The organism is Exiguobacterium sp. FD-YE-25-4 (assembly GCF_057004685.1).
The window spans coordinates 1478575-1535600 of record NZ_CM168041.1 but is presented as its reverse complement, the minus strand read 5'-3'; the positions used below and the strand labels follow the sequence as shown (position 1 = coordinate 1535600).

Annotated in this window: 63 protein-coding genes (1 of these 63 running past the window's edge); 27 read left to right on the top strand and 36 right to left on the bottom strand. The window is 51.8% G+C overall.

What is annotated here, in order from left to right; translation table 11 throughout:
* Window positions 1–591 carry the 5' portion of a tyrosine-type recombinase/integrase gene (locus tag AC13H5_RS07945; RefSeq protein ID WP_483545577.1) on the bottom strand. The gene continues 420 nt to the left of window position 1, outside the view, so only the first 591 of its 1011 coding nucleotides appear in the window; it begins with the start codon at window positions 589–591; the stop codon falls past the left edge of the window.
* A 15-nt stretch (window positions 592–606) separates the two neighbouring features.
* On the bottom strand, window positions 607–1662 hold the full coding sequence (locus AC13H5_RS07940) for a GGDEF domain-containing protein (RefSeq protein ID WP_128122467.1): 1056 nt from the start codon (window positions 1660–1662) through the stop codon (window positions 607–609).
* Window positions 1663–2014: 352 nt separating this feature from the next.
* On the opposite strand from AC13H5_RS07940, the gene AC13H5_RS07935 reads away from it, so the two are divergent.
* The 3 genes from AC13H5_RS07935 (at window position 2015) to parC (ending at window position 6924) form a co-directional block, all read left to right on the top strand.
* On the top strand, window positions 2015–2419 hold the full coding sequence (locus tag AC13H5_RS07935) for a CoA-binding protein (protein WP_483545576.1): 405 nt from the start codon (window positions 2015–2017) through the stop codon (window positions 2417–2419).
* 129 nt (window positions 2420–2548) lie between these two features.
* A complete protein-coding gene (parE, locus tag AC13H5_RS07930; protein ID WP_031200243.1) occupies window positions 2549–4516 on the top strand; it encodes a DNA topoisomerase IV subunit B in 1968 nt (655 codons plus the stop codon).
* Between the two features lie 2 nt (window positions 4517–4518).
* Window positions 4519–6924, top strand: a complete 2406-nt coding sequence (gene parC, locus AC13H5_RS07925; protein ID WP_138859420.1) for a DNA topoisomerase IV subunit A — start codon at window positions 4519–4521, stop codon at window positions 6922–6924.
* A gap of 65 nt (window positions 6925–6989) precedes the next feature.
* Here the strand turns inward: parC and AC13H5_RS07920 are convergent, their stop codons facing one another.
* Window positions 6990–7496: a DinB family protein gene (locus tag AC13H5_RS07920; RefSeq protein ID WP_483545575.1), complete on the bottom strand. Its 507-nt coding sequence runs from the start codon at window positions 7494–7496 to the stop codon at window positions 6990–6992.
* Window positions 7497–7662: 166 nt separating this feature from the next.
* Between AC13H5_RS07920 and AC13H5_RS07915 the strand changes: the two genes are divergently transcribed.
* Genes AC13H5_RS07915 through AC13H5_RS07905 form a run of 3 tightly spaced genes read left to right on the top strand, consistent with a single transcriptional unit; the run spans window position 7663 to window position 9472 of the window.
* The gene (locus AC13H5_RS07915) at window positions 7663–8274 is read left to right on the top strand and encodes an NUDIX hydrolase (protein WP_214707760.1); all 612 of its coding nucleotides are present in this window, start codon (window positions 7663–7665) and stop codon (window positions 8272–8274) included.
* A 14-nt stretch (window positions 8275–8288) separates the two neighbouring features.
* Window positions 8289–9005, top strand: coding sequence for an MBL fold metallo-hydrolase (locus AC13H5_RS07910; RefSeq protein ID WP_483545574.1), 717 nt, complete (start codon window positions 8289–8291; stop codon window positions 9003–9005).
* Between the two features lie 17 nt (window positions 9006–9022).
* Entirely contained in the window at window positions 9023–9472 is a 450-nt protein-coding gene (locus AC13H5_RS07905) for a GNAT family N-acetyltransferase (RefSeq protein ID WP_214823539.1), read from the top strand.
* Window positions 9473–9628: 156 nt separating this feature from the next.
* Here AC13H5_RS07905 and AC13H5_RS07900 read toward each other — a convergent pair whose 3' ends face one another.
* A complete protein-coding gene (locus tag AC13H5_RS07900; protein WP_483545573.1) occupies window positions 9629–10171 on the bottom strand; it encodes a GNAT family N-acetyltransferase in 543 nt (180 codons plus the stop codon).
* An 80-nt stretch (window positions 10172–10251) separates the two neighbouring features.
* Window positions 10252–10647, bottom strand: coding sequence for a hypothetical protein (locus AC13H5_RS07895; protein ID WP_483545572.1), 396 nt, complete (start codon window positions 10645–10647; stop codon window positions 10252–10254).
* A gap of 596 nt (window positions 10648–11243) precedes the next feature.
* Here AC13H5_RS07895 and AC13H5_RS07890 point away from each other — a divergent pair.
* The 6 genes from AC13H5_RS07890 to AC13H5_RS07865 all read left to right on the top strand — a co-directional run bounded on the left by AC13H5_RS07890 (window position 11244) and on the right by AC13H5_RS07865 (window position 16100).
* Window positions 11244–12092: a transporter substrate-binding domain-containing protein gene (locus AC13H5_RS07890; protein ID WP_029595448.1), complete on the top strand. Its 849-nt coding sequence runs from the start codon at window positions 11244–11246 to the stop codon at window positions 12090–12092.
* 6 nt (window positions 12093–12098) lie between these two features.
* A complete protein-coding gene (locus AC13H5_RS07885; RefSeq protein ID WP_483545571.1) occupies window positions 12099–12794 on the top strand; it encodes an amino acid ABC transporter permease in 696 nt (231 codons plus the stop codon).
* A gap of 110 nt (window positions 12795–12904) precedes the next feature.
* Window positions 12905–13078, top strand: coding sequence for a hypothetical protein (locus tag AC13H5_RS07880; protein WP_483545570.1), 174 nt, complete (start codon window positions 12905–12907; stop codon window positions 13076–13078).
* 109 nt (window positions 13079–13187) lie between these two features.
* Window positions 13188–14096 carry an AAA family ATPase gene (locus AC13H5_RS07875; protein WP_034777620.1) on the top strand — a complete coding sequence of 303 codons (909 nt, stop codon included), beginning with the start codon at window positions 13188–13190 and terminating at the stop codon, window positions 14094–14096.
* A gap of 1 nt (window position 14097) precedes the next feature.
* Window positions 14098–15126: a DUF58 domain-containing protein gene (locus AC13H5_RS07870; RefSeq protein ID WP_034777619.1), complete on the top strand. Its 1029-nt coding sequence runs from the start codon at window positions 14098–14100 to the stop codon at window positions 15124–15126.
* Window positions 15123–16100: a hypothetical protein gene (locus AC13H5_RS07865; protein ID WP_214753302.1), complete on the top strand. Its 978-nt coding sequence runs from the start codon at window positions 15123–15125 to the stop codon at window positions 16098–16100. The genes AC13H5_RS07870 and AC13H5_RS07865 overlap by 4 nt, the downstream gene beginning before the upstream one ends.
* 47 nt (window positions 16101–16147) lie before the next feature.
* Here AC13H5_RS07865 and cls read toward each other — a convergent pair whose 3' ends face one another.
* Together cls and AC13H5_RS07855 are read right to left on the bottom strand one after the other, a co-directional pair.
* Window positions 16148–17614 (bottom strand): cardiolipin synthase, encoded by a 1467-nt coding sequence (gene cls / locus AC13H5_RS07860; protein WP_483545569.1) that lies wholly within the window; start codon window positions 17612–17614, stop codon window positions 16148–16150.
* Window positions 17615–17736: 122 nt separating this feature from the next.
* Window positions 17737–18519 carry a LysM peptidoglycan-binding and 3D domain-containing protein gene (locus AC13H5_RS07855; RefSeq protein WP_034777617.1) on the bottom strand — a complete coding sequence of 261 codons (783 nt, stop codon included), beginning with the start codon at window positions 18517–18519 and terminating at the stop codon, window positions 17737–17739.
* A gap of 208 nt (window positions 18520–18727) precedes the next feature.
* Here AC13H5_RS07855 and AC13H5_RS07850 point away from each other — a divergent pair, with 208 nt between their 5' ends.
* Window positions 18728–18988 (top strand): DUF1294 domain-containing protein, encoded by a 261-nt coding sequence (locus AC13H5_RS07850; protein WP_232939616.1) that lies wholly within the window; start codon window positions 18728–18730, stop codon window positions 18986–18988.
* 140 nt (window positions 18989–19128) lie between these two features.
* Window positions 19129–19929: a helix-turn-helix transcriptional regulator gene (locus AC13H5_RS07845; RefSeq protein WP_483545568.1), complete on the top strand. Its 801-nt coding sequence runs from the start codon at window positions 19129–19131 to the stop codon at window positions 19927–19929.
* 32 nt (window positions 19930–19961) lie between these two features.
* Here AC13H5_RS07845 and AC13H5_RS07840 read toward each other — a convergent pair whose 3' ends face one another.
* Window positions 19962–20720 (bottom strand): glucose 1-dehydrogenase, encoded by a 759-nt coding sequence (locus AC13H5_RS07840; RefSeq protein ID WP_214823534.1) that lies wholly within the window; start codon window positions 20718–20720, stop codon window positions 19962–19964.
* 194 nt (window positions 20721–20914) lie between these two features.
* On the opposite strand from AC13H5_RS07840, the gene AC13H5_RS07835 reads away from it, so the two are divergent.
* Window positions 20915–21772, top strand: coding sequence for an alpha/beta fold hydrolase (locus AC13H5_RS07835; protein ID WP_483545567.1), 858 nt, complete (start codon window positions 20915–20917; stop codon window positions 21770–21772).
* Window positions 21772–22311, top strand: coding sequence for a hypothetical protein (locus AC13H5_RS07830; RefSeq protein WP_034777611.1), 540 nt, complete (start codon window positions 21772–21774; stop codon window positions 22309–22311). Before AC13H5_RS07835 ends, AC13H5_RS07830 begins: the two co-directional genes overlap by 1 nt.
* 33 nt (window positions 22312–22344) lie before the next feature.
* Here AC13H5_RS07830 and AC13H5_RS07825 read toward each other — a convergent pair whose 3' ends face one another.
* Complete coding sequence (locus AC13H5_RS07825; protein ID WP_034777609.1) at window positions 22345–22608, bottom strand: excalibur calcium-binding domain-containing protein; 264 nt, start codon at window positions 22606–22608, stop codon at window positions 22345–22347.
* A gap of 111 nt (window positions 22609–22719) precedes the next feature.
* Between AC13H5_RS07825 and AC13H5_RS07820 the strand changes: the two genes are divergently transcribed.
* Window positions 22720–22935, top strand: coding sequence for a hypothetical protein (locus tag AC13H5_RS07820; protein ID WP_034777606.1), 216 nt, complete (start codon window positions 22720–22722; stop codon window positions 22933–22935).
* 89 nt (window positions 22936–23024) lie between these two features.
* A complete protein-coding gene (locus AC13H5_RS07815; protein ID WP_034777605.1) occupies window positions 23025–23891 on the top strand; it encodes an AraC family transcriptional regulator in 867 nt (288 codons plus the stop codon).
* Window positions 23892–23941: 50 nt separating this feature from the next.
* On the opposite strand, the gene bglA is transcribed toward AC13H5_RS07815, so the two are convergent.
* Both bglA and AC13H5_RS07805 read right to left on the bottom strand, forming a co-directional pair.
* Window positions 23942–25396 carry a 6-phospho-beta-glucosidase BglA gene (gene bglA / locus AC13H5_RS07810; RefSeq protein WP_034777604.1) on the bottom strand — a complete coding sequence of 485 codons (1455 nt, stop codon included), beginning with the start codon at window positions 25394–25396 and terminating at the stop codon, window positions 23942–23944.
* A gap of 12 nt (window positions 25397–25408) precedes the next feature.
* A complete protein-coding gene (locus tag AC13H5_RS07805) occupies window positions 25409–27301 on the bottom strand; it encodes a beta-glucoside-specific PTS transporter subunit IIABC (RefSeq protein WP_483546551.1) in 1893 nt (630 codons plus the stop codon).
* 159 nt (window positions 27302–27460) lie between these two features.
* Here AC13H5_RS07805 and AC13H5_RS07800 point away from each other — a divergent pair, with 159 nt between their 5' ends.
* Window positions 27461–28171: a GntR family transcriptional regulator gene (locus AC13H5_RS07800; protein ID WP_232939592.1), complete on the top strand. Its 711-nt coding sequence runs from the start codon at window positions 27461–27463 to the stop codon at window positions 28169–28171.
* A 92-nt stretch (window positions 28172–28263) separates the two neighbouring features.
* On the opposite strand, the gene AC13H5_RS07795 is transcribed toward AC13H5_RS07800, so the two are convergent.
* From AC13H5_RS07795 to AC13H5_RS07735, 13 genes are all read right to left on the bottom strand, one after another.
* The gene (locus AC13H5_RS07795) at window positions 28264–28968 is read right to left on the bottom strand and encodes a hypothetical protein (protein WP_483545566.1); all 705 of its coding nucleotides are present in this window, start codon (window positions 28966–28968) and stop codon (window positions 28264–28266) included.
* 87 nt (window positions 28969–29055) lie between these two features.
* Entirely contained in the window at window positions 29056–29547 is a 492-nt protein-coding gene (locus AC13H5_RS07790) for a DUF3916 domain-containing protein (RefSeq protein WP_483545565.1), read from the bottom strand.
* Complete coding sequence (locus AC13H5_RS07785; protein WP_483545564.1) at window positions 29544–30032, bottom strand: DinB family protein; 489 nt, start codon at window positions 30030–30032, stop codon at window positions 29544–29546. Before AC13H5_RS07785 ends, AC13H5_RS07790 begins: the two co-directional genes overlap by 4 nt.
* A 55-nt stretch (window positions 30033–30087) precedes the next feature.
* A complete protein-coding gene (locus AC13H5_RS07780; RefSeq protein ID WP_138859441.1) occupies window positions 30088–30585 on the bottom strand; it encodes a hypothetical protein in 498 nt (165 codons plus the stop codon).
* Window positions 30582–30935, bottom strand: a complete 354-nt coding sequence (locus AC13H5_RS07775; RefSeq protein WP_483545563.1) for a DUF2332 family protein — start codon at window positions 30933–30935, stop codon at window positions 30582–30584. The genes AC13H5_RS07780 and AC13H5_RS07775 overlap by 4 nt, the downstream gene beginning before the upstream one ends.
* Window positions 30936–31045: 110 nt before the next feature.
* Window positions 31046–31828 (bottom strand): SDR family NAD(P)-dependent oxidoreductase, encoded by a 783-nt coding sequence (locus tag AC13H5_RS07770; protein ID WP_483545562.1) that lies wholly within the window; start codon window positions 31826–31828, stop codon window positions 31046–31048.
* A 40-nt stretch (window positions 31829–31868) separates the two neighbouring features.
* Window positions 31869–32882, bottom strand: coding sequence for an NADP-dependent oxidoreductase (locus tag AC13H5_RS07765; RefSeq protein ID WP_483545561.1), 1014 nt, complete (start codon window positions 32880–32882; stop codon window positions 31869–31871).
* Window positions 32883–32915: 33 nt separating this feature from the next.
* A complete protein-coding gene (locus AC13H5_RS07760) occupies window positions 32916–33764 on the bottom strand; it encodes an alpha/beta fold hydrolase (RefSeq protein WP_483545560.1) in 849 nt (282 codons plus the stop codon).
* A gap of 70 nt (window positions 33765–33834) precedes the next feature.
* Window positions 33835–34410 (bottom strand): TetR/AcrR family transcriptional regulator, encoded by a 576-nt coding sequence (locus AC13H5_RS07755; RefSeq protein WP_483545559.1) that lies wholly within the window; start codon window positions 34408–34410, stop codon window positions 33835–33837.
* Between the two features lie 227 nt (window positions 34411–34637).
* Entirely contained in the window at window positions 34638–35900 is a 1263-nt protein-coding gene (locus tag AC13H5_RS07750; protein ID WP_029595471.1) for an NCS2 family permease, read from the bottom strand.
* A gap of 618 nt (window positions 35901–36518) precedes the next feature.
* Window positions 36519–38027, bottom strand: coding sequence for a PH domain-containing protein (locus tag AC13H5_RS07745; RefSeq protein ID WP_483545558.1), 1509 nt, complete (start codon window positions 38025–38027; stop codon window positions 36519–36521).
* Window positions 38024–38533, bottom strand: coding sequence for a PH domain-containing protein (locus AC13H5_RS07740; protein WP_214712776.1), 510 nt, complete (start codon window positions 38531–38533; stop codon window positions 38024–38026). Before AC13H5_RS07740 ends, AC13H5_RS07745 begins: the two co-directional genes overlap by 4 nt.
* 73 nt (window positions 38534–38606) lie before the next feature.
* Entirely contained in the window at window positions 38607–39278 is a 672-nt protein-coding gene (locus AC13H5_RS07735) for a WGR domain-containing protein (RefSeq protein ID WP_483545557.1), read from the bottom strand.
* Between the two features lie 188 nt (window positions 39279–39466).
* Here AC13H5_RS07735 and AC13H5_RS07730 point away from each other — a divergent pair, with 188 nt between their 5' ends.
* The 3 genes from AC13H5_RS07730 to AC13H5_RS07720 are packed head-to-tail and all read left to right on the top strand — an operon-like array spanning window position 39467 to window position 42146.
* Window positions 39467–40168, top strand: coding sequence for a hypothetical protein (locus tag AC13H5_RS07730; RefSeq protein ID WP_483545556.1), 702 nt, complete (start codon window positions 39467–39469; stop codon window positions 40166–40168).
* Window positions 40168–41094: an AAA family ATPase gene (locus AC13H5_RS07725; protein WP_128124184.1), complete on the top strand. Its 927-nt coding sequence runs from the start codon at window positions 40168–40170 to the stop codon at window positions 41092–41094. The genes AC13H5_RS07730 and AC13H5_RS07725 overlap by 1 nt, the downstream gene beginning before the upstream one ends.
* A 5-nt stretch (window positions 41095–41099) precedes the next feature.
* A complete protein-coding gene (locus AC13H5_RS07720; RefSeq protein WP_483545555.1) occupies window positions 41100–42146 on the top strand; it encodes a DUF58 domain-containing protein in 1047 nt (348 codons plus the stop codon).
* Window positions 42147–42188: 42 nt separating this feature from the next.
* Here the strand turns inward: AC13H5_RS07720 and AC13H5_RS07715 are convergent, their stop codons facing one another.
* Entirely contained in the window at window positions 42189–43280 is a 1092-nt protein-coding gene (locus AC13H5_RS07715) for an FUSC family protein (protein WP_483545554.1), read from the bottom strand.
* A 174-nt stretch (window positions 43281–43454) separates the two neighbouring features.
* On the opposite strand from AC13H5_RS07715, the gene AC13H5_RS07710 reads away from it, so the two are divergent.
* On the top strand, window positions 43455–44075 hold the full coding sequence (locus AC13H5_RS07710; RefSeq protein WP_483545553.1) for an NAD(P)-dependent oxidoreductase: 621 nt from the start codon (window positions 43455–43457) through the stop codon (window positions 44073–44075).
* 17 nt (window positions 44076–44092) lie between these two features.
* Window positions 44093–47473 carry a dynamin family protein gene (locus AC13H5_RS07705; RefSeq protein WP_483545552.1) on the top strand — a complete coding sequence of 1127 codons (3381 nt, stop codon included), beginning with the start codon at window positions 44093–44095 and terminating at the stop codon, window positions 47471–47473.
* 160 nt (window positions 47474–47633) lie between these two features.
* On the opposite strand, the gene AC13H5_RS07700 is transcribed toward AC13H5_RS07705, so the two are convergent.
* Window positions 47634–48200 (bottom strand): histidine phosphatase family protein, encoded by a 567-nt coding sequence (locus AC13H5_RS07700; protein ID WP_483545551.1) that lies wholly within the window; start codon window positions 48198–48200, stop codon window positions 47634–47636.
* 215 nt (window positions 48201–48415) lie between these two features.
* Between AC13H5_RS07700 and AC13H5_RS07695 the strand changes: the two genes are divergently transcribed.
* On the top strand, window positions 48416–48961 hold the full coding sequence (locus tag AC13H5_RS07695) for a P-loop NTPase family protein (RefSeq protein ID WP_483545550.1): 546 nt from the start codon (window positions 48416–48418) through the stop codon (window positions 48959–48961).
* Here the strand turns inward: AC13H5_RS07695 and AC13H5_RS07690 are convergent.
* From AC13H5_RS07690 to AC13H5_RS07645, 10 genes are all read right to left on the bottom strand, one after another.
* Window positions 48955–49320, bottom strand: a complete 366-nt coding sequence (locus AC13H5_RS07690) for a hypothetical protein (protein WP_483545549.1) — start codon at window positions 49318–49320, stop codon at window positions 48955–48957. The two genes, AC13H5_RS07695 and AC13H5_RS07690, sit on opposite strands and share 7 nt — an antisense overlap.
* 61 nt (window positions 49321–49381) lie before the next feature.
* On the bottom strand, window positions 49382–50362 hold the full coding sequence (locus AC13H5_RS07685) for a Gfo/Idh/MocA family protein (protein WP_483545548.1): 981 nt from the start codon (window positions 50360–50362) through the stop codon (window positions 49382–49384).
* A 19-nt stretch (window positions 50363–50381) separates the two neighbouring features.
* Complete coding sequence (locus AC13H5_RS07680) at window positions 50382–50858, bottom strand: GNAT family N-acetyltransferase (protein WP_483545547.1); 477 nt, start codon at window positions 50856–50858, stop codon at window positions 50382–50384.
* A 6-nt stretch (window positions 50859–50864) separates the two neighbouring features.
* Entirely contained in the window at window positions 50865–51347 is a 483-nt protein-coding gene (locus AC13H5_RS07675) for an SRPBCC family protein (protein WP_483545546.1), read from the bottom strand.
* Window positions 51348–51390: 43 nt separating this feature from the next.
* A complete protein-coding gene (locus AC13H5_RS07670) occupies window positions 51391–51900 on the bottom strand; it encodes an N-acetyltransferase family protein (RefSeq protein WP_483545545.1) in 510 nt (169 codons plus the stop codon).
* Between the two features lie 25 nt (window positions 51901–51925).
* On the bottom strand, window positions 51926–52687 hold the full coding sequence (locus AC13H5_RS07665) for a hypothetical protein (RefSeq protein WP_483545544.1): 762 nt from the start codon (window positions 52685–52687) through the stop codon (window positions 51926–51928).
* A 145-nt stretch (window positions 52688–52832) separates the two neighbouring features.
* Window positions 52833–53543, bottom strand: a complete 711-nt coding sequence (locus AC13H5_RS07660; protein WP_483545543.1) for a DUF2750 domain-containing protein — start codon at window positions 53541–53543, stop codon at window positions 52833–52835.
* 221 nt (window positions 53544–53764) lie between these two features.
* Window positions 53765–54541 (bottom strand): hypothetical protein, encoded by a 777-nt coding sequence (locus AC13H5_RS07655; protein ID WP_483545542.1) that lies wholly within the window; start codon window positions 54539–54541, stop codon window positions 53765–53767.
* Window positions 54542–54612: 71 nt separating this feature from the next.
* Window positions 54613–55296, bottom strand: coding sequence for a hypothetical protein (locus AC13H5_RS07650; protein ID WP_034777572.1), 684 nt, complete (start codon window positions 55294–55296; stop codon window positions 54613–54615).
* A 92-nt stretch (window positions 55297–55388) separates the two neighbouring features.
* Entirely contained in the window at window positions 55389–55823 is a 435-nt protein-coding gene (locus AC13H5_RS07645; protein ID WP_483545541.1) for a hypothetical protein, read from the bottom strand.
* Window positions 55824–55994: 171 nt separating this feature from the next.
* Here AC13H5_RS07645 and AC13H5_RS07640 point away from each other — a divergent pair, with 171 nt between their 5' ends.
* Both AC13H5_RS07640 and AC13H5_RS07635 read left to right on the top strand, forming a co-directional pair.
* A complete protein-coding gene (locus tag AC13H5_RS07640) occupies window positions 55995–56441 on the top strand; it encodes a hypothetical protein (protein WP_483545540.1) in 447 nt (148 codons plus the stop codon).
* Between the two features lie 26 nt (window positions 56442–56467).
* Window positions 56468–56869, top strand: a complete 402-nt coding sequence (locus AC13H5_RS07635) for a group-specific protein (protein WP_483545539.1) — start codon at window positions 56468–56470, stop codon at window positions 56867–56869.
* Window positions 56870–57026: the final 157 nt, after the last annotated feature.

The window sequence follows — 57026 nt, the reverse complement described above, 5'->3', positions numbered from 1 at the left end:
AAGTTCAGAGACACGCATCCCGGTCAACCCGAGTAGTTGGATCATCAGGAAGTCCCGGTCCCGATTGCGTTCGTACCAGCTCGCTTCGCGGTCGGACATGCCGACGTTGCTGCGGACGAGCGTCGAGAAGTCGAGCCATTCCTGTTCGGTCAAATAGACCGGGTTGCGCTTAGCGCGCTTCGGTCGCTCGACGGCCTGGAACGGGTTGTGCGCCGTGATGCCCGTCTCGATCAGATGGTTGAACAACGACTGCATCGATGACAGTTTGCGGTTGATCACGCTCGGTGCGTTGTCGAGCTCGAGGGCGAGGTACGACGCGTACGCCTCGGCCCCGGCATGGTCGAACTCGACGAACGATTCGATTTCGACCGATGACGGGTCGACCTCAGATGCACTCGCGGTCTCGACCCAGCGGAAGAAATCCAAAAAATCATACAGATAGCGCTGTGCGGTCTGCTCCGAGTAGTGTTTGGCGGCCAAGTGGTTCAAGAACCGTTGGATGAAGCCCGGCATGCGTTCATAGCCGCTCAAGTTGAAACGTCTCGCGTCGACTTTCGTCGGTGATTGGCCGAGCTGGCGGAATATACTCAAAAAATCGCTCCTCGCTTAATGATGGATTGACGTGACGATGCGGTCTTTCCCGGCCTGTTTCCCGGCCCGGAGCCGGTCGTCCGCCTCTTTGACGAGCGTGTCGACAGGCTTGAACCCACGGTGTGTCGTGACACCGAATGTCATTGTCACGCTGAGCCGTCGTCCCTCATAAATCGTCTCGAGTGATTTGATTTGCTGTCTCAGGTGGTCGATTGCTTGCGCCGCCTCATCCTCTGACTGGTTCGTCAAGAACAAGAGGAACTCCTCGCCGCCCCAACGGACGGCAATGCCGTCGGTCCGCGTGAGCGCAGAGGCGACTTGTTTGAGCACGAGGTCGCCGCAGTCGTGACCATGCCGTTCATTGAACGACTTGAAATGGTCGATGTCGGCCAAGACGACCGCATACGGGCGTCCCGACAAGACCGCTTCACGGATCGCCTCTTCGATTAAACGGTATCCGGTCGTACGATTATAGAGACCGGTCAGACCGTCCCGCGAGGCGAGGGTATGTAGCCGTTCGTTCGTCTGTTCGAGTTCGGACGTCACCTCGACGACCGCCCCTTCGAAGATGAATGACAGCCCGGCGATCAAGGCGATGGTCGCGAGTAAACACGTCACCCCGATGACTTGCTCGAGGGTCGGGCCGAGCGGCGATGTCCCGTCCGTCACGTTCACATATAAATAGCCATAGATTCCCATGGCGAGCATCGTCGAGGCGATTCGGATGGCCCGGCTCACGTTCGGCATGAAGAACACGCCATAGGCGACCGTGAGGATGAAGTAGTGGACGTTCGCGCCCCAGCCGAGGACGATTGTCGAGATGATGGCGTTATAGACGACCTCGACGAAGAGACCGATGAAGAACGTCCGATAATATCGTTTATGTACAAAATAAAAAGACAATGTGTAATAAAGAACGCTGAGTACGTTCGACCAGGCAAGGACGGTTACGTCAAGTCGCCAAAACGTGATTAAGAACACGACATGGATGAGCCAAGCGAACACGTTCCCATAAAAAGTGATGCGGTAATTATATAGTGTACCGCGACGTTCCTCATAGGCTGTTCCCACGCGAACACCTCCTTTTTTCAGTATACCGAACCCATCCTCATTTGCCCATGCCTATCCAACAATCGATTAAAACCGACACGCACAAACGCCTTTAAATCGTACATATAATTGCGTGAAATAGATATTTCACGCAACGTTCGTTCACGCGTCATTTTCATCCGAGACACACATCGACCTGTGAACCAGAAAAATTATGTCATATATCATGGTTTACATAATAAGTTATGGTGAACCAATTGATTTGTTTTAAAAATTTGAAAGAGTTACAGTTGTATGATAAAAGAAAATAAAGCTTGAAACGGTGATTCAGGTAAAGGTACACTGAGAACGTAAACAAAAGGGGGATTTCAGGATGGACGATCAACGTTTGAAACAATGGCTCACCGAAGCGAAGACGATCGCTGTCGTCGGCGTGTCAGCGAACCCGAACAAGACCGCGAACCAAATCGCAGAGTATCTGCTGTTGCAAGGTTACACGGTCATCCCTGTCAATCCGACGCTCGAGACGTGGAACGGACGCAAAGTCTATCCGACGGTCGAGAGCATCCCGGGACGCGTCGATATCGTCGACGTCTTCCGACGCAATCAGTATTTGGCCGGCGTGGCCGAAGATGCGGTCCGACATGGGGATGTCGGTCTCGTCTTCAACCAGCTCGGGCTCACCAGCCCGGACGCCGAGTGGATCGCTCGCGATGCCGGACTCGACTACATCGAAAATCGATGCATCTATGTCGAGCACGCCCGCCTTCTCGGTTAAGACCTACCTCCTTGGTAGGTCTCCTTTTTTTCACGAGCCCCGCTCGCGGAGGGAGGCTTGCCAGAATCTAAAAACAGCTATACAATAGGATAGAAAAACGAACGTGTGTTCGAAATTGAGGTGACGAAGATGTCAACAGACTTATTTAATTACAATGAAGACGCCATCCAGGTGCTCGAAGGACTGACTGCTGTCCGGAAACGTCCGGGGATGTATATCGGTTCGACCGACCATCGCGGCTTGCACCATCTCGTCTATGAGATCGTCGATAACGCGATCGATGAGGCGCTCGCCGGATTCGGTGGCCAAATCGACGTGACCATCCATAAAGATGACGCCATTACGGTACGCGACCACGGGCGTGGTATGCCGACTGGGATGCACGCCTCCGGCAAACCGACGCCAGAGGTCATCTTCACGGTCCTCCACGCCGGCGGTAAGTTCGGCCAAGGCGGCTACAAGACGTCAGGCGGACTCCACGGGGTCGGCGCCTCGGTCGTGAATGCACTCTCGAGCAAGGTCCTCGTCACGATTTATCGCGACGGCAAAGTGTTCGAGCAGACGTTTGCCGACGGTGGGATTCCGCAGACGACGCTCCTCGAGACCGGGAAGACGCGTCAGACGGGGACGAGCGTCTACTTCAAACCGGACGCCTCGATCTTCTCGACGACGACATATAACTACGACACGCTCGCTGAACGGCTCCGTGAATCGGCATTCCTGTTAAAAGGATTGACAATCACGTTGACGGACGAGCGTTCGGATAAAGAAGAGACGTTCCATTACGAGGAAGGGATTGCCGAGTTCGTCCAATATTTGAACGACGACAAGGCGACGCTTCATCCGATCGTCTATTTCGAAGGGACGGAGAACGATATCGAGCTCGAGCTCGCCTTCCAGTTCACGGACGCCTATTCTGAGAACGTCCTCTCGTTCGTCAACAACGTCCGGACTCGTGACGGCGGCACGCACGAGGTCGGCGCCAAGACGGCGATGACCCGCATCGTGAATGAGTACGCCCGTAAGAACGGATTGTTGAAAGAAAAAGACAAGAACCTCGACGGCGGTGACGTCCGCGAAGGCTTGACGCTCATCGTCTCGGTACGGATCCCGGAAGAGTTCCTCCAGTTCGAGGGGCAGACGAAATCGAAACTCGGTTCGCCCGAGGCCCGTACGAGCGCTGATGGTGTCATGGCCAAACAACTGACGATTTTCCTCGAGGAGAACCCGCAGATGGCGACGATGCTCATCAAGAAGGCGATCCGCGCCGCCCAGGCCCGCGAAGCCGCCCGGAAAGCCCGGGAAGAGGCGCGCAACGGCAAGAAGAAGAAACGTTCGAGCATCTTGAACGGAAAACTGACGCCGGCGACGTCGAAAAACGCCGCCAAGAACGAACTGTTCCTCGTCGAGGGTGACTCGGCCGGCGGTTCGGCCAAACAGGGTCGTGACCGGACGTTCCAGGCCATCCTGCCGCTGCGCGGGAAGGTCATCAACTCGGAGAAGTCGAAACTCCAGGACATCATGAAGAATGAGGAAATCAATACGATCATCCACGCGATCGGGGCCGGGGTCGGCCACGACTTCGACCTTGAGGACTGCAATTTCGACAAAATCATCATCATGACCGATGCCGATACGGACGGGGCCCACATCCAAGTGCTCCTGTTGACGTTCTTCTTCCGTTATATGCGCCCGCTCGTCGAGGCCGGCAAAGTGTTCGTCGCCTTGCCGCCGCTTTATCGGATTTCGAAAGGGAAAGGCAAGTCGGAACAGTTCGAGTACGCTTGGGACGAAGAGGCGCTCGAGAAGCTCGTCAAAGTGTATAAGAAGGGCTATATCCTCCAGCGCTACAAAGGTCTCGGTGAGATGAACGCCGACCAGCTATGGGAGACGACGATGAACCCCGACACACGGACGCTCATCCGTGTCACGGTCGACGATGCTGCCGTCGCCGACAAGCGTGTCTCGGTGCTCATGGGAGACAATGTCGCCCATCGCCGGGAATGGATCGAGGAGAACGTCGCCTTCGGCCTCCAGGAAGATGATTCGATCATCGCCAATGAACACGTGACTAAAGCGATTGAGGAAGTGATGTAACGATGTCGACGATTCAACACATTTTAAACTTGTCGCTCGAACAGGTCGTCGGTGACCGCTTCGGGCGTTACTCGAAATATATCATCCAGGACCGGGCCCTCCCGGACGCGCGCGACGGGCTCAAACCCGTTCAGCGCCGCATCCTGTATGCGATGCACCATGAAGGCAACACGAACGAGAAACCGTACCGCAAATCAGCCAAGACGGTCGGTAACGTCATCGGTAACTATCACCCGCACGGTGACAGTTCCGTCTATGAGGCGATGGTACGCCTATCGCAGGACTGGAAGTTGCGTTACCCGCTCATCGACATGCACGGGAACAACGGCTCGATGGACGGCGACTCGGCCGCCGCGATGCGGTATACCGAGGCCCGTCTGTCGAAGATTGCCGGCGTCATGCTGACATCGATCTCGAAGAATACGGTCGACTATACGCCGAACTTCGACGATTCGACCGAAGAGCCGCTCGTCTTGCCGTCACTCCTCCCGAACCTGCTCATGAACGGGACGACGGGGATCTCTGCCGGTTATGCGACCGAGATCCCGCCGCACAACTTGACCGAGGTGCTCAACCTCGCCATCGCCCGCTTGAAAGGTGAGGTCGAGACGACGAATGACGCATTCCGTTATATGCAAGGACCTGACTTCCCGTCTGGCGGGATTGTCATGGGCAAAGACGGCATCTTGAAGGCGTTCGAGACCGGAAAAGGCAAGGTCATCATCCGTGCCAAATCGGTCATCGAGCCACTTAAGGGAGGCCGTGAACAGATCACCATCACCGAACTCCCGTATGAGGTGAACAAGGCGAACCTCGTCAAGAAGATGGAAGAGCTCCGTCTCGACCGCAAAGTCGAAGGTGTCGCCGAAGTCCGTGACGAGACCGACCGGACCGGCGTCCGCGTCGTCATCGAATTGAAGAAGGAAGCCGATGCGGAAGGTGTGCTCCATTTCTTCTTGAAGCATACCGATCTGCAGCTCGCCTACAACTACAACATGGTCGCCATCGTCAACCGGACACCGAAACAGATGGGTCTCTTGTCGATCATCGACGCGTACTTGAAGCACGTCGAAGAAGTCGTCACCCGTCGCACGACGTTCGAGCTCGATCAGGCGAAGAAACGCGCCGAGATTGTCGACGCGCTCGAACAGGCCATCTCGGTCCTAGACGAGACGCTCGAACTCATCCGTTCGGCCAAAGACAAGTCCGAGGCGAAACAGAAGCTCATGGAGCGGTTCTCGTTCACGGACCGTCAAGCCGAAGCGGTCGTCATGCTCCAACTGTATCGGTTGACGAACACGGATATCGTCGAGCTCCAAAAAGAGGCGAAGGCGCTCCAAAAAGAGATTGCTCGCCTCGCCAACATCTTGAACGTCGACGCGACGAAACGGAAGCTCATCTCGAAAGAGTTGACCGCACTCCGTGACGAGTTCGGCGACGCACGGCGCTCGGTCATCGAATCGGAAGTCGAAGAGTTGAAACTGAAGACAGAGGTCATGATCGCCGTCGAAGAGACGATGGTGTTCGTCAGCCGCGACGGGTACGTCAAACGTTCATCGATGCGCTCATATGGCGCCTCGAGCGACGAGATGCCGGAGATGAAGCAGAAAGACCGTCCCGTCCTCGTCACCCAGGCGATGACGACGGATCACTTGCTCGTCTGGACGAACAAAGGCAGTTACTTGCTCATCCCGGTCCATCAGATTCCAGAGTCGAAATGGAAAGACGCAGGCCAGCATGTCGCCAACCTTGTGCCAATCGAAGGCGAACAAGTCGTTTCGGCCGATGTCGTCTCGACGTTCGACACCGACGCGCATTGCCTGTTCGTCACGCGTGAAGGCATGGTCAAACGGACGCCGCTCCGTGACTATGACGCCCAACGCAAGTCGAAAGCGCTCATGGCGCTCAAGTTAAAAGGTGACGACGAGGTCGTCTTCGCGGGCATCAGTGACGGGCCAGGACAACTGTTCCTCGTCTCTGAGCGCGGCTATGGCCTCTGGTTCAAAGAAGACGATGTTCCGGTCGTCGGCCAACGTGCCGCCGGCGTCAAAGCGATGAACTTGAAAGATGGCGATGTGGTCGCCGATGCCTTTGCCTTCTTCACACCGCCGCTGTTCGTCCTCGTGACGCAACGTGGAGCGGTCAAGAAGATGAAGCTCGAGGATCAGTTCGACTGCACGAACCGCAACTTGCGCGGGACGATGCTCATCCGCGAAGTCAAATCGAAACCGCACCAGATTCGTCGTGTGCTCCCGGTGCATGACGATGAAACGCTCCACATCATCGGGAAAGAGAAAGCGAAGACTGTCAAGACGAAGCAATTGACGCTCTTGGACCGCTACGCCAACGGCTCATTCGTGTTTGATGAAGAGACGTTCGGTGAGATTGAGGACGTGTACCTCGATTGAGATCGAACTAAAGAAAACCCTGTACCAGAGACGATTGTCTTTGATACAGGGTTTTTCTTATGGATTCAAAGCTCCGCCTTTATCAGATAGCGCTCCAAATCGGCCTGTTGGCGCAAATGATGACGGCTATGCATCTCGATGAGGTCGTACCATTCCTGGGCGTTCAGCCAACCGAAACCGCCATGTCGGGCTTTGACGTCAGGGTTTGCCGCGCGGGCGAGCGGTTCAAGGCGGTTCAAGCGTGCAGATAACTCGTCGATTCGTCGTTCGAGCGTCTCGCGCTTGTCCGTGTTGTTCGGGGGTTGGTTCATCTCATCAGGTAAGCGGATTTTGACCGGTGGGAAACCACCCATCCGGAACAATCGTTCACCGAACTCGGTCTTCCCGAGCGGTTGTTCTTCAGTGGAAGCGAGACACCGGTCAATCTCGTCCGCATATTCCTCGGCCACCACGATGATATGGTCGTACATCTGTCCGATTGACCAGACGTCTGCTGCTGCCTGATAACGGAGCTGCCGCTCGGTATAGCCGTCCAAGTCTGCTTTGAACTGGGATAACAGTGAAATCGGCATGTCCAACCTCCTTCGATTTGATTCTCTATCCAGTATAACACGGGGGCATCAGCTGATTTTTTCAACTCCATGTCACATTAGTTTCTCTTAGGAGCGGGTATTTCTAAAAGGAACAACGATCCCTTTTGGCGAATGGGACAGGAGGACAAATCATGGGGGGATACGTATGTCACAGTGGCTCGATTGGGCCAAGCGGCTACAGGCGCTGTCACAGGCTGGCTTGACGTTTACGAAAGACGAGTTCGATCGAGAACGTTACCTCGAACTCCAACGAATCGCGACCGAGATGTTCGAGCAACAATCTAATCTTGCTTTGCATGAAATCACCGAATTGACCCACGTCGATGGTTATCCGACACCGAAGCTCGACGTCCGAGGCGTCGTCTTCAAGGATGACGCAGTGTTACTCGTCAAGGAAAGGTCAGACGGACTTTGGACGCTTCCGGGCGGCTTTTGTGAGATCGGACTGTCCCCGGCAGAGAACATCATCAAAGAGATCGAGGAAGAGGCCGGTTTCGACGTCGCACCGATTCGGCTGCTTGCTTTGTTCGACATGCATCATCACGACCATCCGCCGTTGTCGCAGCATTACTATAAACTGTTTATCGAATGCGAGTTGATTGGTGGAGAGGCGCAAATTAGTCATGAGACGAGCGAGGTTGCGTTCTTTACACGAGACACCTTACCACCTTTGTCACTTGCGCGGAACACGCGAGAGCAGCTCTATATGTGTTTTGAGGCCCGTTGGCAAGAAGATTGGACCACGTTATTCGATTAAGGGGAGGGGATTCCATGAAAGTCACACGTTTTGATCACGTCCATCAACTGACGTTTTTCGCACCCATCTTACCCATCAACGTCCAACTGATTGAACGTGAGCTCGGGCTTGTCTTGATCGATACAGGGCTCGCGCAGAACGCGGAATCGATTTTAGCGTATATCGAGACGTTTGAACGCCCGCTTCTCGCTATATTGTTGACGCATGCCCATGGGGATCATGTCGGCGGTGTCGATACGATTTTGAAAGCCCATCCTCATGCCGAGCTGTACGTCTCGAGGCGCGACGCCCGTCTCCTTGAAGGGGACCGGACGACTGACCCGGACGAGCGGGCTCTCAAACTGAAGGGTTCTCTCCCGAAAATCCACTCCTTGCCGGATAAATTGCTTGACCCAGGTGAGCGGCTGTTCGGCTTACGGGTCTATCCGGCAGCGGGTCATACCCCTGGTTCGATTGCTTTTTTCGATGAGAAAGAGCGGATTTTGTTTGCGGGAGATGCATTTCAGACGCGTGGGGGAGTCGCCGTGGCAGGGGACGTTCGTCCGTTGTTCCCGCTGCCGGGTATCGCAACATGGGATAAGCGTGCAGCGTTAGAGCAGGCGGAGAAGTTAATCGATCTCGCACCGCAACGTACATTCGTCGGTCATGGGCAACCAGTCGCCGGGACACATCGGCTCTATTTGGCACTGAAGCGGGCCAAACGCAAGCAAGCACGTCTATTTTTACGATAATCCGGGGGTGCTCACAGGTGGAATTACGCGAGATTCAGACGACAGATTATCAACTGGCCGAGCAAATGCTCGAGATTCAACGAAACGCTTATGCGGTCGAGGCCGAGCTGATCGGTTTCGATGAGATCCCAGCGCGTTATGAGACGGTCGAGGTGATCCAGAATCTGCCCGGTACGAGCTTTGGTTTGTATAACGACGGGCGGTTGATTGGCTTTATCACGATTGAAGCGGCTGAGAACACGGTCGAGGTCACGAAACTGTGCATCGACCCTAGATATTTCAGGGCGAGACTTGCGACGACGTTGCTCGAACACGTGCTCAGCTTGCACGAGGACAAACTCGTCTATGTGCACACCGGCAAACATAACGGACCGGCCAAGAAACTGTACACGAAGCTCGGGTTCGAACCGAGTGCCGAGTTTGAACCCGAACCGGGCGTCACATTGATCCGTTTTACGCGAACTTGAATCCCTTTCGTCAAATTTCACATTCCGTCTCACTACTTTAAGTATACTAAAGAATTGAGACGGAGTTTTATTTTTACTGATAATATATGTTATGTTAACTAATAGAAAAATAGAGAAAATTGATGGCAGATATGACATCTCTCCTCTCGAAAAAAATCAGAATATCTTGTACCAATACAACGTCATATCGATGTTCGGATTGGCGGTCTGTTTGAGCGTATCGACACCGCCGAGCGCGAACCCTTCTTTCGCATAAAATCGACATGCGATCACGTTATCGTTCTGCGCTTCGAGCGACAATCCAAGCAACGAGTGCTCGTTTGCCCACGTCTCTGCAACTTGCAACAGCAAATGGCCAATCCCGCTGTGTCGATAGCTATTACGGACCGCGATGTTCTCGATATACGCAAAACGGTTCCAGTCTTTCACCACACGGATCTGTCCGATACATGTCGTCTCGTCGAACGCCAAGAATACTTGTTTGTCCTCACTGTTGATGTATTCAGACCAGTCCAGCAAATCGTCTGGAAAGCTTGTCACACGGGCTTTCTCATATAACTGTTCCTCATACGTCCAAATCCCGTCACAAAAGCTCGGAATGATTTTCCCGATGACTGGAAACGGATTATTGGCTTCGTTCACGACGCTGATGGAATACTCATCTAACGCTTTGATCGAGATGTTCGGGGCTTCTTCCATTGCATCTTTCTCCCTTCATATGTAATGACCGCTCCATGCCAGAACCAAATGGTCTCACTAGACTAGCCATAAAGTGGCGGTCATGAAATCAAAGTCGGTGGTTCTGTCGACAACACTTCAATTACATCATTTGATGTCAGGAACACGTAATGCTGAATATTATAAATCGTTTCGTAAATGTTTGTTGATTCTTCAGCTAGCCATTTTAAATAGTTTGAATCAGTCACTTGAAAGAGTGTCCAGTCGCCAAAAAAATCAGGGTCATAATGTTTGTATAAATGTTCTAGCGTTCTAATAAGCGTTCCTTCGTCTGTATTTCGATACGACAGCACTAGTCCGTCAAACAAAAATGTATGTGTGTTTTCATGCGCATCGGTAAACACGAGTCTTAATCCGTCTTTATCATCAATTAGCGCCTGCAGATATAGTTTGGCCGGTATCTCTGGATTGACGGTCCATCTTTCCCATTTCTCCACGTGCATCCCCTTCTTCTGCTGTCATCATCTCATGCCTACATTACATACCCATCGAGAATAGGGTCATCAAATTCCAAAGTGACAATCCTAGTGGAATGAGCGACAGGATTGTCACCCATCTTTTCTTTGTAAAGAGTCCAATCATAAGCGTGATTAAGCCAATTGCTAAAACGATGATTATCGTCATAACTGTCATGGTTGGTCCATCTCCCGTAGCTAGATTATTGTAACTGATTTTAAGCTGGTTGCTCGTCGTTCATCAACCCCCTGTTACATAATTTGCTAGATTGCTATGAAACTCCTCTTTCTGTTTAATACATCATAGCGAACATCAACGATTCTTTGATTCGATTTTACTCATTGTTGGATAATGGTCCTTCCCATTCGCACAACTATTTTTTGTACAAGTCTACATCTGTTTCGTCGAATTCAACATTCTGTGTCACTAACCTGAATCCTTCATTCATCAACATGTTAGCGCTTTATGGATTTATGTTTCAAAAATAACTTTAACGCTGTTCATCCGCTCTTAGGAGTTGCCTGTAAGCGTATGTCATGCTATTTTTAGACAGATGATAACTTAAGGAGGAACTTGAATGAAACGTATGACAAAAGGTTTGGCAGCATCCCTATTATTGGCTGTCCCGCTCGCGGCGTGTGGTGATTCTAGCACCGATCAGGCCGAAACTTCGCGCTGGGACGAAATCAAAGAAGACGGTACGCTCACGGTCGGTACGGCCGGTACACTCTATCCCGCCTCGTTCCGTGAAGAAGATAGCGATACACTGACTGGGTTTGACGTCGAGCTCATGAAAGAGGTCGGGAAACGTCTTGACCTTGAGGTCCAATTCAAAGAGATGGCGTTCGACAACATGTTGACGAGCGTCCAAAACGGACAAGTTGACGTCGCAGCGAACGATATCTCGGTCACAGAGGACCGGAAAGAGAAGTTCGCCTTCTCCACACCGTACAAGTACACGTACGGGACGGCCATCGTTCGCAAGAGCGATTTGTCTGGCATCGAATCAATTGAGGATTTGAAAGGCAAAAAGGCCGCTGGTGAAGCGACGACCGTCTTTATGGACGTGGCACGTCAATACGGAGCCGAGGAAGTCATCTATGACAACGCGACGAACGACCAGTACCTTCGTGACGTCTCGACAGGACGGACCGACGTCATCTTGAACGACTACTATCTTCAGACACTCGCCCTCGCCTTCTTCCCGGACTTCGATATCACGATCCACCCGGATATCGCCTATAACCCACAGGAAGTCGCGTTCTTGATGGACAAAGAGAACGCAGAGCTCCAAGAGAACATCGACCGCGTCCTTGGCGAGATGCTTGAAGACGGTACGGTGAAAGAATTGTCGGAAACGTTCTATAACGGAGCCGATGTCTCGGTAGAACCGGACGTCGACGCGACGATCGTCGAATTGGACTAAGCGGTCATGTTCGAAGGTGTGAAATGGGAAGCAATCTTTGACGTCGACCTGGCTGTGCGTTCGTTCCCTTATTTGTTAGGCGGCTTGCCGAACACGCTTTGGATCTCATTCGTCAGCATGTTCTTCGGCTTGTTGCTGGGTCTCGTGTTTGCCCTTGGGAAACTGTCACCGTCGCGGATGCTTCGGTTCCCGTCGACGTTCTATATCTCGTTCATGCGGGGCGTACCGATCCTGATCATCTTGTTCATCTTATATTCAGGATTTCCATTCATCGGTATCGAGTTCGCGGCGCTGACGGCGGCGGTCATCGGGTTCAGTCTGAACTCGGCGGCCTATATCGCTGAGATTATCCGGTCGGCGATCCGTGCCGTCGATCCGGGACAGGTCGAGGCGGCCCGCTCGCTCGGGATGAACAAGTGGCTGACGCTCAAAGGGGTCATCTTGCCGCAGGCGACGCGAATCGCGCTCCCCCCGCTTTCGAACGTGTTCCTCGATTTGATTAAAGCGAGTTCGCTCGCCGCCATGATCACCGTCCCTGAAATTTTCAACAAGGCGAAGATCGTCGGGGGCCGGGAGTTCGACTATATGACCGTCTATCTGGTCGTCGCCCTCATCTACTGGGGCATCTGTACGTTCATGTCGTTCTTCCAAGATTGGCTCGAACGGCATTTTGAACGCTATTTGGATACACCGAAGCGATGACTGACTTGCCTCCTACAGGCAGGTCAGTTTTTTTGTCGGGCGGTTATCGCGAAAGTGACATGGTATAGTCAACTTATTCTATATTTCGCTTCAAAGGAGACACATCACCTATGTTCTCAAAGCTATTATTCGTCGCATCCGGCCTCATCACACTCACGTATATTTTGTTCGATGGACCGGCATGGGTCAGTGCCTTAAACCCATACACGAGTATGATTGTCCTTTATTACTTGGTTTTTAAGTTCCCGAGCCAGAAAAGAGCGAAGACGGCCTCTTCGGATTGACCACACGTGACGTACATATTTTGAAGCACTGGTCTTTAGCGTTCCATCTCGGACCGCGAGTGTGCTATGATTTTCTTAATTATCAGAAAATAGACGGGGGAATTTTATTATGGTGCAACAATGGACGACACATTTAAACGATCAAGTGATCGGGCAGTCAAAGGCGATCAAGCTGTCGACGATCGCCCTCCTCTCTGGGGGACACGTCCTGCTCGAGGACCGACCGGGGACAGGGAAGACGACGCTCGCACGTAGCCTGGCCACCTCGGTCTCGGCCGCATTCCAACGGGTACAGTGTACGCCGGACACGTTACCGAGTGACATTTTAGGGATGGAACTGTTCAATCCGACGACAGGCACGTTCGAACGGAGAACGGGCCCAATCTTCACGTCGATTTTACTCGTCGATGAGATCAACCGGACGACACCACGGACGCAGTCGGCACTGTTAGAGGCGATGCAGGAGCGGCAAGTGACGCTCGGCGAGGTGTCGCTTCGTTTACCAGACCCGTTCTTCGTCATCGCGACGCAAAACCCGTTCGACGGGCAAGGGACGTTCCCGCTGCCTCAGGCGCAGCTTGACCGCTTCTTATTCAAACTGTCACTCGCCCCGCTGTCACGAGAGTCGGAACGCCGGTTGCTGCGGAATGAGCATTTGAGTGCGGCTCCGTTCACGTTGCAACAGACCGAGCTTGTCGAGATGCAGCAAGCCGTCCGTGACGTCTTGTTTCACGAGGCGATGGAGGATTATCTGCTCGATTTCGTCGAGGCGCTCCGTCATCACCGAGACATCGAGGTCGGACCGAGCCCGCGGGCGACGCTCGCCTATACGATGGCAGCCCGGGCGCACGCCTATATGGACGGACGGGATTACGTCACGCCTGAAGACATTCGCGCGCTCGCCCTGCCCATCCTCGGCCACCGGATCGTGTTGACGGTGGAGGCGTCGCTCAAGACGAAGCCGTCCAAATTGATCAAGTCCGTTTTGGAGACCATCCCGGTCCCGTCAGAGGTGTGACATGCAACTCGTCAGCCCTCGCTACCTCGAGTCCGGGTATATGTGGCTCTTGTTCGTCGTCGGGGTGTTCACCGCCCTATACGGGAACGTCTTCCTCGCGAGTGTGATTATCGGGTTCAGCCTGTATGCGCTCATCATGCCGGAGTTATTATTCCGACTCGCTGAGTACGTCCACGTCGAAGTGACTGACGAACTGAAGCTGTTCCCGAACGATGAAGAGACGTATACGCTCAAATTGATTTCGACGGCGCCCGTGCCCCTTGGCGTCGTCCGATTGTCGGGTTATCTCCATCCGACCGTCGAGTCGGAGGCGCACGCCTTCTGGCGCCAAGAGAACTTTGTCGGTCGTGAGGCGGCCGTCGCCTACACGCTTCCACTCAAGGCAATCAAGCGTGGTCCGATCCGCATGGAGGCGATCGGCATGGAGATCCGGGACCCGCTCCGTATGTTCTCACTCTATAAAGAAGATCCGCTCGACCGTATCGGGTATGTGTTCCCTGAATTCCTGCCTTATCCGATCCCGAAACGTCCGCCGACGTTACCAGGCGAAGAGATGGTCCGTCATAGCGCCTACCGTGACCCGGAGACGTTCCAGTCGGTGGCGCCGTATCACGGACAGCCGATGCGGCAACTGTATTGGTCGGCCTACGCGAAGACAGGTGAACTGCTCGCCCGTACCGAGCAACCCGTCCAGGCGAACGAATATGTCGTCGTGCTCGACTTGTTGACGAAAGACGGGCGCGCTCTCACCCATCAGATGGAACGGTTGATCTCGCAGGCGGCGGCGCTATGCCGCGACTTCGAGAAAGAGAACGCGAGCTATGGGCTGATCGTCCCGACCCTGACGAAGGAAGGCATCACCTATGACCTCGCCCCGGGGAGCGGTGAGACGCATTTCCGCAAGGTCATGACGACGCTCGCCTGCCTGTCGGAACGGGATTTCCCACTCGCCCGGTCGTTGTTCGAACGGAAGGTCGCTAAATACGGCGGCAGCCAATCCATTTTACGACTGGGAGGTGACGGACGATGAGACTACTTTGGTGGGTGTTCGCCGCGTTCTATGTCGGTCACGTGTTTCCGCTCGTCTTTCTGCTGACGCTCCGCTTGCCGCGCAACTGGCAGCTCGGGGTGCAGACGGCCCTGAGCATCGCCGCGCTCTTGTTCTCGTATGAGATGAGCATCACGCTACTGTTGTTCACGTACGTCCACGCCTTTATCCGAACTCTCGATTGGACGGACCGTTATGCGATCGCAAGTGTGCTCTTCCTCATTGTCGATTGGTTGTTCCCGCCGGCGTCTCAGCCGCTGGCGATGATCGTCTTCCCGTTCTTGTTCTTGTTTTGGCAACGGAGCCTGTATTATCGCCGTGACTATAAACGAATGTTGTCCACGCTCGTCGTCGCCCTAGGGGTCGGCCTCGGTTTGGCGATAATCATCCGGACCATCAAAGAGCTGTTGTTCGGCAATCTCGTCGCCTGGATCCAGCCCATCCTGATTTGGATCGGCGGTTGGTTCGACGGAGTCAATCTCGATCCGACCGATCGCGTCAACCGTATCCTCGTCCCGGACAATCCGAACATCGATGCCGAGACGATTTCAAACGAGACGTTACTCGAATCGACGACGAATCAATCGCTATTCTTGGTCGTCACGTTTCTCGTCGTTCTCGTCAGCGTCATCGCTTTATTCATCTATGTGCAACGCCGAAAAGAAATCCATGAGGATGTGACGGTGCCGAAGCAACGCCATCAAGCGGCCGATTCGGTTCGCCGCTCGACACGGGCTCCTCGGCACGTCCGTCTGCTTGATGCCGGGAGACGTCTCGAACAAGCGCATCCCCGCCAGCGCGAAGAGACTGTTTCGGAATGGTTCGAACGAATCGGATTTACCGAAGGAAGTCGCTTTGCCACATGGCTGGAGGCGGCCGAGTACGGAGAGAAAGAAGCGCCGGCTCCGATCGTCGAGGCGTTCGAACGGCAAGTCAAACAGACGCTCAAACAATAAGACCAGCCAGATGACCGGACTTTCCGGGACACCTGACTGGTCTTTTTTTAAAGAATCGGGCTCAACAGGCGCGACACGCTCTCTTTGAAGCGAATCCATTTCGTTCGTGTCTCATAACGCTCAACCGTTAACCTGTCAGCACATGCGAGGTCTCGATTGAATGCATCGATGACAGACTGGGCCACGACCTCGTCATAGACGAGCGCCGAGATCTCGAAATTGAGTCGGAAACTGCGGGCGTCGATGTTCGTCGTGCCGATCGAGGCGACCTCGCCATCGATGACGAGCGTCTTCGCGTGCAAAAAGCCGCCTTCATACGTATATACCTCGGCCCCGTAGCGAACAAGCTCGGCCGCATTCGTATACGTCGCCCAGTAGACAAACATATGGTCCGGCTTGTTCGGGATCATCAGGCGGATTTTCGTCCCGGACATGAGCGCGTTGCGGCAGGCGTCGAGGAAGCTGGCGTCAGGGATGAAATAAGGGGTTTGGATGTAAATCGTCTCTTTCGCCTCGGTGATCATCTTGACGAGCATGTTTTTCAAGTGCTCGGTCGATGAGTTCGGGCCCGATGTGACGATTTGCACCGGTGATTGGGCCGTCTCAATGAGGACGGACGGCCAAATGAAATCCTCTTTCTCGGCCCGATGCTTCGTCGGTACAGCACGGTTCCAATCGAGGAGGAAACGCTCGAGCAGTTCTCGGACCGCCTCCCCTCTCATCCGTAGATGCACATCGCGCCAATAGCCGAACTGACGGTTCGTCCCGAGGTATTCATTCCCGACGTTGAAACCGCCGATATAGCCGATCTCCCCATCGATGATACATAGTTTCCGGTGATTCCGGTTGTTGACGCGGAAGTTGATACCGAGGCGTGACGGGAAGAACGATTTGACCTCGCCACCGTGCGCGAGGAGCTGTTTGAAATGGGAACGTCGCAATCCCCGTGAGCCGACGGCGTCATAGAGCAGACGGACCTTGACCCCTTCCTTGGCCCGTCGCGTCAAGGCCGAGATGAGCGCCTGACCGAGCGAGTCGTTTTGGATGATATAGTATTGGATGTTGATTTCCTTTGTTGCCACCTCGATGTCATGGAACAACGCCTCGAACTTCTGCTCGCCGTCATGGATGACTTGAATTGCATTATGATACGTCACGAGCGCATTCGTGGAGGATAAGTTCAAGCGGGCGAGGCGACGATACTTGGATAAGAGCGGATCACTGGCGAACAAGCCGCCATGGGCGTCGAGCTCAGTCAACTGGTTATGGACGTGTTCCGCGTATTCATGCCGTCGTTCCTCGTCGACTTGGTAGAAGTTATTCGATTTGATTAATCGTCCGAAGAAGATATAGATGAAGAATCCGAGCAGCGGCACGAAGAATAAAACAAGTAGCCAGGCCCACGTCGACCCGATATCGCGCCGTTCGAAGAAGATGATGGTGACCGCAAACGTCACGTTGAGGATGACCAATACGATACCGAGTATGCCTAGAATGAATTCTGTCGTGACCATCTCGATTTCCTCCTTTTGTCTCTTGTTTACCCATTCTTCGTAAGAATGAAATGCTCGTTTGCAGGTAAAGGGATAGACACACAAAAAAACACCGCGCCTGCGGTGTTTTTGGGGTAAATCGATTAGTTTAAGACTTTGATTGTGATTGATTTACGACCGAAGTTGAGCGCTTGCTCTCGTGTCGGCATCAAGATATCGATTTTGTTACCTTTGATGGCGCCACCAGTATCTCCAGCGATTGCTTCGCCGTAGCCTTCAACCCATACTTTAGAGCCGAGTGGGATGACTGAAGGGTCAACCGCGATGACTTTTTGGTTCGGGTTCGAGCGGACGTCGATTCCTGTTGCCGTGATTCCTGAGCATCCTGCACAGTATGGCGTGTAAGCCGTTGCTTCCACAGTCATCGTCTTACCTGAAGCCGGAGCTTGGGTTTGCGTTGTAGACGTAGACTGTTTCGTCACTGGTGCAGATGTTGATGCTTTTGGTTTAGCGGCTGGTGCGCTGTTCGCAACCGATGCTGCTTTAGCACCTTTTACAGAGAATTGTTGACCAGGGAAAATGAGATCTGAATTAAGACCGTTCCATGTCATCAACTGTTTGACAGATACGCCGTTGTTTGTCGCGATGCGATACAACGTGTCACCTGATTTTACTGTATACGTTTTTGAAGCGCTTGAAGCTTTAGCTTCTGACTTCGCAAGCTTCAATACTTGGTTTGGATAAATCATATTAGAGTTTAAGCCGTTCGCTTGTTTGATGTCATTAACTGATACACCGTTGTTCACGGCGATACGGTAAAGTGTATCTCCAGACTGAACTGTGTGTGTTGATGCTGCCGAAGCTGGAGCAGCGACTCCTAAACTAAGGCCAGCGAGTGCCGTTAGTGTCAATAGTGGTTTTTTCATAAGAATATTCCTCCCTTTTCTAACGCCCCCTTACTGTAACACCTGTATATTTCACTGCCGTTACAGGCTGATATGAGAGTGATATCAGTTCAGTTACAGAAGCTTTCAGCGAGATGAGAGGAATCTGAATTTTTACAATCCAAATACAAATGGCTTAGTTGAGCCATTTTCAGCTATACTAAAGAGAAGAGAAAGGAGGTTTTAGTCTTTGGAACTATTACTGCTATATTACATTGTGACTAATTTCCTAGCGTTTATGTCATTTTACCTCGATAAACGTCGTGCTAAATCAGGGGAATGGCGCATTTCGGAACAAACGTTACTCATTCTCGTTTGGATCGGTGGCGCATTCGGGGCCTATCTCGCGATGCGGTTCTTCCGTCATAAGACGTTGAAGCCGAAATTCCGCATTGGTGTTCCAATCGCCATCTTAGTGCATGCGGGTGTCACCGGTTGGTTCATCTTTTGACGCCATTATATAGAAGAAACTTGTTCAATCACCACGTAGAAAATCCCGATGAAATGTCTTGATAGACGCTTCGTGGTGAAAAAGAAGTGTGTCCATCCGGTGTTAAAACGAAATAAATGTTCAATTATTGAGGTGTTCGGATGAAGCTTGAAGAAAATCTGATTGATATCCAAGAGTGGACTGAAACGACGATTGAGACGACGATCAAAGTGAATCCGCAGTTTCAAATCTGGTTAATCACGAACGGACAACTCGACCTGCTCGTCAATGGGACACGGTTTCGGCTCCGCTCCGGGATGGCGTTGATCTTAGACCGTGGACAAATCGTAAAAGTTGAACCGAAGGGAGAGCCATTTCGATTGGTCGTGATCTCCGTCGAGCCGTTTGACCTATTCTCTCCGTCGCTTGCGGAGTTGTACGTGACACCGCACGCCGAGACGTCGCGTAGTAAAGTGTTGCATCCCGGTGAACCAGGAGATAAGCCCGTCCTCGACATAATCGACAAAGTGATTCGCAGCCTGAAGAAGAAGTCCTCGTTCGCGTTGCTCGATGCGAGCTTACAGCTCGCAGTCATTTGGCGCTATTGGATTCAACAGCCGCAAAGCGGAACGAAACATCATGTTCAGGAACGGATGCGTCTCATGCTCGCCTACATACATGACCATGACACGATGAAACTGACGCTCGAAGACATCGCAGCAACGGGTGGTCTGAGCCGGGCGGAATGCTGCCGCTACTTTACAAAATGGGGCGACACATCGCCGCTCGCCTACGTCCAGAACGTCCGCATGCATCGTGCGGCGCGCCTCGTTAAGGAGTCGAAGGAACCGATCGCCGATCTAGCGCATCGTCTCGGCTACACGAGCGTGAGCCATTTCGTGCAATCGTTTAAAAAAGTCCATGCGGTGACACCATTGGCGTACCGAAAGCGACAGACATAACAAAAGCCGACGATCGTGTCGGCTTTTTCTCGTTAACGGGCGGTCCAACCGCCGTCTGCTTTCAAGACGTCGCCATTGACGAAACTCGAATCATCGGAGGCGAGGAACAACGCGACCTTGGCAATCTGCTCCGGTTCACCCATTGGAGCCTCCCCTGCCCCTTGGATGGCTCGCATCCCGAGTTCGCTCGGCGCGGTGATTGTGGCACCGATATTCGTATTGACCCCGCCCGGTGCGATGGCGTTGGCCCGAATCTTGTTGAACGTACCGTATGTGGCGGCGATATTTTTCGTCAGGCCGATGAGCGCATGTTTCGAGGCGACGTACGAGGCGCCACCGCGTGTCCCGAACAAACCACCGACCGAGGCGTTATTGATGATGACACCGCCCGTTTCTTGTTTGTCCATGACATGGATCGCGGCCCGTGCCAGTTTCATCGGTCCGGTCAAGTTGACGGCGATGACCCGGTCCCACATCTCGTCCGTCACTTCGCCGACGGTCAAAAAGTTGTCCATGATGCCCGCGTTGTTGACCAAGATGTCGAGCGAGCCGAACGTGCTCGTCGCCGTCTCGACCATCTTGTCGATATCTTCTTGTTTCGTGACGTTCCCCGAGACGCCGACGGCTTCCCCGCCGCTCGCTTTAATCTCTGAGGCGACCGCTTCGACCGAGTCCCCGTTCATGTCGACGGCGACGACGCGTGCCCCTTCCTCGGCAAACAGTTTGGCGATGGCCCGACCCATCCCTGACCCGGCCCCGGTGACGAGTGCCGTTTTACCCGATAATTTCACACCGCATTCCTCCTTGTTGAGACAACTCAAGAGCGACAGAGAAAACGACAAGTGCAACCTGCTCACGTGTCATTAGTCTATACCCGGATTTGGGTGAAAACGTATCTCCGTTTGAAAGAATCTGCTTCTGTTCCAATCACTAGTCACGTACAATGGAAAGATACAGATATTGGGAGTTGAAAGGTGGGATTCGATTGCATCGTTATCATGCAGAAGTGATGGGAAGCGGGACACCCGTTATATTTTTACCGGCTGGAGGATTCACCGGAGAAGAAGGCCGTTCACTCGCCGAGGCGCTATGCGACAACTTCGAGGTGCATTTGCTGGATTTGCCAGGGTTCGGGCGAAGTGAAGGGATTAAGCAGGCCGTGACGTCCGAACAGTTGGCGGATTGGGTCAACGACTACGTCGTCACACATCGAATCGGACCCGTCCATGTGATCGCGCATTCACTTGGAGGTGCGATCGCTCTCGCTTTCGCCACACATTATCCCGAGCACGTGGAGCGGCTCGTCTTGCTCGATCAAGGCCATAAGGCGTTCCCGCGCGTTCCGTTGAGAGAGTATGGCGTGTTCGGCCTTGCCGTCCCGCTCCTGAGCGGACTTTATCGTCTGTTCGGACCTCGACTCGTCCCGAAAATCGAGACGAAGGTCATTTCAAATGAAGGTACATCTCCAGTTACAGCGGAACAGGTTAAGGCTTTCTGCGCACAGACAGGCCTCTCTGAACGAAACGAGATTCGGCGCGCGTTGAACGACCCGGCTAAGCTCGGACGAGGCGGATTGAATCTGCTGTTCAGCTTCTATCACCTTGACGTGCCGCAGCTTATGCGTTCACTTCAAGTCCCGACGTTACTTATTTACGGCGATTTTGTCGGACTGGACGACAAAGAAGCCCGATTGACGAAGTCAGCCATGATGGACCTGCAACGGCATGAGCTGCCGATCACTTACATACGAATGACAGGCGGCCACTTCGTCCATTGGAACCCTGCGTTCCCGATGGAACAAGTGCGACAGTTTTTACAACCTGAGAAAGCGAGCGGTCTCTAATGAACCATCAGCAAAAGATTGTCCTAATCATCGTATGCGTATTGTTGGTATCAGCCGGAGTGGCCTGGGCATTTGATTCGACGAAGCAGCTACAGTTACCCGAGGGAGCGGAACCGATTCTCACCTACCCTGTTGATGACCGTGACATGAGTCTTCGCTTTTTCACGAACAGTTACACCGTCGAGGAATGGAGTGAAGAGCCGGTTGCGCAAGCCATAGGTCTTGAACTTACTGTCGACAATCAGGTTCAGTCGATTACATCTGAATCGCTGTCCGAGGCAGGTCTCACGTGGTCGACTTTCGGCCAATCGTGCGGAGATACGTCAGCATGTTCCCCGTACGATATCCTTTACGGGATGAACCACGGCGAGACGACAAGAGTCGTCGTCGAGTTGAACGGGGAACGGTTCGAACCGGAACTGTTGAAGACGAAGGCCGGGAATGACGTCTGGTTCGTGCTCGTCGACCAAATCGAGTCGATTGAGTCGATCACTGGCTACGATTCTGAGGGGGACATATCCTACCGCTTCAACAACTAAAAAAGAGACGGAGGACGGCTGTCCTCTCATCTCTTAGCGTTCACAAGCGATACCGTCCTTATCACGGTCTTTTGATTTGTTCGCTTCGTATAACGAACTGTTGGCGTAAGGCTTGTACTTTGTCTTACCACCTTTGTTTTTCGTCGTCTTCGTTTTGGCGACACCGCCTTTGTACGTCTTATTCAGTTCGGTGCAATTCTTAAATTTTTTCGGTGCGGCGTCCACGGTTTCTGACGGTGCGACGCTCAGCGTGAACAACGCGATGCCCGCGATGGTCGCACGAATTAGCTTCTTCATAGTTGCTTCCTCCTTGGTAACAAACGATATGCGTGTTAATTCTTGTTTATTATAAGGGCAGTTATGATGAATCCCCTGCTTTTTAAAAATAGTTGAAGGAAGGTAACATCTATGGACTTACTTATATTGATGCAGGACCGGGCTCTCCCGTTACTGCTGCTCGCACTATTTCTCATTTTGAACGTGGTGTTCGTCATCGGGATTTGGAAACGACGACGCCACTTCTCCAAAGGTTTTCTCGTGTTCGCGAGCTCGCTTGCGTTTCTACTCATGACGTCATCGATCATCCTCATCATGTTCACGATGTTCATCGGCTACAACCAGTGATGCCTTCTATCCGATGATATCCGTATCAAAATCATCGAGTGCCCCTACGATGTTCGAAGTATGATGAATGCAGAAAGGAGGGAATGCTGATGCTTGAATCACTGAACCGATTGATGGACCACATCGATCAACATCTAACAGAAGACATCACGAGTGAGGATATCACACGCATCGTCGGGGTATCCGACTATCATTTTCGACGCATGTTTTCCTATATGGCCGGGATGACGCTCAATGAATATATCCGAAATCGTCGGCTGTCAGAAGCAAATAAGGACTTGATTCATGGGAAATCGGTCACGGACGTGGCGTATACGTATGGCTACCAATCCGTCGACGGGTTCTCGCGATCGTTTCGAGACTGGTGTGGCTTTTTACCGTCTGAAGTGATCAAGAACAAGATTCAAAAGTCATTCCCGAAATTCACTTTCTTCATCGACATCAAAGGAGGAATTTCGATGGAATTCAAATTAGAACACAAATCTTCATTCAACGTCGTCGGCGTGTCCAAACGCGTCCCGATTCAGTTCGAAGGCGTGAATCATGACATCGTCGAGTTGGCGCAGTCAATCACGGAGCAACAGCGAAGCGAGATGCATCAATTGGCGGACCTTTATCCAAATCAAGTGCTCAACGTGTCGTACGACTTCGATGAAGGCTATTTGGACGAAACGGGTTCACTCACGCACATGATTGGCTTCGCGACGACGCAAGATAATCCGTACGAGGATCTTGAACAGATTACGATCGAGTCGAACCTGTGGGCCGTTTTCCCGAATGCCGGCCCGTTCCCGGAGACGCTCCAGGAGACGATGGCCAAGACGTATGCCGAATGGCTGCCGACGTCTGGGTACGAACTGGCCGACTTACCGAGCATCTCGTTCACGAAGCATGATGGCCCATCGGACAACGTCTATAGCGAAGTGTGGGTGGCGGTCAAACCGAAAACGACGTAAGCACAGAAAAATACCTCTTGAAGACAATTGTCTTCAAGAGGTATTTTCGTTTACTTCGAAGGCTCGTACGCGAGCGCTTCCCCGTTCGTTTCGATCACATGCTTGTACCAATCGAACGAGTCTTTCTTCATCCGCTCCATCGAGCCGTTGCCTTCATTGTCACGGTCGACATAAATCATACCGTACCGTTTCTTCATCTCGCCCGTCGTGAACGAGACGATGTCGATGATGCCCCACGGCGTGTAACCGATCAAGTCGACGCCATCATAGACGACCGCTTGTTTCAACTGCTCAATATGCGCCTTCAAGTAGTCGATGCGGGCCGCATCATGAATTTTCCCGTCGACGATCTCATCGACAGCACCGAATCCATTCTCAACGATGAAGAGCGGGATTTGATAGCGGTCGTACAACCGGTTGAGTACATAGCGGAGACCGACCGGGTCGATCGACCAGCCCCAGTCGCTCGACTTGATATACGGATTCTCGACGCCGTTCGGCAGACCACCGTTGACGATGTCGCCACTGTTGTCGGCGACGACATCACTCTTCACGGTCGTCGACATATAGTAACTGAAACCGAGGTAATCGACGGTCCCGTTTTTCAAAATCTCTTCGTCTCCATCGAGGAACGGGATGGAATAGCCTTCACGCTCGAACTCGTTCAAGGCGTAGCTCGGATAGAACCCACGCACTTGCACGTCTGGGAAGAAGTAACGCTGACGCATCATCTCTTCAGCAAGCATGACGTCGTCCGGGTTTGACGAGAACGGATAGATCGGCACGTGTGACACCATCGCCCCGATCTCGAAGTCCGGGTTGATCGCTTTCCCTTTCGCGACGGCGAGGGCGCTCGCAATCAACTCATGGTGCCCCGTCTGATACATCACTTCACGGGCGTTCTCCCCGTCTTCGACGATGACACCAGAGTTCGTCCATAAGAAGAGCGGGTTGTTGACGTCCATCTTGTTGTTGATCTCGTTGAACGTCATCCAATATTTGACCTTGTCTTTGTAGCGGTCGAAACACACCTCGGCGAAGCGGACGAAATGGTCGACGACGGCACGGTTGCGGAACCCGCCGTACTCACGTGCGAGGTGGAGCGGCATCTCGAAGTGGGACAACGTGATGATCGGCTCGATGTCGTGCTTCAACAGCTCGTCGAACAAGTCGTCATAAAATTGGAGCCCTGCCTCGTTCGGCTCCGCATCGTCCCCGTTCGGGAAGATCCGGCTCCAACCGATCGACGTGCGGAGACACTTCAAGCCCATCTCAGCGAAGAGCGCGACGTCTTCTTTATAACGGTGATAGAAGTCGATTGCTTCATGATTCGGATAAAATTCGTCCGGCTCGACCTTGTCCGTGATCCGACGCGCGACGCCGTGAGCGCCTGCTGTCAAGACGTCGACGACGCTAGGTCCTTTGCCGTCGGCGTCCCAGCCGCCTTCAAATTGGTGGGCGGCTAGAGCGCCGCCCCATAGAAAGTCTTTCGGTAATGTCTTCATTGTAGTTCCTCCTTATTGATTAACAATCGTGAGCATTGGTGTCGTCGTGTCTGTCTGATTACTTGCTTGGACGAGTACGTCAGCATATGTCGCGCTGTTCGTCACGATGACAGGTGTGATGCTTGAAATATTATGTGCGGCGATCATGTCACGGTCGAACGTCGTCAACACATCGCCCGCTTTAAAACTATCCCCGTCTTTGACGTGTACGGTGAACGGTTTCCCATCGAGCGTCACCGTATCGAGACCGACGTGGATCAACAACTCGATTCCCGTGTTCGAACGGAGACCGATCGCATGTTTCGTCGGTGCGACCATGACTACCGTCCCGTCAAACGGTGCAATGACCTTATTCCCGTCTGGCTCGACGGCATAACCTTTCCCCATCGCCCCGGAGGCGAATACATCGTCCGGAACATCGCTCAAGGCGATGACTTTTCCAGAGAGCGGTGAAGCAATCGTCTCTTCCTGGACGAGCGTCGCACTCGCTTCTGCCGTCGCAGGTGTTTCCGTCACTTCTGTCACTTGTTTGGCTGTGTCTTCTCCGAAACCGAAGATTTGAATCAAGACGACCGGAAGGATGATGGCGATCGCTGTCCCGATCAACAGTCCCCAAATCGAGGTCGGCACGTCTTCACTGATTCCGTTCACAAGGGTGAGCGGACCCGGGAGACCAGCGTAAGCGAAGTAATACGGGTTGAAGAAACTGGCCACAATGGCTCCGACGGCCCCCGAGATACATCCAAAGATGAACGGTTTCTTGAAGCGGAGTGTCACCCCATAGATGGCAGGCTCCGTGATTCCGAATAATCCAGTAATCCCAGCCGAGACACCGACTTTTTTGATTTCTTGGCTCTTCGCTTTCAAGATGACACCGAGAACGGCGCCGACTTGGGCGATGACGGCAATCGTCTGATATGCCTGGAATGAGTCACGGCCATACAAGTCGAAGTTTGCGAGCACCATCGGCGTCACACCCCAGTGGACCCCGAAGATGACGATGACTTGCCAGAGACCACCGATAATCGCACCAGCGAGCATCGGGGCGTTCTCCGCTAAGAAGTTGTAGCCGTTGGCAATCCCGACCGCACCCATCGTCGTGATTGGTCCGATGACGAGGATCGTGAGCGGCACCATGAGTACCAAACTGAAGAACGGTACGAACAGAGGACGAATGACCTCGTTCATGTGTCGGTTCAAGAACCGCTCGACGTAAGATAAGATCCAGACGAGGAAGAGCGGTGGTAATACCGATGACGTATACGTCGTACCTGACAAGGCGAGGCCGAGGAAACTGATCGTCTCCCCTGACGTGATGCGAGCCGCCATCTCGGCCCATGTCGGACTGACCAACGCCGCACTGGCTGCGACAGAGATGAACGTGTTCGTCTTAAAGTGTTTCGATGCCGTAATGGCGATGAAAATCGGTAAGAACGTGAACGGTGCCCATGAGATGAAGCTGAACACTTCGTACGTCCCCGTCTCGGCGAAACCGTCGAACAACAATGTCGTGATGATGAGTACCCCTTGCAAAATCCCGGCTGCGGCCAAGATATAGATGAACGGTGCGAACACGGCGGACATCGTCGCGATGATGCGGTTGAGGACGGTCCCTTTGTTTCCGTCTTCGACCTCAGCCCCTTCGATCTGTACCAGTTTCGTGAACTCATCGAACACTTCCCCGACATGCTGCCCGATAACGACCTGGAACTGGCCACCCGTTTCGACGACTGTGATGACACCTGGCATCGCCATGACTTGTTCTTTCGCCTGCGGATTTGACCGCTTCAAGACGAGGCGGAGTCGTGTCGCACAGCGCGCCGCATTGATGACGTTGTCTTCCCCTCCGACGGCCTCTAAAATATCCCGAGCCAATTTTGAATAATCCCGAACTTTACTCAACAGAAAACCCTCCTTTGATGTAACGCTTACATTTTGTACACTCTTACTATAATTGTACCGGTACAATTAATCAATAGCGATACAATAAATAGTTTGTGAACGTTTCGTAGACATGTGTGTGGTATAATGAAGGCAACATTTTCAAGTAGATGAGGGATGAGCGTGCTTAAATATCAACAAGTGGCAGCAGAGATTGAACAGTACATCAATCAACATGATTTGAAGCAAGGAGATAAACTACCCGTGCTCGAGCAGTTGATGAGCCAATATGCCGTCAGCAAGAGCACGATCACGAAAGCGCTCGAGTTGTTGGAGCGGAAAGGGGTCATCTTTCAATTGCGGGGGAGCGGCATCTTCGTCCGGCGCCACAACCGTCCGGGCTATATGAGTCTGTTCTCGACGCAAGGGTTCAAGAGCAACCTCGGTGACCGGGTGTTGACGTCGGACGTGCTCGACGTCTCGGTCACGAAACCGGACGCGACGGTCGCACAGAACCTTGGCATCGACGTTACGGATGACGTCTATCGTGTCGAGCGGGTCCGCTTCGTCGATGGAGAGGTGTTCTGTTACGAGGAGTCGTACTATGTAAAGGCGATCGTCCCGTATTTGAACCGAGAGATTGTCGCTGACTCGATCTTCGATTACGTACAGGGCGCCCTCGGCGTCACAATCGGCTTCTCGGACATGTACATGCAGGTCGGACGATTGGACGAGGCGGAAGCCGGATATCTCGGTTTACAGAAGGACGACCCGACGCTTCGCATTGAGACAATCTTTCATCTCTCGAACGGGAAACCATTCGACTACTCATGTATCACGTACCATTACGAGCATTCGCAGTTTGTCGTCCAAGCGAACGGGCCGTACATGTGAAAACACCGCTCTACGCGATTTGCGTGGAGCGGTGTTTTTGTGTGGCTCAGACGAGCGGTTTTCGATTTAAATCAATCACTGACGTTTACATTTCACTTTCTCCATCGCCTTCGGTAAAAAAGATAACCGAGCGGGAGCACCGCCAACAACGCGAGTCCGAGCATCCGATATGATGTTGGCTCTGTCGTCTGAACGTCACCTGAACCACCAGTAAGCGCATCCCCTGGTTGCGCTTCGGTGTTGGATTGTGTCTCGACCAAGAGTTTCTGATACATCTCGAGCGTGACCGTGTCTCCGTCGATGAACCGTTTCGCATCGGTCGTCAAGGCGGTCAACGTCTTTCCATCATAGTCAAACCAGGCATTCTCTCGCGCGGAATGGACCAATGTACCGGACACATCAGCTAAGGCAATGGCCAACTCGTCACCATAGCCGAACGTGGAGAAGGCGAAGAGGCCCGGTTCTTGCTCGTACGTCCCGATGACATTTCTCGGCTCCCCATCTTGTAGGACGGCTGATACGTACTCCTTGCTCGAGACGAACGTACACATTTCGTCCGACGAATAACAGGATTGCGCGGCAATCATCACTTCATGGAGCGAACCGAACGAGATGGCGCGACTTACCGTCAAGTGATAGTTACTCGGGTCGTCTCCTTCGATATGGTCGAGGACGATTGACTCGAAATGTTCTTCAGCGAAACGCTCCGCTGATCGTTCTGTCGGCGCCGCAGCTGCCGACGTAGCAGCGAGCGTGAAGATCCCGGCTAAAGCGAATGTTGTGAGGTGGCGGAACATATTTCTTTCTCCTCTCATTTAACGGATTTCTTTATAAACAGTAGAACATTATGAATGCTATTTCTCGCTATATCATGCCAGTTTCGCTCACTGTACGAGCAACCAGACTTCTCCACTATGCATATAATCTTCATCTTGAATCAGTTCGTGGAACCGATGCACCTCGACGTCCACTGACAGGTCGAGTCTTTGTAGGAATACGCGATCGTTAGGCAACCGCGTCCACATCTGCTCTGACGTATCCCGATCCATAAATGCCTCCAGTCGTGCATCGCTTTCAAACACGAGGAGTTCGGACTGCCAAAGCGTCGGCAAATCGAGTAAGGCGACGACCTGGTACCGCTCCTCTTCTCGGTTATGCACGAGACGTGAGGCCCCTTCCATCATCACCTCGATAATCGCACGTTGAATCCGGCTGTTCTCCTGTACAGACGATAAGAACGATTGATCAATCGGGATTTTGTTATGCCAATACCCGTCATGAAACGTCGTCGGGAACGATTGGGTCTGTTCGTTGACATGCAGGCGCAACCGTTTCAGTCTTCGTCTGACACCGCATACTTTTGCCCGTCTCTTCAAGAGGTTTTCCCCAAGATGGCGTCGATTTGCTGCTGGTGGTGCCGGTCATGTTCGATGAACTCGGTGACGATATAGGCGAGCGTATACGGGACACCGTGATGCGGGCAATGGGTTACCCCGTTCGCCGTCGTGTGCGAAGTCAGCGTCTCTTGACTTAATGACTGAAGCGTTTCTATGAGCGAACTTCGACTCGTTTTGGCTAACTGGAGCACGTTTTCTCCTGAGAGACGCTTCGCTTTTTGGGTCGCTCGCGCGTTAAACGAGTCGAACTCAGGGAAGATCATCCCTTCTCCGGTCTTGACGGCCGGGATGATGACGTTCAACAGATGGTTGTCCCAATGGGCGATGTGAAGGATGATTGCTTTGATTGACCATTTGTCGGTCGCAATTGGCTTGTCCCACATCGATTCATCCAATCTCTCTAACGTATTTAGCCAATCTGTATAAGATGCGAATTCATCGATTACGTTTATAGTGCTAGTCATGGACTTGTTCTCCTTGGTCTATAAAGTAAGTAGAGCGACTCATGTTCGAACACATTTATTCCGATTCATATAACCCTTCCGTTCGATTATACTCTTCCAAGCTGCGCCAATCAGGGAAAGTTTTTCGGAAGCGGCTACTGACGTCTTTTACTTGGCTCAGCAACAAGATAAATGTTGAGTCCCAAAAGATCAACTCACACACCGCACTCGGATACTGAATACGAGGTGACTCGATCCATAGGTCGCTATTACCGTCTGCGAACGGATAGACTGTCAGTTCGTTTAACGTGATCGACTCATGGCGTTCAAACGCCGTGAACACTCCCCAAATGACGTATAAGTTTGTGTGATGGACCAGTTCGAGTAGACGTTCACCTTTTATCCAGTAAGCCGTCCCCTCCTCGAGTTCTTGAACCTCTTCAAAATACTGTAACGCATCATTTGAGAGAACGTCGTCGAGGTCCGTCACTAACCAATTATAGTCGGAGACTTGTGAATGGAGAGCAGTCATGACTTCTTGAATGGAAACGAATCGTTCGATGATCGTATTCATGGCAATAACGCCTCATGTTTCAGCAACCATTTGAACCATCTACCGTGCCCCTCCGTCTCAACAATTGTCTGTTCTCGTTTAACACCGTTCACATATTCGTCTAGATGCAGGTCTTTGTCTTGGATATTGTTATAAAGATGGAACACGTCTCTCGTCTGTCCAATCTGTTCGACCACGTTCAGCAAGTGCTTCTTCATATCGATCGTCATCTGGTCGGCCACATGCGTGTGGAAGATGCAGAGGGTGCTTTCTTCTGGAATGCTCTCGGCAAACCTCAAAAATTTTTGAGATGGATCATGTGCAGTCAATGCGATTCTCCTCTGATATGTACTTATTCTTAATTCATACATTCCGTTAAAGTCTTCAGACTCCTTTCTAAAACACAAAAAAGCGGTACCTCATGTAAGGTACCGCACGACGTTTGAGCGTATTATGATCAAGCGATTGACATCATGTTCATTTATGTCGATCCGTCCTGCATCGTTCGCATCATCTGAGTGACTCGCTGACGCGACAGCAATCGGGGCAGGAAGGCAACGAGACGATTCCGTCTCCCTGGGATGATCAAGGTTTTTCCGTTCATGAACCCGCGATACCCGATATCCGCCACCCGTCCTGCTTCCATGATTGTGCCGCTCCGCACCAGGTTCGATGCCTGCATCCCGGAGCGGTCGACGAAACCGGTCGACGTCAATCCTGGACATAAGGCGGTCACGGTCACGTTCGTGTTGCTCACTTCATTCGCGAGCGCTTCTGTAAATGACAATACGTATGACTTCGTCGCATGATACACCGACATCAACGGGCCAGGGAAAAAGCCGACCATCGAAGACACATTCATGACCCCGCCCCGATTTCGTTCAACCATACCGGGTAAGAATAATTTGGTCATCGCCGTCAACGCCTTAATATTGACGTCAATCATATTAGCCTCCTGGTTGATGTCAGTCTCTAAGAACTTCCCGTACAGACCGAACCCGGCATTATTGACCAAGTAATCGATGTGAATGCCTTTCTCATGTAGCTCTTTAAAAATCTCTTCCGGCACTCCGGGTGACGCGATGTCTTTTGCGATGACTGTCACGACGACACCATAGGTCGAACGATACGATTCGGCGAGTTCCATCAACTTCGCTTCATTTCGTGAAACGAGCACCATCTCATGCCCGTCCCGTGCGAATCGATCGGCTAATTCCTTGCCGATGCCCCCTGACACGCCGGTGATGAGAACCGTTTTCTGCATAGCCCTATCTCCTCTGTTTGTTTCTTCCTAGTCACACGCCTTAAAACGTAATGATGACCTTCCCTTTTGGACGGCCCGTCGCGACCAACCCAAGCGCTTCGTTCACCTCATCAATCGTAAATCGCTTCGGGTGAAGCGCTGGAACGACTTGATTTGCTTCCACGACTTTCGTGATTTCTCGTAATTGGTTCCCGTCCGCACGAACGAAGATGAACCGATACTCGACACCATGCTTCTTGGCCATCCGGTCATATTTCGCACCCGCCATCGAAAATAGCGTTTGTTTCCAAAACGGGAACTGTCGATCTTGGGCGAAACGTTTATTCGGTCCTGTCCGCAATGACAACAGTCGTCCGCCTCGTTTGAGGATGCTGAGCTCTTTCTCGAACTCTGCCGGCCCTAACGTATCGATGACATAGTCCACGTTTTTCAAGACGTCCTCATAGTGTTCCGTCGTATAATCCAAATATCGATCGGCACCGAGTTTCAGCGTCCGGTCGCGTGACTCCGCATTTCCACTGACGATCACGGTCAGTCCTAATGACTTCGCGAGCGGAACAGCCATTTGACCGAAACTACCTGATCCTCCCGGAATGAACACTGATTGCCCCGACTTGACGTTCAGTTCTTCGTGTAGACCTTGATAGGCCGTGAGTCCGGTCAAAGCGACTGCGGCTGCCTCTTCGTAAGTTAAGTTCTTTGGCATCCTGGCGATGGCCGATGCATCAACGGCTACATATTCTGCGATTGCCCCAATTTTTTCAATCGGCAGACGGGTATAGACGTCATCCCCGACGGAATAACCGGTCACAAGTTTCCCTACCTGTTCGACGACACCCGCCAGTTCGTTCCCGATGGTTAGCGGGAAGGTGTAATCTTGAATCAGTTTTACGCTACCAGTCATGATCAACATCTCGAGTGGATTGATGGCGGCTGCCTTAACCTTGATTAACACATCATTGTCCCCGATATCTGGAACGCGTACCTCATTCACTTGGGCTTCGATTACTTTAGAATACTGACTGATTTGAGCTGCTTTCATCACGTTGTTCATGATTGATTCTCCTTTGTTTGTCTCGAACGATCATCAAATCGCATCTGAATCGAGGAATAGGTTGACGTGTGCTGCAAACAGCTCAGGGAACTGGAACAAATGACCGTGTCCAGCATCCGGATAGATGATCAATTGTGCGTTCGGCAACTTTTCGACCAAGAGATAACTATTTTCGGTCGGGGCCATGACATCTTTCACACCATTCGTCACAAGAACTGGATGTTCGATTGCCTGTAGCCATTCATAGTCCTCGTTCGGCTTCGGTTGAGCCCATTTTGCAATGGCTTGTAACTGTGCCTCTTTTACCTGATCTGAACTATCGAATCGTTTCTGAGCAAAAATTCGTTTGAGTGAAGCCATGCCTGCCGCCCGACTCGTTTCAGTATCTCCATAGAAGAAGAACATGAAATCATTGATGCCGTCCTGTTCCGTTCCCCCGTGCCGATTCATACGTTCGAATACCTCCTGGCTCGGATTCACACCGGCTTCAGGCGCAGTGCCAGCCAAAACCATTTTTCGGATCAATGTTTTTTCTTGGAGAGCGACCTCTTGGGCCACCATTCCGCCAATCGAAAAACCGAGGACGTCGACTTGTTTTAGGCCAAGCGCGCGGATGAACGTGATTGCGTCTTGTGCCATCTCCGCCACTGTCGTGGGTGTTTCGCCGTCCGTTTCCCCAATCCCTTTATTGTCGAATACAATCACTGGGCGCACTTCTGCGAGTGGTGCGAGCAAAGCCGGGTCCCAGTTCTCCATTGTTCCTCTAAAGTGAACGAATAAGACGAGGGGGACGCCTTCCTCGCGTCCAAATGTTCGATAGGCGTAACGAGTACCCTCTGCTTCGATGAAGTTTGATTGTGTTGGAATGTGAAATGTTGTCATGTTGTCCTGCCTCCTTGGATATAATCACACTTTTTAGAATGAACGTTCTAAAATGAGTAAAAAAAGAAAGTCAGTCTAACACGCTGAGTGCCAGCGCGATGATGCTTTCTAATTCTTTTTTCGTGTAGTCCGTTTTAATCAAGACACGGAGCCCGATCAAGTTATTGTGCAAGAAACGCGCCATCTGTTCCGAATCGATGTCGTTTGATAGTTCGCCATTGTATTTACCTTGTTCAATCAAATCTTGGAACATGCTCTCGGTCCGATGGAACATCTTCGTCGCGATCCGCTCGACCTCTTGGTCCAAGAGTGACAATTCGACAGCTGCATTGACGGATAGACACCCTTTTGGATACGTTTCAGAAGACCGGAGGATAAAGCGGAACACGTCACCGATGGCTGATTTGACGGACTCGTGTTGGCGAATGATCGCCTCCATCTCGTACGTGATGAATTTTTCATACTCGCCGAGCGCTGCCAAGAATAACGAGTGCTTGTCTCCAAACGTGTCGTAAATGCTTCTTCGGTGAATCCCCATATGGTCGACCAAGTCCTGCATCGATGTTTTTTCGTATCCTTGCTCCCAAAACAGTTCCATCGCTTTTTTTAATACGACTGTTTCGTCAAACGCTTTGCTTCTGGCCATCTCGATCTCCTTTCAATCCCTACCCTTTTTAGAATGAACGTTCTAACTGCAACTAAACTATATCCTTTCTAGAACGATTAGTAAAGAATAAAGTGGCTGACACGAAAAAAAGAGAAGCGTCATCCTTTCGGACGACACTCCTCTCCTTATCATTCTCTTCTAGTCGACAGGAACAAGTTGACCCTGTCCATCGAAGACTTCATCCTAAACGGGATTGTTTAGGATGGTTACAGCCAGACTGGTAAAGAAAAGAAAACTAAGAACAATACGGTCAAGACACCGACGACCGGACTGAGCGACCGATAGCCCTTCTTGAACAAGACGATCATCGTGTAGGCGATGAATCCGAGCCCGATGCCATCGACGATGGAATACGTGAACGGAATCATGATGATGACGAGAATCGCCGGGAAGGCATGCTCCCAATTGTCGAGCGGGAGATGCTTCACGTTCTGGAACATCATCATACCGATGATAATCAACACCGGCGCGATCGCCGTCACCGGAATGATCGCGAACAGCGGCAGCAACAAGAGCGAGACGACGTAAAGTCCTGACGTCACGAACGATGCGATGCCACCTCGTGCGCCGACCGAGATGCCGGCCGCGACCTCGACCGTCGAGACGGTCGGGCTCGAACCGAACATGGCACCGGCCATCGTCGACAAGCCTTGGGCGACGAGCCCTTTCGGGGCATCCGCATCCTTGCCGATGGCGCGCGTCTGATTCTGGATCAGGCTGATGTTCTCAATCAGCAAGACGAGCGTCAACACGCCGACGGCGACTAGGAAGATCGGTGACGCCGACTCGGCGAACGAGACGTTGCCGAACACGGTGCCGAACGACTCGAAGAACGGCATGAGCGCGAACTCACCGGTCCAGTCGAGCGTGCCCATGACGGCGCTCAAACCGACCCCGAACGCAATCGTCCATAGGAAACTGCTCGGTCCCATCTTCAAGAAGAGAAGGATGGCCACAAAGAGCGACAGGAACGCGACCTGCACCGGCCGTTCCCCGAGGTCTCCGATATGAAGCAGTGCCCCGCCACCGCCCGAGACGATCCCCGCCGCCTCGAGTCCGATCAAGATGAGGAACAGGCCGAGTCCGACCGTCAATCCGTCATGAATAATCGGTGGGAATGCGTTCGCCAGTTTCCTCGCCACTTTCGTTACCGTCAATAGGACGACGAGCGCCCCTGAGACGAACGAGACGGCGAGCGCGCCTTGCCAGCTCAGCCCCATCTGCAGGACGAGCGTGTACGTGAACAGCGCGTTGATGCCCATCCCTGGTAACAGGAGCAGCGGCAAGTTGAACAGCCCTGCGATGAACGTTCCGATGATGCTTGTCAAAATCGCTCCGACGAGCGCTCCCTCGAACGGGAGTCCGGCTTGTGTCAAGATTGCCGCGTGAACGGCCGGGATGTATGCTGTCGCCAGAAAGTTCAGCACGCCCCCGTATGTTTCTGTTTTCCATTCTGTTTGTTTTGCCATAGGAATCAATCCTTTATTGGCACCCTCACCCACCCATGTGGTTATACACACGAGGTTGATTATATCCTGTCTGACTTCTGACATGCAAGACAATCTTGGTTCAAATCCATCTTTGGACCCAGTCATGAGACCCATTCGGACGAAAGGTTCATTTTATAAAATAGGAACAAACGTTCCTGTTTTTAGCATCTTTTTTGGAGGGAATCTGCTATAATGAAGAGGCAGGTTAACGCAGCAATAGTGGGGTCAGCCGCCAAGTCCACAATGGAGGAAGGCGGTGGTGCGGATGGAACAACTATGGACCTGGGTCGGCGATTATGTGATCGTCCCGATCCTCGCTCCGATTATCGTTCACTTGGTTTTACACCAAACATCCGATCGTGCAACGTCTGAACGCACAAAAAAATGACCCCCTCGGCGCAATGAGATGGGTCACTTTCTGATTCACTAACCATTGTGGCGGCTGGGCCACTCTTAAAGTGGTAACCTGTACGCCAGAGGTCGGTGTGTCCAGCACCGGTCTCTTTCTACTTGCATCATACCATACTTGTTCCCATTTTTCAGTAACAGAAACGCGAAAACGGTGAAGTTGACGTGACGAACAAACACCGGGTGATTTTAGCCCGGTGTTTTCATATCTTCCTCTACTGTTGTGTAGCGCGAGAACCAGTTCAGCATGGCTTCTGCCTCTTGTTTCGGGATGTCCTCGATCATCTCATTCGATAGCAAGCCACCCCGTGTCGAGAACAGGACGTTACATACATCGAAACGGCGTTGGAGCGGCGTCTGAGTAACTTGGACCTGTTCGATTCGCGGCTTGTCCGTCAAGAATGAACTGACGTTGAAGGCCCCGGTCCGCAGCTCGATGAACTGACCGTTGCGAGCGTAGCGCGTCGTCATATAGCTCAATAGGCGACCGCCGATAATGATGGCCCACAATAGGACGAGCCACCAGGCGTAATCGCGGAAGAAATACAAAACGACACCCGAGACGATGAGCCCGACCCAGCTGATGCGTAGCAGTTTGACCCAGAGCGAACGTTTTGGCAAGCGATGAAGCGTGTCAGACCAGACGAACTGGTCGAAGTGCTCGTTCAACACGGTCATCGCCCGCTCCCGTTTCACGAACGGGAGGATGGTTGACGATTCGTCTTTCAACTCGTCCATCGTCCCGGCCGCGACGAGTTCGACACCGACGATGTTGAACCAGCGCCGAATGAACGTCTCTTTGACCCGGACCGCTTGAATCTTCTCGTATGGGATCTCTTTAGCGGAACGGTTGAGCAGTCCTTTCTCAACGCGGATGCGGTCCCCGCGTCGTTCGAGCCGGAAGTTCCCGTATTTCAAGAAGTTGATGACCATGCCGATGACGACCGACAATATCAGGACCGTCAGGACGAGCAGGCCAATCGCGATAATCGACGCGTGGACGACCCAATCGCCGATCGTATCGAACGTCCCGTCGAGATTGATGAAGTCATCGATGGACGAGATGATCGTCGAGGCGACCGGGAAGATCGCGAACACCGACAATGACGTTAGCGAGGCGATGATGATCTCTCGGGTCGAGAGGGCGTACAGCAAACGGCTCGCCGGTTTTTCAATCACCACCGGTGTAGCTGTCGTGTCCGTCTCTCCTTCTACTGGTATATCGGACTCGGTCTTGCGGTGACGGACCTGGTCAAGGATGTCCTCGAGCCGCTTCGCCTCGTTCGGGAAGACGCCGGCCAGTTTGAACGAGGCGTCGTCGCTGTTCGCGTTTGTATCGAACGTCAATTCGACGACGCCGAGCAACCTGTACAAGAACGGGCTGTTCGAGTGGACGCTCTGAATCTTATAGAGCGGGAGCGACTTCTCTTTCTTGATCCAGTTGCCGTCGATGACATATACCGTCTTCTCATCGAGCGCATAGCGGAAGTTGAGCCAACCGAAGAACTTCTGCAAGATGTCGAGTCCGAGGAACAGCAAGATCCCGACGCGCAGGATGATGCCGAACGTCGACTCCCAGTCGTTGTTCAAGACGAACAAGAGCACGAGCGGGATGGCGAACGACTTGATGACCTCTAACACTCGAAGCATAAGGACGCGACTCGGTAGTCGATGCCACGTGAGGGCGGCTTCCGTCATACGACATCCTCCTCTTCGATGCGGGCATAGACGGCAATCTGTTCCCGGAGCGACTTCGCGAACGATTCCTCGATCGCATAAATGTCATGTGACCCGGCGGCCGTCCCGATTGTGATTGTCTGCAAGCCGTACTTCCGAAGAAGAGGGCCTTGCTGGGCGTGGACGTATTGTACTTTTGTCATCGGAATCAAGACATCGTGCGTCGTGATGATGCCGTGATGCAAACGAATCTCGAGCGGCTTTACATCATACGTGAACCGTTCTTGCTTCCATTTTTGAAAGACAACAATATCAATCACGCTATAGATGAGGTCGATGGCGAGCAGGACGTACATCGTATATTGGAGCCATGTCGGCCAGTCAAAATAAAGCGCGGCCGCGACGAGCCCTCCTGTGATGACGAGGCCGATGAGATAAAAGATGGCGCTCGACAGTCGGAAGACGGTACGGGCCTCGATCGGCAATGTGCCACTGAATGATGTCGGTGTTGTTTCTATGTCTGACATTGGTGCTTCCCCCTATTCGTTCGGACGTTTGTCCTTCTCTCTCTTTAGTATACGCCGTTTTTCTGAAAAAGTTTCATTTCGACACGGGGAAAGTGGCGAGCTGTTCGTTGATTAGCTGAAACCGATGCGTATCCTCAGGCTCGACTTCCTCGACGATTGTGGTTAACGCTTCATGGGCAGAACGTTTCAACGCATCCGTGATTCGTCCGGTCAGTTTGATTGAAGCGAACGCGCTCGCGAGGATGACGACGTCACACACGAAACGATCTCCGTTCAACATCCAGTCGTCCGGCGTCGAGATGTCTTCCTCGAGCCAGTCAGACAGGACGGCATACGCCCCTTCCAGAAAATCGAAGTCCCGCTCTTTTCGGATTGCGTCCTCGAACATCACGAGCACGTCGGCGCCTTCATCACTGCCGAACGGACTGTACTCATCCGTGCAATCCAAGTAGAAGTCCTCCTGAAAATGAGCATTGAACCGAGGGTGTGCGGTGAGTTGGTCCGGACCGATTTCCGGGTCGTCGAAATAAAGATGGTTGTCCCAGTCGTACTCGACCTCAACGTACCCTTTCTTTAGTTTTTGACGGACGAGTTTGTCGGCTTCTTTCTTACACTCTTCTGCCGTATCAAAAGACTTTAGTTGGACTTTACCGACCGTACCGAGCTTTCCATACTGGACGACGAACTCGTCTGTGCCGACGCGGATGTTCCAAAATTTTGTAGTGTGCAGTAAATGGACCTTCATTTGCCACTCCCCAATAATATTTATTATGTTTTCATTATACGGTGAATTAGCCAATCTGGTGATTCGCTTTTTAATGTATTATTTTTCAATTGTTGACATTTTTTTATTATAAAGGAATATATAAGTATACATTGAATTCCTTTAAGAAGACTAAGTTATCATAGAGACTTATCGATGAAGGAGGGCTTATGCAGAAAAGAAAAATGTATTATTTCATCATATCGACCTTAGTCATCGTCGCTTTATTTAAAATCGGGGGTACTTTCCTTTATACAATGATTGTAGATCGCCCGACCCAACAAGACATGTCGGGAAATCCAAGGTATATCGACGGTGAATTAGCAACCTTTAAAGATAAAACAGAGAATCTAGAGGATACGAATGATATACCGAAGTGGTATGATCTTTTGTCGAAAGAACGGCTTGAGAAAAAGACGTCTGGTGAGGATCAAGGGGATACTTCAGACGTCCTGAAATGGGCCGTTATAGCTTTCTTGCTCATTTTATTTTTCACGTACTACAAGCGCGTACGGGATTGGTGGGATAAGCGGCGACGCAAAGCGACACCGTCTTCAGCCGACGAGAGACCATTATCATCTCGAGCCAACATGAACACGGTGACCAATACCACACCAATCTTTCTCTATGCCTCTGATACTGAGCTTGGGAAACTACTCGTTGAGTTGAATGACATCTTGAGCGAAACTCAAAAACGAAAACCTCACGAGACCGTCTCAGAGTGGTTTGCACGCATTCGATTCGAACAATCTGTGAAACCTTATGCCGATGTACGATATGGAGAACTGGACGTGATCGACGAGCGCTCACTTCATGATTTCAAAGTATCTGTCAAACAATACATCCAACACTACAAAGGAGAGAAATCTTGATGAACATTCGTACGATGATTGAGGAAATCAACCAAGTCTATTTGGGCAACCCAACAGTAGTAGAGTTGTGTGTGACATCGCTTTTGGCAAACGGACATGTGCTCTTAGAAGATGTACCTGGCACCGGAAAGACGATGTTGGCCAAGACATTGGCGACGAGTTTCCACGGCGACTTTTCAAGAATTCAGTTTACAGCCGACTTATTACCGTCAGATATTGTCGGTTCAGATTTTTTCAATCTAAAGACGCAAGAGTTTGAAAACAAGCAAGGCCCGATCTTCGCCAACATCGTGCTCATCGATGAAATCAACCGGGCCGTCCCACGTACCCAGTCCGCATTGCTCGAAGCGATGGAAGAACGACAGGTGACGGTCGGGGGCAAGACATATCACCTTCCTACCCCATTCTTCGTCATCGCGACGCAAAACCCGATTGAATCATCTGGTACCTTTTCTTTGCCTGATGCGCAGCTTGATCGGTTCATGATGTGTTTACATACAGGGTACCCGACCGAAGAATTCGAACTTCAATTGTTGGAGGAATCCGTCACCGAGACCCGTAAGGCGGTACTGGCGAATGTCGATTTCGAGCAACTCCTACAATATCGAGCTGATGCCATGAAAATCTACATCTCGAAAGATGTGTTACGTTATATCGTCTCGATTGCGACCGCGTCACGTAGTCACCGGAATGTTCAGACGGGGATCAGTCCACGTGCGACGATTGCGCTCTCGAAAGCCGCTCAAAGTTATGCCTATATCCAAAATCGTGACTATGTCACACCAGAGGACATCAAGTTCTTGGCCCCATACGTTTTCGCACATCGATTGACACTGACGCTCGAGGGCGAGATCAAGTCCTCGAAGGCCATGGTCATGGAAGAACTCTTGGCGACCGTCCCGGTCCCGGTCGAGATGGGCATGTGACTCCGATGAACATCACGACCAATGTATTTTTCTTGCTTGAAAAACGAATCCAAATCGTCTTATTTTCAGTGATGGTCATCTTGTTGTTCGTGCCATACCTCTCGATCTTTTCATTCGTTCTTGCTGTTTTTTTGGCAGCAAGTCTTTATATCGAGCGTTACACGAAACGACTGACTGCACAAATGGACGTCACGTGGAGACAGTTCGACTCGATACTGTTCAAATACGAAAGTTGTAAGTTCACCCTTGAACTGACGAACGTTCACCTCTTAAACGAAATGAGCACGAAAACGTATATACGTACGCCAAAGGATGGACCTTACGTCGTGAACTTAGAGGGGCATACGGAAACCATCATCGAATTGGACGAGCTGCCGTCTGATTTCGTCTTCGAACTTACAGGTAATCGAAGGGGGCCCATCGAAATAGCTGAAATCTCCATCACGATTAGCTTGCCTCTATCGTTAGGGACGTTGACACTCTATTTGGCTCCCCCTTTAAGTTGGACGGTCTATCCATCGATTTCAAGTACTCATGCGCAGCGTATCCGATCACACCTAAAGCTTGGTGAGCGCGTCTCTAAATATTCTCCAATTAAGGATCGGTTACTACAAATCTCCTCGAAGCCCTATGAGGATGAACCGTCTAGACAAATCGACTGGTATGCGACGGCGAAGAAATCCACTTTGCAAACGAAACTGTACCAGCCGGTCAATCAAGACATGTTCACGGTGTACCTCGATTTGTCAGCTTCGAACGGGATCGGCCTTCATCATCAGTTCGAAGAATTGATAGAGGATACGGCATTGGTCAGTCGGGAATTGATTGAAAGCGGCGGGAAAGTCGAACTGTTTGTGAACCGATTAGATCAAAAGGGACATGTCAATCACTTGAGCATCCAAGAAGGGGCGAAGCAGCTTAAAAACATCCTCGCTTTACTCTCTAGTCTATCGGAGCAAGATCACTATATGGGTTCAACCCGTTTCTCGCCTTACGTGACGAAAATAAAAAACAAGCAAGCTCAGCTCATAAAAATAGCATCACCTAACTGACTTATTAAAAGCCCAGTTAGGTGATGCTGTTTTTTACCTTTTTTAGTCTTCAAAGAACCACTTCTTACGCGGTTCCACTTTCAGGTTGTCCCCGTGCTTCTTCATCTCGGTGATGAGGTAGCGTTCGAGCTCATTCATCGCCTTGACCCAATCTGTCATCGTCGCGACGAGCGGGACGACGGTCAGGATGAGGTCTTCCTCTTCATCCCGCATCTTCTCGATCATCAGCTTGGCGAAGTCGAAGTTCTCATGGATGAGGTCCTCTTCCCGGTCGATGATGTGCTCGTTCTCTAATTCATAAGCTGAGAACAGACGCTCATGCCGTCTGAGCAAGTGCCGCACATGACGCATCAGTTCATCCTCGAGCTGCGGCGGTAGATGTTCGAGCGTCAGGAAATCGTCATGTAGCTTATCGAGCACGTGGATGGCGGCACTGTTCGTATCGATCATCTTCGACTTGAGGACGGCCCTACGATAAATCGGCGTCTTCTTCTCGAGCCAACGGTTGGCTTTGATCTCTTCTTCAAAGAAGTCGTATGTCGCTTTCGAACCTCGATGTTTCTTTTTCGTCTCATCGAGTGACTCGAACGACGAGCGACCTCCTTCCGTCTCGGAGAACAGTCGCGCGATGCGGACGGCCATTTGGAAGACGGTCGTGATCTCGTCCTCGAGTTTCCGCTCATAGCGCGGAGGGAACAAGAGTGCGTTGACGAGAAGCGCCACCGTGATTCCCATCATGATGAGCAAGTAACGTTCCCCGGCGAACATCCAGACGGGCATGTCCGATTGGCTCGCCCCTTCCATGATCAGAATCGTCGTCAAGATGACCGTTCGGGTCGTCGACTCGAGGTTCAAGAAGAGAAGGATTGAGATGGCGATGATGATGACGACGCCGATGGCGATTGGGGTCGGGTTCGGCGTCAACATTAACGAGAAGACGGCGAGCAAAGCCCCGATCAAGTTCCCTTTTAGTTCTTCTAGTAGCCGGACTCCCGTCTGATAGACGGACGGTAATAACGCGAGCGAGGCCGCTAGCGCCGGTACGACAATCTGTTCAAATTGAAATGCCTCGGCGATGAGTAACACCAAGGCGACGGATATCCCGGTCTTGATTGTTCTAGCTCCAAATCTCATGCGGTGTCGACAACGAAGTGTCTTCCTCCCTTATACACGTCTTAACTTTTTGTATCCCACTTGCCATGCCCTGAAACCTCATAACATTTCAAGCCGTTGTCCCCTGTTTCGAGAGCGCTTCCGTGGTATGATGGCGTTGGATATTTTCTTTAATCTTGATGGGGAGGGGTTTACTTGTCAACCATTGCTTTATTTGGAGGGAGCGGCCGCACAGGGATGCGTTTGCTCGAACGTTTATTAGAAGACGGACACGACGTCCGACTGTTGTCACGCCGTGAGGTCGAACCGAGAGAACGACTCACCGTCATCATCGGGGACGCAACCGATGCGAATGCCATCGCGAAGACGGTACAATCAGCCGACGTCGTCATGTCGGCGCTCGGGACGGATAAGCAGAACGTCTTGTCCCGCTTCACCCCGCTCGTCATCTCGGCGATGAAAACAAACGGAGTGACCCGCATTCTGACAGTCGGGACGGCTGGGATTTTGCAGGCACATGATTCTGACAACTATCGTTTCGAGACCCGCGAATCGAAACGGTCGATGACGACCGCAGCCGAGGATCACGCCCGGGCATATGAACTGCTCGATGCATCGACGATCGATTATACTATCGTCTGCCCGACCCAATTGATTGAAGATGCGTCCGTCGGGAACATCGTCATCACAGCTGACGTGCTCGGGACGAAGAACTCGGGACCGATCTCGCGTGACGACGTGGCCGAGCTCGTCATTCAAGCCTGGGAAAACAACTCATATCGTAGACACCGCGTCGGCATCACGACGGAATCATAAGTAGGGGATGGGGATTTATGAACGAACAACGTATGCGCCTCGCGCAATTGACCGACGTATTTGACACGCAAGCCGAGACCGAGTCTGCCCGTCTCGCCAAGACCGCGCTCCGGAAAGTGACAAATGATGAGATTTGGATCGCTGTCTGTGGTCATTTCTCGGCCGGTAAGTCGACACTTCTCAACAATTGGCTCGGGGACGGTGTGTTACCGACGAGCCCGATTCCGACGAGTGCGAATATCGTGACGCTTCGACATGGGGACATCGGGGCATCCGTCGCCGTCAACGACACAGATTGGATTCGACTCGCGCCGAATGAGCTCGACCGTTTGAGCGACTACTGCAAAATCGAAGAGATTAAAGAAGTCGAGTACGCCCTGCCCCGCTTCCCGTTTGGAAGCGATGTCGTCCTCATGGACACGCCAGGGATCGACTCGACCGACGAACGGCACCGTCAAGCAACGGAACGCTCGCTCTTCCTCGCCGACCATCTGTTCTTCATGATGGACTACAATCACGTCCAGTCCGAACAAAACATCAAACTGATGAAACAGTTTAGCGCCGAAGGGCGTCCCTACTCGATCATCATCAACCAAATCGATAAGCACGATGAAGGAGAGCTTCCATTCAGCACGTTCAAACGCTCGCTCGAGACCGCCTTCACCCGCCAGGCCATCAATCCGGACGATATGTTCTATATCTCGCTCCGTGAACTCGATCACCCGGAAAATGAGGTCGAACGCCTCCGGACGTACGTCCGAGCCGTCATCGACGCCGCGCGGGAACATGCAGAAGCACGCGCCGATTTGCTCGTCGACACGTTGCTCGCCCGGTCCACTCGTGCGAACGACGCGCTCCTGAACGAGTTGCCGGTCATCGAGAAGCAGCCGACGGAGATTCAAGCCCGCCTGCAACGCCTCGACAAAAAATCGATATGGCTCACCGCGTTCCGCCGCGAGTTCTTCAAACACCAGACACCGATCGTCGCGAGTGCGCCGATCATGAATTATGAGTTCCGTGAACTGTTGCGGGACTATCTCGAGAGTTGTGCGCCGGAGTTCAAGGTCGGCCTGTTCTTCTCAAAAGAGAAGACGCGCCAGGAACGGCTGCGTCGTGAAGACATTGCCGTCAAGGAGTTCAACCGATTGATTGATACGAACCTTCGCCCCCACTTGATCAAGTACGCCGAAGACATCGTCCGCGATTTGAAACTGCCCGAGGCGATTCTGTCGCGTCCTGACACGTTACCGGCCGCACCGAGCGCGCTCATCAGTGACCAAGTGAAGTCCGGCGCCTCGCTCAGTGGTGACACGGTGCTTCAATTCAGCCGCGACATCGAGTCGGCCCTCGCCTCTTGGGTGACGAAAGTGTCCGAACCGTGGGTCACGTCCGTCGAAACGTATCTTGAGGCCGAAGGCAAAGACCGAATCCATGCCATCGAGACCGAGCAAGATGAGTTGTATGACATGCTCGACACGTTGGCGCTACAGCGTCAGCTGGCCGAACAGCGAGACGAGCTTATCAATTACACGACACGTGACCTCACCGATTCGCGTATGACGGACCTTGAGACCCGTCACTACGTCACGGCCGACCAATTGCCGCAGAAACAAGTCGAACATCAGCAACAAGAAGTTGCTTCGACCTCGCTTTTGGTGGATGATACTGCTGCTTTGTCTTTTGATTTTTCTTATGAATATTCGGTATGTGAAATATTAGAGAAACATCCGTTATTCAAGTCACGCGTCAAGTCGCTCCGTCATAAATTGGCCCGGGCCGAATCCGAGACATACACGCTCGCCATCTTTGGGGCGTTCTCGTCCGGCAAGTCGTCGACGTTGAACGCGTTGCTCGGCGAGACGGTGCTTCCGACGTCACCGAACCCGTTGACGGCGTCGATCACGAAAATCGTGCCGCCGAACGGCCGCGCCAACAAGAGTGCGTTGATCACGTTCAAGACACGTGCCGAGCTCGAGGCGGAGCTGAACGGTTATGGGGCGTCATTCGACGCGCTCCATCTCGACCACCCGTTCGTCAACGCCGTCAAGAACGCTCCCCTGTCCTATCTCGGTAGCCAGGAGAGGGTCGACTATGACACGTTCTGCTCGTTCGTCACGGAGGAAGAGAAGAGCTGTATCGTCAAAGAGATCGAGCTCGCCATCGACTCCCCTTGGGCCGAGCGCGGCATCATCTTCGTCGACACACCGGGTGCCGACTCGCAGTTCAACCGTCATAGCGAGGTACAGTTCGGTTATATGCGTGACGCCGATGCCGTCCTGTTCGTGACGTATTACAATCACGCCTTCACCGAGGCCGACCGTGAACTTGTCATCCAGCTCGGACGTGTGCAAGGGACAGGTGACCATCACATGTTCTTCCTCGTCAACGCGTCCGATTTGGCGGCGGATGAGGCTGAACAGCTTGCCGTCACCGATTATGTGTCGAACCAGTTGACGAAGCTCGGAGTCCGTCATCCGACGGTGCTGCCAATCTCGAGCCGAAACGCCATCCAGGGAACGGACGCCGGGTTCGACCGATTCTCGGCCAAGCTCGAGCAATTCGTCGACAACGATTTGCGTCAGGCGAACGCGGTCCGTATCAAAGACGAGGCAGAAGCCCTCGTCGCCGCGTTCGAGGACGTCGTCCGCGAGGCCGAAGCGGATGCGAGCGTCAAGGCGGCCCGCCGTGACAAGCTCGAACAAGTGCGCACGTCTGACAATCGTCTCAACGTCACGACGCTCGAAGACCCGTTCAAGCGCGAGACGGACGAGTTGCTCGCCCATCTCGAGACGCGCTCGCTCCTCCGTCTGTCGGACTTCGTCAAAGAGACGTTCCACCCGGTCGAGGTGGATGGGTCGAAGGCGAGCCTCGAGCGCGCCCTCATCCGGACACTCGACAAGTATGCGTATGACATCCATCAAGAGTTGCAAGTGTTCCAATATCGGCTCGAGCGTTTCTTGAAACGGGAGACGGAACGCTTGATCGAGCGCGAGACGCTCAAACTGCGTCCGCTCCTGCCGACGCTTTCGTTCGAAGACGACATCGACATCGATTGGCTCCGCGACGCCGTCGACCCGGTCACGTTCGAGGCGGCCCCGTTCCGTCACGTCTTGAAGCACTATAAGAATGCGAACCAGTTCTTCGAAGGCGACGGCCGGACGAAGTTGCGCGACGACTTGAGCGCCTTGTTGAAGACGGCGGTGCGTGAACAGCTCGCGCACGTCGGAAGTCATCAAGTCGAACGGACGGCGACGCAGCTCACCAAACTCGAGACGACGCTCAGCCAGGATTGGGACCGTGAAGTGAACGACCTCGTCGCCGGTGAATTGAGCGTGCTATCAGACGGTCAATCGTTCCAAGACATGACACAGCGCCTCGCTGCGCTCAGAAAGGACTGAACGTATGGGTTCTTTGTTGCTCGTCGGCCTGATTCCGGCCGTCATCATGACGGTCGCACTCGGCTTGTTTATCCGCCATCTGTATCTGAATAGAGAGTAGACTTTGAAGGATGGGACCGAAACCGGCCCCATCCTTTTTTCACGTCGTCATAAACCGTCTTCAAACCACTTCTTGACGGTCCCAAAGCTTTTCGACGCTCACTAGTTCATGTTTGTCGAACGTCACTTTATAGATGTCCGGCATATCGAGTTCTTTCCAGAACGTATAGCCGTATTTGTCATCGAAGTAGTTCAACATCAACACCATGATATTCCCGTGCGTACCGATTGCGATTCGCTTTCCTTCGTATTGGTCGAGTAGTGACAGGATAGCACGGACTCCCCGCTGTTGAGCGACAACGTTCGATTCGCCGCCTTCCCATGCAAACGTAGGATCTTCCCACACTTTTGTCATCGCCAACGCAAAATTTTCCGCCGGTTCTGTCGTCAATGTCCGCTCTCTCAAGTCATCGATGAGCAGAATTTCTGTTCCAATCTGGTCAGCAATCCCTTGAACGGTTTGAATGGCTCGTTTATATGGGCTCGAGACGACGAAGTCGATCGCTTCTTTACCCAGTATGTTTGTGATGTGAGGCACGTCACCCGCCCCTCTTTCAGATAAAGGTCTCGTCAACTCATCGGCTGTATATGTAGAGTGTGCATGTCTAACAAAATATAAGGTCGTCATCTAATCGTCTCCCGTTCTAGGTATTTCATCAACTATCATTCTTCCGAAACTTATTGTAAAATTATCCAGCGTGCCTTCATTATAATCCTCAAAAAGAGGATTTCGCTTACACGTTTTCCCGATGAAGACGAACATTAAGGTTGAAACGATGAGAATATCCCTTGGGAGTTCACGATGTTGGCCGCGAAAAGTATAGGTTGATGGGAGCGGCAAACATGAAAAGGAAAATTCACATAGTAGGCGCTTCGGGCTCCGGGACGTCAACACTTGGCGACGCGTTAGTGAACGTCCTGCCGCATACTCATCTGGATACAGATGACTATTTCTGGACCACCAAATTCACCGAACCGAGACCCGTCCCTGAACGACGCGAGATGCTCAAGGAAGAGTTGTTCCAATCTGAACAGTGGATTCTGTCAGGGTCACTTGTCGGCTGGGGCGACTGCTTCATGCCCTATTTTGATTTGGTCATCTTCTTATGGATTCCGCCCGAGGTCCGATTGGCCAGATTGCAACAACGGGAACTCGAGCGCTATGGAGCAGCGGCACTTGCTGGCGGCAGCCTATACGAGCAATCACAAGCGTTTTTGAGATGGGCCGCCCTTTACGACCATGCCGGGACGGAAGTGAGAAGTAAGACGTCGCATGAACAATGGCTGGCTGAACTGGCTTGTCCCATCCTAAGAATCGAAGGCGACTACTCGACCGAGGAACGGATCGCGATGGTCATGGATGTGTTAAAACAGGATCAGCATCAATGATACTCCTTCCCGATCCTGATTTTGGTGAAATGAATTTCAGCGCTTGCGGGAGGGAACAATAGATTACAGACGAACACCTCGGTCCCATCCAACATGTAACTCGAGACAGCGATATCGTGCATAAAGTAAGGTAGCTGTAGTCTCGTTAATTCTTTGATAGGTGCCACCCGGTCGTTCAAAGGAGCAACGATGTCCACTTTGATACACCCTAAAAATTCGATTTGGTGATGATAACTCTCATTTTCTTCTTCAATTTTGATTAACACTTCATCCCCGTAGTACCGACAATCACACCCGAGCACACGGGAGTCCCAATAATATATCTTTTCAATCTCCTCTAAAATCTCTTGTACGTTCATTATTGTTTCTCACCTTCTATTTAGAATAAGAGCCTCGAGTATGTGTGCTCGAGGCTCTTTATTATGCGTCAGCCGGGTACCGCACATCGATGCGCTGCCGAATATCGGTCATGACGTCCGCGAGTGTGAGCATATCGGCAAACGAATGAATCTCGGTCTCCCGCTCCCCTGCCTCAATCATGTTCACGAACGTCTGAATCTCATACGTCATATGGCTCGCCTGTTCTAAGCCAAGTTCGACGGTCGTCCCGTCGCGGCCAACGAATGTCAAGCGATCGAGCGAACCGATATCGTCAATCACGATGCGCCCCGCTTCCCCGATAATCTCGGACGGGGCGTCCGTGCCATGGATCTTCGAGTGGAGCACGATGATGTCCATACCGTCATACGACAAGATGGCCGAACCACTGCCGTCGACACCTGACTCGAGCTTGACCGCGTTCGCCTGCACGGTCTCCGGTCGACCGAACAGTTTCAAAGCCGGGCCGAGGCAATAGACGCCGAGGTCCATCAGCGAACCGTTCGAGAAGGCGGGATTGAACGTGTTCGGGTTGTCCCCGCGCTTATACAAGTCATAGCGTGACGAGTATTGCGACTTGTTCAAGATGACACGCCGGACCGGTCCGACGCGATGGAGTTCTTGACGCAACACATCGAAGTTCGGCATGAACAGGTTGCGGAGCGCTTCGAGCAAGACGACGTCATGTTCGCGCGCCGTCTCAAGCATCTGTCTGACGTCCTCGACGTTCGAGGCGAACGGTTTCTCACAGAGGACGTGCTTGCCGTGGCGGATGAAGAGCAGGCTCTGCTCGGCGTGGAGCGAGTTCGGGCTCGCGATATATACCGCATCAATCAACTCACTGGACGCCATCTCCTCGAGTGAGGTGAACGTATGTGGAATATCAAATTCTTCAGCGAACGTTTTCGCGCGCTCGTCTGTCCGGGAATAGACGGCGGACACGGATGCGCCTTCGACTTCATGGGTCGCTTCAATGAAAGAACGGGTGATAAAGTTCGTGCCGATAATACCGAATCGAATCATAGGAAAATCCCTCTTTTCTTTAAGTTGTGATGACTTTGCTAAGCATGATTTCGTCATGGAGCGGGATACGGTGCTCCCCGATGACGGGGATCGACGGTTTATGTAGTCGGGCCGCATCGACCGCACCCGGGATGATCCGTGCGAAGCGCCAGCCTCGGCGTTGGTAAAATGCGAGCGCTCCCAGATTGTCGTTCGTCGTGATGAGCGACAGCCGTTCGAGCTGATGTTGCTTGGCCACTCTCTCCACTTCATCGAGGAGCGCCGAGCCGATGCCACGCTTCTCCTGGAGGCTGTCGAGCGAGATGATCTCAATCTCGTCTTCCCGAATGACATACGTGACGAGGCCGATGATGACGTTCGTTTCCGACCAGACAAACCCGTCAAGCGTGGCGCAATCATACGTCCCGGTCGAGATCACCATCTCAGGTGTGCCCCAGGCATCGATAAAGAATGCACGGACCGCGTCACGCGTCGAAGAGGTAATCGGTTCAATCATCGCAAATCACTCCGCCTCTCGGGCAAATGACGGTTTTGATGCACTCGCCTCGGTGTAGATGCGGAACTGTTTAAACTGTTCATCGTAAATCAGGCGAATCGCCCATTTGAACGCCTTCACATATAGGGCATATAGCCAGGATGAAGGGATGAGTGAAATCCGAATCGTCACATCCGTCCCGTCCGTTGTCTCGCTCAACGTATACGTCGCAATCGACACCCCTTGATTCGTCACCGCCTGCACCTCGCATTCGTGAGGACGATTGACATGGGTCAACTCGGATTCGACCCGAATCTCTTTTTTCTCGAACTGTTGGACCGAGATGAACCGTTTTCCCGTCACGAGTGAGGCGTCACCGTCCTCATAAATATTTTCGATCAAATGGTCGTTCCATTTGATGATATGTTCGTCTTCTGCGAGACAAGCGAACGTGTGGTCAATCGGTGCGTCGATTGTCATCGTATATGTAGCCACTTCGAGTTGTTTCACATCAAATCCTCCTTCATCGATCGACATTCTTTTTTTCATTACGTTAGACAAGTTCTTTTTCAAAACAGACATACCGTTCATGCCCTTTCGGTTTCGAATCGAAATGGACGCTTCCACGTTCCACGTAGCCGTGTCGTTTGTAAAAGTTGCAGGCTGCCTCATTTCCTGAGAAGCTGTCGAGCCGGATGCTAGTGTAACCTTCCGCTTTTGCCAACTGTTCAGAGGCATGTAACAGGGCTTTTCCGCTACCTTGACCTTGCCGCTCCGGATGCACCATTAAGGAATGGATGACGAGCGGATGGTCGTGACGCCAGTGAATCGCCTCCCATTCGTGCGACTGCCATTGATCGAGTACAACGACTCCGAGCAACTCCTCACCGTGTTTCATGATATAGACAGAATCGTCTTTGATACATTCCTCAAAATAGGCGCGGTTCGGATACGTGTCGTCCCATTGAAAAATCTGTCGGGTGAGCAAATCGTATTTACAAGCGAGATACAGTTGTTCAATTGCAGTTAAATCTGATGGTTTGGCTAATGCGATTGTGTTCATTCCAATGCTCCGTTCTTTAGGGTGACTATCTTTTATTGATGATCCGCTCGTATTTTTTATACTCGTCGTGGTCCATGCTTAGACCGAGCAGCTCAGCGATTGTGTCTTGTCGCCAAGTGGTCGGATTGAAATACTGCGATCCCGTGTTGAACCAGCGCCCCTTTTGATCGAATCCCCACGTATACTTCACCCGGTCAAGCCCTTGCTGTAGAAGCATCTTTCCTTCTGCTGGATTGGCTCGCAAGCGATGTTCGCCGAGACGCATATATGGTTCGACGGCCCACGGGCATCGTTCAATCGCTCGTTGAACATATGTATAATCGAAATGATCGATGTCTCTCTTCGCCAACGCAATACAAAGCAAGCCGCTCACTTCTTCTGGCCCTTGTTCGATGAGCGACTCTGCTAAGGCGACGTGTTCGTCTGTGATGACAAAGTCATTCCAACCCGTCCAATATAAGGCGAGCGCGAAATAGAACGAGTCATTCGGATGAAACGTATAGGCAGTGAGACCGAAGCTATTCACCCGGGCAAAATCTTCGATGGTATCAATCAACTCATACCCGATGAGCATGTCCCATCGGCTGTTATCGGTCGGGTCCATCATCACATGATCAATCAACATCTGCTCGATGCCTCGGGTTTGTTGAAGGTAATGTTCAAGCTGTTTGAACTGGTTTGCCTCAACGTAGGCGTCGATGCGATCCATCATCGCCTGTTGCTCCACCGAGAGGGTCTCGTTGCCTGAATACAGCTCAAAGATATTCCCTACGTTATAATCATTCAAAGATGTGTTCTCCTCTCCCACGTCGCTTTCCACGATGAGCGCTAGTAATTCTGTCGATATGATTGCGTTTTTAGAAAAAGAATTTATCATATTCGTTGCTATATTTTCTTTAAAAAAGATATCACATACGGTATTTGAAATAAAATTATTCAAAATACTCTAGAATGGTTTCTGGGTCATATTCCAACCCTACCAGCTCGCTCGACCAATCGAGGCCGCACAGCAGCTCATCATCCGACATGTTCGGCAACCAGCGTTCAAGGAATCGCTCGACCGGCAACTCGATCACATGATAGTCGGCCCATTCTTTAACCCGGCATGCGAGCGCAAGCTCTCGTGACGAAAAGAATAACAAGACGTCTGTGTCTTCGACGTGCGATGGTGCGTACGCCCACCCCTCGTCTTGCTCCGCAGATAATCCGAAGACGAGTCCATTCTCCTCGACTCGTTCGCAAAACGTCTCGAGCACGTCGCTTTCCGCCTGCGTCACTTCGACGAACGCCTCAAACGAAAGCGCCGCCACCTGGAGTTCGTCTAACTCGTGCCACCAGACGTAAATCGTCTCCCGGTCGTCTTTTAGAAAACCGAGCTCATCACCAGACCCATTCGTCGCAAGCGTCACGAACCCTTCCGGCAACTCCTCTTGCTTCAATTCGTTGGCTCGAATCACATCATCCCACGTCTTATTGAAAAACCGCTCGTCCTTGATCGGATAGAAAAACCAATCCCCAAGTTCAAACTTGTTCCCATGCCCCCATGCGTCACGCAAGCCATCCGGGAAGCGTGCGCCGACTTGTTGCTCCACCTGGTCAATCGTTTCGACCGAAAATCCTGGAAGGTTTGTCTCAAGTCTCATCTCATCGCCCTCTTTCTAACATCAATAACATGAGTATACTGAATTTACAAAAAAGAGGGAATTGATTCCGACAAGTTGATTCAATAATGATCACGATTCTGTTGCGCCAAACGTTTGTAAAACGTAAAAAAGGACCTATAGACAAGGTCCATCGTCACGAGAAATCATTCGGTTGTAAGTAGTAACTTCTTAGTCGATTCAACGACTACCTATATGCGTCATCACTCGTTAACGAGCTGAACGCCGCTCACTTCATAATCACCGATTTGAATGAAGTGGAACCGTCCGTCCTCGGCTAACCCTCTAGCAGTTCCCGAAAACTCAGCTACAACGTCAGAGCGTTTGCGTGCACCGAACGGCCACTTGTACAACAACCCGTCTTTTACGAAGTAGCCGACCTGTCCTTGAATCGTCAGCGCCGAACTGTCGTGAAGTCGCTTCGGCGTCTTATACTTGTTGAGTCGACCGGTTAAATCAACATGAATCAAGTCATACCAAATCGACGGACAGAACCATACCCCGGTTTGATTTGCTTGCAACAATTCGCAGTCGACAATGGTCGGCGGACGTACAAAATCTGACTGATAGCGTTGTAACACTTCCCCTGTCCTCGAGAAACAGACGAGTGCCTCGGTGGATATCCCTTCCCCGAACACCCCTTCATCGGCATAGCCGATCCAAATCCCCGTGTCGTTGACGGCGACAGCTCCGATGGCGTTGCCCGCATGGAACGAATGAAGTATCGACCCTCGCCCATCGATGACCCAGACGTTGCCGGGTGTACCTTCGTGCGTCACATCGACGACGAGAAACGTTTCTGAATCAAGGAGACGGATGAATGGCGAACTCAAATGAAACGGCAGTCGTATCATTCGCTCATTCCAATAGACGACCTGGCCATCCTGATCCACCAGAACAATCACTTCACCACCTGATAAATCGGCATCAATTATGCTAAACCTATCCATTTTAAATAACGTCTCAACTTGTAGCTCCATCCAGTTTCACCTCCCATATTCACTGCTATCTTGTTGTTCAATCGAACACGATGAATCGTTTATACGTTTACTCAACGAGCTAGACGGTCTTGATACTGCTCGAGCCTTCTCCGGAAGCAGTCAACCTGATCCGGCGTCACCGAATCTGTCATTCCATAGCGCTCGTCCAAATACGGATTGAAATCGATGTCCGTCAATTCGATGCGCCGTGCCCACTCTAAAACCGTCTCTGACGGCAACCATTTCTTAGCCGGCGGCAACGCCTGATTGAACGCGATGAGGGTGTCGCGAATCGTCACACCGGTCCAAGCCGGTTCTTCAACACTCTTTATCGAGCTCGGGACTGAATGACGTAAGAACGTCCGTGTCGTGAACGAAGCTGTTTCGTCAGCTCGCTTGCGGTGCTGAAAACGAATGTTAGCAGCAAAAATCAGTCCGCTAAGCAATACACAGGCTAGCAACAACACCCAATAGAAGAGACCGTCGCCTCGTTCGATGACGGTCGTCACAGAATCAATCATATAATCCAAATAATCCAGTTTTAGACGAGACTGCTCTTCTTCTTTCGGTATCCTCATCTTTCCTTCGGACGACTCCATCAAATACTCAGATTCTGCCGGTGTCGGTCGCAGTTTTAACCCCGAGGTCGGAGGCTCATACCACCACTCCATCAACAAGCTGATAAGACGTATTCCGATGAAGACCGTTCCGACCGTCAATATTGCGGCAAATCCAAGCCGAATCATCCAACGCATGTTGTCGCCTCCTCTAGGGCTGACTTACATTACATTGTATCATTGGACGTTTTCACTTGGAATAATCATCCAACCCGACTCTAGTCATCGTTTTACAGAAGATGCATCTTAGCGACCTGACTTGTTGGCCGCAGCTTTAGAATCTCGGTCGCTAATTCGTTCGCTTCATCATCCGTCATTAATTTGTCGGGAATCGCATTGAAAAAAAGCAAGTATTCCTTTAAATCTATGCGGCTAGAATCAAGCTCGACAGCACGTTTCGCATGTTCGTAGGCCCGTTCATAGGCATGAGGATGATGACAGAATGGTTGGCTCATGAGAAGCGAGGCAGTCTCTTCCCAATCAGCAGTCTGCTTAACTTGAATCTGATCGCATACGATTTCATAAACCGCTAAATCATCCGTATCAAACGCAACCTCAAGAAATGTATCTAACACCACTACGTGAGCGAGCGACTTCACTAGACGTTCAACGGTCGCTCGGTCGTCTGAGAGGATCGCCTTGTGTAGTTGTTTTTTCAGGCTCATTTGTACGATTTCCCCTTCCTAAATGATTCGTCAAAGCTCTGTTTCCATCTCTTTACGATTCGTTTCAAGCAAATAAATCCACCTCTTCACCTTGACATACTATACCTTTAGTGTAAAATTACACTTGTAAGTAAATGTAAATATAACCCTCATCAAGAAAGGGGTGTCCTGATGGGCAATCCAAAGAAGTGCCTCATCGTCTTGTCATCGCTTTATGTACTCGCATTTATCGTGAACCTGATTCCATCCATCATCTTTCCCGATGCGATGATTCAGCCAATTCATGCGGTCGCATCCGGCTTACTGCTCGTTTGCATGTTCGGGACGTGTTTAATGCGGAATCGTGTCGCCAAACTGTTGATTATGGCTATTCTGTTCGCAAGTGTGACCGTGTTCACCTTGATCAGTTTCGAGACATACGTGTATGACATCGTGCTAATGGACGCCTTGTTCGCGATTCAGTATCCGCTCTACATCCTGTTCGTGACACCACTGTTCGGGCTCAATTACTTCCTGAACGTCAATCCGGAATACGTGGCCTTGCTCGTCTTTTTCATCGCGATTTTGTTGCTTGTCGTTCATGAAGTAGCGGTGACGAAGTTTAACCGCGTCCATTAAATTTTCGCAACCATAGGAGGAACCTTATGCACTTCTATATCGGCTCACGCTTCGCAAACATCGAACGAGTGAGAGAGCTGCGTGATACTCTTCTCTCTCAAGGTCACACGCATACATACGACTGGACGACGAACGACCGCGCCACGACACTTGAAGACTTGCGAGTCATCGGCACGAGCGAGTTCGAGGCCATCAAGGCTTCGGACTTCGTCGTAATCTTACTGCCGGCCGGCAACAGCAGCTATATCGAGCTCGGGATTGCCCTCGGTGCTGGTGTTCCCGTGTTCGTCCATGACGCCACGAATCGCTTCGACGATGTCGAGACGACGAGCACGTTCTATCATCTAAATCATGTCGTCCAATTGACAGGACCGCTCGAGGATGTGCCTCAGGCCATCACAGTCTACTTCGCTGGTACAGCGCGTTAAGTCACCTGCTCGGCTTGCAACAATCATTTCGAGAGCCATCTGGCTCTATCAAAAAGTATATCGCAGCCTCTTTGTCCAATCTATGGAAAGTGAGCAAGCCGGATAATCAAATCCATAAAATTTTGAAATCATTTGGATTTTTCTAGTGTATCAATCA

Coding starts and splice junctions, on each gene's coding strand:
- AC13H5_RS07935 (WP_483545576.1), top strand. CDS start 2,015: ATGGACGATCAACGTTTGAAACAATGGCTCACCGAAGCGAAGACGATC.
- parE (WP_031200243.1), top strand. CDS start 2,549: ATGTCAACAGACTTATTTAATTACAATGAAGACGCCATCCAGGTGCTC.
- parC (WP_138859420.1), top strand. CDS start 4,519: ATGTCGACGATTCAACACATTTTAAACTTGTCGCTCGAACAGGTCGTC.
- AC13H5_RS07920 (WP_483545575.1), bottom strand. CDS start 7,496: ATGCCGATTTCACTGTTATCCCAGTTCAAAGCAGACTTGGACGGCTAT.
- AC13H5_RS07915 (WP_214707760.1), top strand. CDS start 7,663: ATGTCACAGTGGCTCGATTGGGCCAAGCGGCTACAGGCGCTGTCACAG.
- AC13H5_RS07910 (WP_483545574.1), top strand. CDS start 8,289: ATGAAAGTCACACGTTTTGATCACGTCCATCAACTGACGTTTTTCGCA.
- AC13H5_RS07900 (WP_483545573.1), bottom strand. CDS start 10,171: ATGGAAGAAGCCCCGAACATCTCGATCAAAGCGTTAGATGAGTATTCC.
- AC13H5_RS07890 (WP_029595448.1), top strand. CDS start 11,244: ATGAAACGTATGACAAAAGGTTTGGCAGCATCCCTATTATTGGCTGTC.
- AC13H5_RS07885 (WP_483545571.1), top strand. CDS start 12,099: ATGTTCGAAGGTGTGAAATGGGAAGCAATCTTTGACGTCGACCTGGCT.
- AC13H5_RS07880 (WP_483545570.1), top strand. CDS start 12,905: ATGTTCTCAAAGCTATTATTCGTCGCATCCGGCCTCATCACACTCACG.
- AC13H5_RS07875 (WP_034777620.1), top strand. CDS start 13,188: ATGGTGCAACAATGGACGACACATTTAAACGATCAAGTGATCGGGCAG.
- AC13H5_RS07870 (WP_034777619.1), top strand. CDS start 14,098: ATGCAACTCGTCAGCCCTCGCTACCTCGAGTCCGGGTATATGTGGCTC.
- AC13H5_RS07865 (WP_214753302.1), top strand. CDS start 15,123: ATGAGACTACTTTGGTGGGTGTTCGCCGCGTTCTATGTCGGTCACGTG.
- cls (WP_483545569.1), bottom strand. CDS start 17,614: ATGGTCACGACAGAATTCATTCTAGGCATACTCGGTATCGTATTGGTC.
- AC13H5_RS07855 (WP_034777617.1), bottom strand. CDS start 18,519: ATGAAAAAACCACTATTGACACTAACGGCACTCGCTGGCCTTAGTTTA.
- AC13H5_RS07845 (WP_483545568.1), top strand. CDS start 19,129: ATGAAGCTTGAAGAAAATCTGATTGATATCCAAGAGTGGACTGAAACG.
- AC13H5_RS07830 (WP_034777611.1), top strand. CDS start 21,772: ATGAACCATCAGCAAAAGATTGTCCTAATCATCGTATGCGTATTGTTG.
- AC13H5_RS07825 (WP_034777609.1), bottom strand. CDS start 22,608: ATGAAGAAGCTAATTCGTGCGACCATCGCGGGCATCGCGTTGTTCACG.
- AC13H5_RS07820 (WP_034777606.1), top strand. CDS start 22,720: ATGGACTTACTTATATTGATGCAGGACCGGGCTCTCCCGTTACTGCTG.
- AC13H5_RS07815 (WP_034777605.1), top strand. CDS start 23,025: ATGCTTGAATCACTGAACCGATTGATGGACCACATCGATCAACATCTA.
- bglA (WP_034777604.1), bottom strand. CDS start 25,396: ATGAAGACATTACCGAAAGACTTTCTATGGGGCGGCGCTCTAGCCGCC.
- AC13H5_RS07795 (WP_483545566.1), bottom strand. CDS start 28,968: ATGTTCCGCCACCTCACAACATTCGCTTTAGCCGGGATCTTCACGCTC.
- AC13H5_RS07785 (WP_483545564.1), bottom strand. CDS start 30,032: ATGACTAGCACTATAAACGTAATCGATGAATTCGCATCTTATACAGAT.
- AC13H5_RS07780 (WP_138859441.1), bottom strand. CDS start 30,585: ATGAATACGATCATCGAACGATTCGTTTCCATTCAAGAAGTCATGACT.
- AC13H5_RS07775 (WP_483545563.1), bottom strand. CDS start 30,935: ATGTATGAATTAAGAATAAGTACATATCAGAGGAGAATCGCATTGACT.
- AC13H5_RS07770 (WP_483545562.1), bottom strand. CDS start 31,828: ATGCAGAAAACGGTTCTCATCACCGGCGTGTCAGGGGGCATCGGCAAG.
- AC13H5_RS07765 (WP_483545561.1), bottom strand. CDS start 32,882: ATGAACAACGTGATGAAAGCAGCTCAAATCAGTCAGTATTCTAAAGTA.
- AC13H5_RS07760 (WP_483545560.1), bottom strand. CDS start 33,764: ATGACAACATTTCACATTCCAACACAATCAAACTTCATCGAAGCAGAG.
- AC13H5_RS07755 (WP_483545559.1), bottom strand. CDS start 34,410: ATGGCCAGAAGCAAAGCGTTTGACGAAACAGTCGTATTAAAAAAAGCG.
- AC13H5_RS07750 (WP_029595471.1), bottom strand. CDS start 35,900: ATGGCAAAACAAACAGAATGGAAAACAGAAACATACGGGGGCGTGCTG.
- AC13H5_RS07745 (WP_483545558.1), bottom strand. CDS start 38,027: ATGACGGAAGCCGCCCTCACGTGGCATCGACTACCGAGTCGCGTCCTT.
- AC13H5_RS07740 (WP_214712776.1), bottom strand. CDS start 38,533: ATGTCAGACATAGAAACAACACCGACATCATTCAGTGGCACATTGCCG.
- AC13H5_RS07735 (WP_483545557.1), bottom strand. CDS start 39,278: ATGAAGGTCCATTTACTGCACACTACAAAATTTTGGAACATCCGCGTC.
- AC13H5_RS07730 (WP_483545556.1), top strand. CDS start 39,467: ATGCAGAAAAGAAAAATGTATTATTTCATCATATCGACCTTAGTCATC.
- AC13H5_RS07725 (WP_128124184.1), top strand. CDS start 40,168: ATGAACATTCGTACGATGATTGAGGAAATCAACCAAGTCTATTTGGGC.
- AC13H5_RS07720 (WP_483545555.1), top strand. CDS start 41,100: ATGAACATCACGACCAATGTATTTTTCTTGCTTGAAAAACGAATCCAA.
- AC13H5_RS07715 (WP_483545554.1), bottom strand. CDS start 43,280: ATGAGATTTGGAGCTAGAACAATCAAGACCGGGATATCCGTCGCCTTG.
- AC13H5_RS07705 (WP_483545552.1), top strand. CDS start 44,093: ATGAACGAACAACGTATGCGCCTCGCGCAATTGACCGACGTATTTGAC.
- AC13H5_RS07700 (WP_483545551.1), bottom strand. CDS start 48,200: ATGACGACCTTATATTTTGTTAGACATGCACACTCTACATATACAGCC.
- AC13H5_RS07695 (WP_483545550.1), top strand. CDS start 48,416: ATGAAAAGGAAAATTCACATAGTAGGCGCTTCGGGCTCCGGGACGTCA.
- AC13H5_RS07690 (WP_483545549.1), bottom strand. CDS start 49,320: ATGAACGTACAAGAGATTTTAGAGGAGATTGAAAAGATATATTATTGG.
- AC13H5_RS07685 (WP_483545548.1), bottom strand. CDS start 50,362: ATGATTCGATTCGGTATTATCGGCACGAACTTTATCACCCGTTCTTTC.
- AC13H5_RS07680 (WP_483545547.1), bottom strand. CDS start 50,858: ATGATTGAACCGATTACCTCTTCGACGCGTGACGCGGTCCGTGCATTC.
- AC13H5_RS07670 (WP_483545545.1), bottom strand. CDS start 51,900: ATGAACACAATCGCATTAGCCAAACCATCAGATTTAACTGCAATTGAA.
- AC13H5_RS07660 (WP_483545543.1), bottom strand. CDS start 53,543: ATGAGACTTGAGACAAACCTTCCAGGATTTTCGGTCGAAACGATTGAC.
- AC13H5_RS07655 (WP_483545542.1), bottom strand. CDS start 54,541: ATGGAGCTACAAGTTGAGACGTTATTTAAAATGGATAGGTTTAGCATA.
- AC13H5_RS07650 (WP_034777572.1), bottom strand. CDS start 55,296: ATGCGTTGGATGATTCGGCTTGGATTTGCCGCAATATTGACGGTCGGA.
- AC13H5_RS07645 (WP_483545541.1), bottom strand. CDS start 55,823: ATGAGCCTGAAAAAACAACTACACAAGGCGATCCTCTCAGACGACCGA.
- AC13H5_RS07640 (WP_483545540.1), top strand. CDS start 55,995: ATGGGCAATCCAAAGAAGTGCCTCATCGTCTTGTCATCGCTTTATGTA.
- AC13H5_RS07635 (WP_483545539.1), top strand. CDS start 56,468: ATGCACTTCTATATCGGCTCACGCTTCGCAAACATCGAACGAGTGAGA.